Origin of the sequence: Gordonia sp. BP-119 (assembly GCF_016924115.1) — a bacterium.
In the GTDB taxonomy this organism is placed as follows: Bacteria; Actinomycetota; Actinomycetes; order Mycobacteriales; family Mycobacteriaceae; genus Gordonia; species Gordonia hongkongensis.
In genome coordinates, this window is sequence record NZ_JAFFZF010000007.1 from 1 (window position 1) to 57,671 (window position 57,671).

General features: G+C 69.0%; 44 protein-coding genes and 4 pseudogenes (1 of these 48 running past the window's edge). 21 read left to right on the top strand and 27 right to left on the bottom strand.

The genetic code is table 11. The annotated features are described in order from the left end of the window. Nucleotides 1-221: 221 nt before the first annotated feature. On the bottom strand, nucleotides 222-809 hold the full coding sequence (locus JW364_RS06105) for an HdeD family acid-resistance protein (protein ID WP_137809645.1): 588 nt from the start codon (nucleotides 807-809) through the stop codon (nucleotides 222-224). 107 nt (nucleotides 810-916) lie between these two features. On the opposite strand from JW364_RS06105, the gene JW364_RS06110 reads away from it, so the two are divergent. Further along, nucleotides 917-1,795 (top strand): acyl-CoA thioesterase domain-containing protein, encoded by an 879-nt coding sequence (locus JW364_RS06110; RefSeq protein WP_065630363.1) that lies wholly within the window; start codon nucleotides 917-919, stop codon nucleotides 1,793-1,795. An 80-nt stretch (nucleotides 1,796-1,875) separates the two neighbouring features. Next, nucleotides 1,876-2,946, top strand: coding sequence for a DUF4185 domain-containing protein (locus tag JW364_RS06115; protein WP_058252206.1), 1,071 nt, complete (start codon nucleotides 1,876-1,878; stop codon nucleotides 2,944-2,946). Between the two features lie 45 nt (nucleotides 2,947-2,991). Here JW364_RS06115 and JW364_RS06120 read toward each other — a convergent pair whose 3' ends face one another. The 4 genes from JW364_RS06120 to JW364_RS06135 form a co-directional block, all read right to left on the bottom strand. Beyond that, nucleotides 2,992-3,501, bottom strand: a complete 510-nt coding sequence (locus JW364_RS06120) for a nitroreductase/quinone reductase family protein (protein WP_137809644.1) — start codon at nucleotides 3,499-3,501, stop codon at nucleotides 2,992-2,994. A 155-nt stretch (nucleotides 3,502-3,656) separates the two neighbouring features. Further along, nucleotides 3,657-4,304 carry a DUF305 domain-containing protein gene (locus JW364_RS06125; RefSeq protein ID WP_058252208.1) on the bottom strand — a complete coding sequence of 216 codons (648 nt, stop codon included), beginning with the start codon at nucleotides 4,302-4,304 and terminating at the stop codon, nucleotides 3,657-3,659. Between the two features lie 103 nt (nucleotides 4,305-4,407). Continuing rightward, the gene (locus JW364_RS06130) at nucleotides 4,408-4,824 is read right to left on the bottom strand and encodes a DUF6153 family protein (RefSeq protein ID WP_068971226.1); all 417 of its coding nucleotides are present in this window, start codon (nucleotides 4,822-4,824) and stop codon (nucleotides 4,408-4,410) included. 17 nt (nucleotides 4,825-4,841) lie between these two features. Next, complete coding sequence (locus JW364_RS06135) at nucleotides 4,842-6,131, bottom strand: phosphatase PAP2 family protein (protein ID WP_374100796.1); 1,290 nt, start codon at nucleotides 6,129-6,131, stop codon at nucleotides 4,842-4,844. Between the two features lie 236 nt (nucleotides 6,132-6,367). Here JW364_RS06135 and JW364_RS06140 point away from each other — a divergent pair, with 236 nt between their 5' ends. Then, the gene (locus JW364_RS06140) at nucleotides 6,368-6,583 is read left to right on the top strand and encodes a hypothetical protein (protein WP_058252309.1); all 216 of its coding nucleotides are present in this window, start codon (nucleotides 6,368-6,370) and stop codon (nucleotides 6,581-6,583) included. A gap of 115 nt (nucleotides 6,584-6,698) precedes the next feature. Beyond that, nucleotides 6,699-7,469 (top strand): deoxyribonuclease IV, encoded by a 771-nt coding sequence (locus JW364_RS06145; RefSeq protein ID WP_068971224.1) that lies wholly within the window; start codon nucleotides 6,699-6,701, stop codon nucleotides 7,467-7,469. Between the two features lie 8 nt (nucleotides 7,470-7,477). Here JW364_RS06145 and JW364_RS06150 read toward each other — a convergent pair whose 3' ends face one another. Further along, nucleotides 7,478-8,044, bottom strand: coding sequence for a hypothetical protein (locus JW364_RS06150; protein WP_137809643.1), 567 nt, complete (start codon nucleotides 8,042-8,044; stop codon nucleotides 7,478-7,480). Nucleotides 8,045-8,296: 252 nt separating this feature from the next. Between JW364_RS06150 and JW364_RS06155 the strand changes: the two genes are divergently transcribed. Continuing rightward, nucleotides 8,297-10,132 (top strand): acyl-CoA dehydrogenase, encoded by a 1,836-nt coding sequence (locus JW364_RS06155; RefSeq protein WP_137809642.1) that lies wholly within the window; start codon nucleotides 8,297-8,299, stop codon nucleotides 10,130-10,132. 103 nt (nucleotides 10,133-10,235) lie between these two features. On the opposite strand, the gene JW364_RS06160 is transcribed toward JW364_RS06155, so the two are convergent. The 6 genes from JW364_RS06160 to JW364_RS06185 all read right to left on the bottom strand — a co-directional run bounded on the left by JW364_RS06160 (nucleotide 10,236) and on the right by JW364_RS06185 (nucleotide 18,334). Next, complete coding sequence (locus JW364_RS06160; protein WP_226511758.1) at nucleotides 10,236-10,982, bottom strand: hypothetical protein; 747 nt, start codon at nucleotides 10,980-10,982, stop codon at nucleotides 10,236-10,238. Between the two features lie 131 nt (nucleotides 10,983-11,113). Then, entirely contained in the window at nucleotides 11,114-12,331 is a 1,218-nt protein-coding gene (locus tag JW364_RS06165) for a glycerate kinase (RefSeq protein WP_137809641.1), read from the bottom strand. Between the two features lie 94 nt (nucleotides 12,332-12,425). Further along, nucleotides 12,426-13,991 (bottom strand): SLC13 family permease, encoded by a 1,566-nt coding sequence (locus JW364_RS06170; RefSeq protein ID WP_137809640.1) that lies wholly within the window; start codon nucleotides 13,989-13,991, stop codon nucleotides 12,426-12,428. A 147-nt stretch (nucleotides 13,992-14,138) separates the two neighbouring features. Then, nucleotides 14,139-14,918: an SDR family NAD(P)-dependent oxidoreductase gene (locus tag JW364_RS06175; protein WP_058252218.1), complete on the bottom strand. Its 780-nt coding sequence runs from the start codon at nucleotides 14,916-14,918 to the stop codon at nucleotides 14,139-14,141. 106 nt (nucleotides 14,919-15,024) lie between these two features. Continuing rightward, nucleotides 15,025-16,722, bottom strand: a complete 1,698-nt coding sequence (locus tag JW364_RS06180) for a VanW family protein (RefSeq protein ID WP_240198748.1) — start codon at nucleotides 16,720-16,722, stop codon at nucleotides 15,025-15,027. Nucleotides 16,723-17,020: 298 nt separating this feature from the next. Further along, on the bottom strand, nucleotides 17,021-18,334 hold the full coding sequence (locus JW364_RS06185) for an acetyl-CoA C-acetyltransferase (RefSeq protein ID WP_137809639.1): 1,314 nt from the start codon (nucleotides 18,332-18,334) through the stop codon (nucleotides 17,021-17,023). Between the two features lie 90 nt (nucleotides 18,335-18,424). Between JW364_RS06185 and JW364_RS06190 the strand changes: the two genes are divergently transcribed. Both JW364_RS06190 and JW364_RS06195 read left to right on the top strand, forming a co-directional pair. Then, nucleotides 18,425-19,789, top strand: coding sequence for a 3-oxoacyl-ACP reductase (locus tag JW364_RS06190; protein ID WP_137809638.1), 1,365 nt, complete (start codon nucleotides 18,425-18,427; stop codon nucleotides 19,787-19,789). Then, a complete protein-coding gene (locus JW364_RS06195; RefSeq protein WP_137809637.1) occupies nucleotides 19,789-20,676 on the top strand; it encodes a MaoC/PaaZ C-terminal domain-containing protein in 888 nt (295 codons plus the stop codon). Before JW364_RS06190 ends, JW364_RS06195 begins: the two co-directional genes overlap by 1 nt. Nucleotides 20,677-20,790: 114 nt before the next feature. Here the strand turns inward: JW364_RS06195 and JW364_RS06200 are convergent, their stop codons facing one another. Further along, nucleotides 20,791-21,393 (bottom strand): TetR/AcrR family transcriptional regulator, encoded by a 603-nt coding sequence (locus JW364_RS06200; protein ID WP_137809636.1) that lies wholly within the window; start codon nucleotides 21,391-21,393, stop codon nucleotides 20,791-20,793. A gap of 108 nt (nucleotides 21,394-21,501) precedes the next feature. Continuing rightward, nucleotides 21,502-22,665 (bottom strand): glycoside hydrolase family 3 N-terminal domain-containing protein, encoded by a 1,164-nt coding sequence (locus JW364_RS06205; protein WP_137809635.1) that lies wholly within the window; start codon nucleotides 22,663-22,665, stop codon nucleotides 21,502-21,504. Between the two features lie 98 nt (nucleotides 22,666-22,763). On the opposite strand from JW364_RS06205, the gene JW364_RS06210 reads away from it, so the two are divergent. From JW364_RS06210 to JW364_RS24500, 5 genes and pseudogenes are all read left to right on the top strand, one after another. Continuing rightward, a complete protein-coding gene (locus JW364_RS06210) occupies nucleotides 22,764-23,321 on the top strand; it encodes a universal stress protein (RefSeq protein ID WP_068970530.1) in 558 nt (185 codons plus the stop codon). Nucleotides 23,322-23,700: 379 nt separating this feature from the next. Beyond that, a complete protein-coding gene (locus tag JW364_RS06215; protein WP_137809633.1) occupies nucleotides 23,701-24,666 on the top strand; it encodes a GlxA family transcriptional regulator in 966 nt (321 codons plus the stop codon). A 36-nt stretch (nucleotides 24,667-24,702) separates the two neighbouring features. Further along, a complete protein-coding gene (locus tag JW364_RS06220) occupies nucleotides 24,703-25,425 on the top strand; it encodes a DJ-1/PfpI family protein (RefSeq protein ID WP_137809632.1) in 723 nt (240 codons plus the stop codon). 75 nt (nucleotides 25,426-25,500) lie between these two features. Continuing rightward, nucleotides 25,501-25,701, top strand: coding sequence for a DUF2613 domain-containing protein (locus JW364_RS06225; RefSeq protein WP_004023745.1), 201 nt, complete (start codon nucleotides 25,501-25,503; stop codon nucleotides 25,699-25,701). 160 nt (nucleotides 25,702-25,861) lie between these two features. Further along, nucleotides 25,862-27,820 (top strand): annotated as a pseudogene (locus JW364_RS24500) (DUF3367 domain-containing protein); the annotation flags it as partial. Between the two features lie 2,120 nt (nucleotides 27,821-29,940). Here JW364_RS24500 and JW364_RS06235 read toward each other — a convergent pair. Next, on the bottom strand, nucleotides 29,941-31,281 hold the full coding sequence (locus JW364_RS06235) for an acyltransferase (RefSeq protein ID WP_078113248.1): 1,341 nt from the start codon (nucleotides 31,279-31,281) through the stop codon (nucleotides 29,941-29,943). Between the two features lie 44 nt (nucleotides 31,282-31,325). On the opposite strand from JW364_RS06235, the gene JW364_RS06240 reads away from it, so the two are divergent. Further along, nucleotides 31,326-32,510, top strand: a complete 1,185-nt coding sequence (locus JW364_RS06240) for a DUF3068 domain-containing protein (protein ID WP_205334070.1) — start codon at nucleotides 31,326-31,328, stop codon at nucleotides 32,508-32,510. A 12-nt stretch (nucleotides 32,511-32,522) separates the two neighbouring features. Here the strand turns inward: JW364_RS06240 and JW364_RS06245 are convergent, their stop codons facing one another. After that, complete coding sequence (locus JW364_RS06245; RefSeq protein ID WP_078113249.1) at nucleotides 32,523-32,993, bottom strand: SRPBCC family protein; 471 nt, start codon at nucleotides 32,991-32,993, stop codon at nucleotides 32,523-32,525. Nucleotides 32,994-33,042: 49 nt separating this feature from the next. After that, nucleotides 33,043-34,227, bottom strand: coding sequence for a polysaccharide biosynthesis protein (locus tag JW364_RS06250; protein WP_159371603.1), 1,185 nt, complete (start codon nucleotides 34,225-34,227; stop codon nucleotides 33,043-33,045). 162 nt (nucleotides 34,228-34,389) lie between these two features. Between JW364_RS06250 and JW364_RS06255 the strand changes: the two genes are divergently transcribed. Continuing rightward, nucleotides 34,390-35,328 (top strand): CoA ester lyase, encoded by a 939-nt coding sequence (locus tag JW364_RS06255; RefSeq protein ID WP_058252230.1) that lies wholly within the window; start codon nucleotides 34,390-34,392, stop codon nucleotides 35,326-35,328. A 13-nt stretch (nucleotides 35,329-35,341) separates the two neighbouring features. Next, entirely contained in the window at nucleotides 35,342-37,234 is a 1,893-nt protein-coding gene (locus tag JW364_RS06260) for a hypothetical protein (RefSeq protein ID WP_205334071.1), read from the top strand. Here the strand turns inward: JW364_RS06260 and JW364_RS06265 are convergent. After that, nucleotides 37,191-38,351, bottom strand: coding sequence for a glycosyltransferase family 4 protein (locus tag JW364_RS06265; RefSeq protein ID WP_205334072.1), 1,161 nt, complete (start codon nucleotides 38,349-38,351; stop codon nucleotides 37,191-37,193). The genes JW364_RS06260 and JW364_RS06265 overlap by 44 nt on opposite strands. A gap of 104 nt (nucleotides 38,352-38,455) precedes the next feature. On the opposite strand from JW364_RS06265, the gene JW364_RS06270 reads away from it, so the two are divergent. Further along, entirely contained in the window at nucleotides 38,456-39,223 is a 768-nt protein-coding gene (locus tag JW364_RS06270; RefSeq protein ID WP_205334073.1) for a class I SAM-dependent methyltransferase, read from the top strand. A gap of 106 nt (nucleotides 39,224-39,329) precedes the next feature. Here the strand turns inward: JW364_RS06270 and JW364_RS06275 are convergent, their stop codons facing one another. The 8 genes from JW364_RS06275 to JW364_RS06310 all read right to left on the bottom strand — a co-directional run bounded on the left by JW364_RS06275 (nucleotide 39,330) and on the right by JW364_RS06310 (nucleotide 49,659). Further along, the gene (locus tag JW364_RS06275; RefSeq protein WP_205334074.1) at nucleotides 39,330-40,136 is read right to left on the bottom strand and encodes a hypothetical protein; all 807 of its coding nucleotides are present in this window, start codon (nucleotides 40,134-40,136) and stop codon (nucleotides 39,330-39,332) included. Nucleotides 40,137-40,191: 55 nt separating this feature from the next. Continuing rightward, nucleotides 40,192-42,738 (bottom strand): ABC transporter permease, encoded by a 2,547-nt coding sequence (locus tag JW364_RS06280; RefSeq protein ID WP_078113300.1) that lies wholly within the window; start codon nucleotides 42,736-42,738, stop codon nucleotides 40,192-40,194. A gap of 21 nt (nucleotides 42,739-42,759) precedes the next feature. Next, entirely contained in the window at nucleotides 42,760-43,575 is an 816-nt protein-coding gene (locus tag JW364_RS06285) for an ABC transporter ATP-binding protein (protein WP_058252235.1), read from the bottom strand. Nucleotides 43,576-43,714: 139 nt separating this feature from the next. Next, nucleotides 43,715-44,722, bottom strand: a complete 1,008-nt coding sequence (locus JW364_RS06290; protein ID WP_205334075.1) for an esterase-like activity of phytase family protein — start codon at nucleotides 44,720-44,722, stop codon at nucleotides 43,715-43,717. A 75-nt stretch (nucleotides 44,723-44,797) separates the two neighbouring features. Further along, nucleotides 44,798-46,624: a phosphoenolpyruvate carboxykinase (GTP) gene (locus tag JW364_RS06295; protein ID WP_078113257.1), complete on the bottom strand. Its 1,827-nt coding sequence runs from the start codon at nucleotides 46,622-46,624 to the stop codon at nucleotides 44,798-44,800. Nucleotides 46,625-46,835: 211 nt separating this feature from the next. Continuing rightward, a complete protein-coding gene (locus JW364_RS06300) occupies nucleotides 46,836-47,231 on the bottom strand; it encodes a DUF6802 family protein (RefSeq protein WP_065630444.1) in 396 nt (131 codons plus the stop codon). A gap of 5 nt (nucleotides 47,232-47,236) precedes the next feature. Then, entirely contained in the window at nucleotides 47,237-48,784 is a 1,548-nt protein-coding gene (locus JW364_RS06305) for a hypothetical protein (RefSeq protein ID WP_205334076.1), read from the bottom strand. After that, the gene (locus JW364_RS06310; RefSeq protein WP_137809619.1) at nucleotides 48,781-49,659 is read right to left on the bottom strand and encodes a hypothetical protein; all 879 of its coding nucleotides are present in this window, start codon (nucleotides 49,657-49,659) and stop codon (nucleotides 48,781-48,783) included. The genes JW364_RS06305 and JW364_RS06310 overlap by 4 nt, the downstream gene beginning before the upstream one ends. Before the next feature lie 223 nt (nucleotides 49,660-49,882). Between JW364_RS06310 and trmB the strand changes: the two genes are divergently transcribed. The 4 genes and pseudogenes from trmB to JW364_RS06330 all read left to right on the top strand — a co-directional run. Next, nucleotides 49,883-50,674, top strand: a complete 792-nt coding sequence (gene trmB / locus JW364_RS06315) for a tRNA (guanosine(46)-N7)-methyltransferase TrmB (RefSeq protein ID WP_058252240.1) — start codon at nucleotides 49,883-49,885, stop codon at nucleotides 50,672-50,674. Further along, nucleotides 50,667-51,338 (top strand): NYN domain-containing protein, encoded by a 672-nt coding sequence (locus JW364_RS06320; RefSeq protein ID WP_058252241.1) that lies wholly within the window; start codon nucleotides 50,667-50,669, stop codon nucleotides 51,336-51,338. The genes trmB and JW364_RS06320 overlap by 8 nt, the downstream gene beginning before the upstream one ends. Nucleotides 51,339-51,556: 218 nt before the next feature. Further along, on the top strand, nucleotides 51,557-54,820 hold the full coding sequence (locus tag JW364_RS06325; protein WP_205334077.1) for an MMPL family transporter: 3,264 nt from the start codon (nucleotides 51,557-51,559) through the stop codon (nucleotides 54,818-54,820). A gap of 240 nt (nucleotides 54,821-55,060) precedes the next feature. Further along, a pseudogene (locus JW364_RS06330) lies at nucleotides 55,061-55,867 on the top strand (MFS transporter); the annotation flags it as partial. Nucleotides 55,868-55,927: 60 nt separating this feature from the next. Here JW364_RS06330 and JW364_RS06335 read toward each other — a convergent pair. After that, nucleotides 55,928-57,073: pseudogene (locus JW364_RS06335) on the bottom strand (IS3 family transposase). Between the two features lie 82 nt (nucleotides 57,074-57,155). Between JW364_RS06335 and JW364_RS06340 the strand changes: the two are divergent. After that, nucleotides 57,156-57,671, top strand: a pseudogene (locus tag JW364_RS06340) (MFS transporter); its annotated part runs 33 nt beyond the window's last position; the annotation flags it as partial.

Consider the following 57,671-nt stretch of genomic DNA (forward strand, 5'->3'; position numbering starts at 1 on the left):
ACCCGGCCGGGCCACGGTCTTCGTGTAGAAATCCGACACCGTTTCAGGGTCTCGGAGTGGTCACCGGCCGGGAAGGCTCACACAAACCAGCATCCCCTGCAGGACGCCGATCCACCCCCATTAGGGTCCTGGCGAGACGAGTTGCGAAGACCCTTCGTGACGCTCGCAAGCACGCTCCTCAGCTCAGGGAGCAGAGCAGTGACGCTCACGAGTGTTCCGGGTCAGACCGCGGGCTCCCCGGCGGCCGGCTGCTCGACCTTCTTGGGCAGCGTGAGCAGCGTGGCGATCGACAGCGCGACGAGCATGATGCCGCCGACCCAGGCCAGCACCTCGAGCGAGAACGCGGGCAACACCATCATCACGATGCCCGCGATGATCGCGATGATGCCGGAGAGGATCAGGAACCAGGTGGGTGCGTGCCCGGACTTGGTGATCGCGGCGTACAGGTCGGCAACTCCCTGGAAGATCCAGCCGATGCCGATGAACACGGCCAGCAGCCACACGGCGTCGCCGGGACTGAACAGCGCGATCACGCCGGCCAGCAGCACGATCGCGCCGACGATGCCGAGCATCACCCGGACCCCGGTGCTCAGGAACGACGCCGCGAAGGCCTGATAGATGCGGAAGATGCCGGCGATGATCAGCGAGATCGCGAACAGGATGGCGAGGACGACGATGGTCGGCCCCGGCCACAGGATCGCGATGACCCCGATCACGATGCCGACGATCGACGTGATGATGAGTGCCGTGCGGACGGCACCGACCAGTTCGTCGGGGAAGTGCTTGGTGTACACCGTGGCGAAAGTCATGGTGGGAGGTTATCCGGCACAGCAGGATCCGGCGCGCTATTCGCTCAGGAGCGGCACAAACCCGACCGCATCGCCGACGCAGATGAACAGCGGGGTAACAAGTAACGATGACCAACATCGCGTTCTTCGAGCCGATCTCCGACACCGGCCGGCCCGGCGCCGGTCTCCGATACCGGCCGACACCCTTCGCCGCCAGCCTGTGGGCGCCCGGCACCCTGAACGGTCCGGCGGTGTGCGGCCTCGCCGCGCGGGCGGTCGAGACCGAGTTCGGTGACGATGAGTTCGTACCCGCCCGGTGCACCATCGACCTCTTCAAGGCCGCGCGCGACATCGTCACCTCCACCCGGGTCCGAATCGTCCGATCGGGCGGACGAATCCGGGTCGTCGACGTCGACGTGGTCCAACACCCCGAAGGTGCGGATGAGGTGCTCGTCGCGCGCGGCACGACGGTGTTCCTGCGCACCTCGACCAACCCGCCCGGGCGGCGGTGGCATCGCCCCGCCGACGCGGTCACCTTCCACCCACCCGAGATCGCCTCCGACGACGACCTGTCCCCCCGGTTCGCCTCCGATGCCGCGGACGACGCCGTCGGTGAATGGGAGCGCGACATGGGCAATCACCAGAACGGGCACCGCAAACGGATGTGGTCGCGGGCCGCACCCATCGTGGCGGGCGAGAAGCTCACCCCGTTCCAGCGGGCGGTCGTCAGCGCCGAATCCGCGAGCCTGGTGTCGAACTGGGGCACCACCGGCATCGGATTCATCAACTGCGATCTGACTGTCGCCCTGAGCCGTCTGCCGTCGGGTGAGCGGGTCGGGGTCGAGGCCGACGTCCACATCGAGGACGACGGCGTCTCGGTCAGCAACGCCGGACTCTACGACGCCGACGGCATGTTCGGGACCGCGCTCGTGACCGCGGTGAACAACGCCGCCGCGCAGATCGACTTCACCACCGTGGACACCTCGGAGCGCTATCGCGAAGCCTGAGTTCGACACGACCGTTCGCGGTGGTCGGGCACCGTAGCGGACCTCACACATATCTCTCAGGTCTTGATAAGGTCACGGCCATGACACGGCGCCTCGCACGGCTTTTCCTGGGTCTAGTCGTCACCTTGCTCGCTCTGGCCCTGACGACGACCCTGGCCGCCTCCCCCGCCCACGCCGCCCGCTACGCCAACGGTCCGGCGACCATCGTCAACCGATTGACGGGGCCATTCGCGATGAACGACACCATCGGACGGTTCAACATCGTCGGTACCGATCTCGGTGTCATGTGGGACAACGGCCGAGGTGAGATCCTCACGGCGTTCGGTGACACCCAGTCGTTCAACGGGTGGTCCCTCCTGTACGGCGAGCTCTACTACTGGCGGTCCAACGTCCTGCTGCGCAGCACGGACCGCCACCTGGCCGACGGCATGACGTTCACCTCGCACGCCGGCCGGCCGGGTCATGCCAAGCGCCTGCTCAAGCCGAACGTCCGCCGCGAGATCACGATCATCCCGACCGCCGGCGTGGCCGCCAACGGCAAGCAGTACATGACCGTGATGTCGGTCAAACGGTGGGATTCGCCCGGCATCTGGACCACCAACTGGGCGGGCCTCGTCTCCTCCACCGACAACGGCGAGAACTGGCGCTCGGTCGGTGCGTTCCGCCCCAATGGCGGCGGCAACAAGAAGTTCCAGATGGGCGCCTTCCTGAAGGTCGGCAAGACCGTCTACTACTACGGCACACCCGACGGCCGCTGGGGCGGTGTCTACCTCGCGCGCGTCGACGAGAAGGACATCGAGAATCTCGGCAAGTGGCAGTACTTCTCGTACGGCCGTTGGGTTCCGAACAACCCCGACGCAGCCACCCCGGTGATGGGCGCCCCTACGGGCGAGATGTCGGTCCAGTGGAACGACTATCTGGGCAAGTACATCTCGCTGGCGAGCCAGGACGTCGGCGTGACGCTGCGCACCGCCGACAACCCTTGGGGCCCATGGACTTCCGGTGAGATCGTCGCACCCTCGGTGGACCCGTACACGGGTTACGCGCCGTACATCCACCCGTGGTCGAAGGGCAGCACACTCTACTTCACCTACTCGGTCTCCATCGGCTATCAGGTGTACCTGATGCGTCTGCCGCTGCGGCGCGGCTGATCTCGACCACTGCCATCGGGGCGGTTGCCCCGAGTCTGCCGATGGTCAACTGGCGGCGATGGTGAGCACGACCAGCGGGATTGGGCGGTCGACCTTGGACTGGAAGTCCGCCAGCAGTGGGTTGTTGGCCAGCACCCAGGCTGCGTACTCGTCGTAGTCCTCGCCTTCGAGCACCTTGCCGGTCCCCTGGTGCGTATTGTCTCGGAATTCGATCATGACCTGTGGATTCGCCTTGATGTTGTACCACCATGCCGGGTACTTGTCCTCGATGAACGAGCTCACGTACATGGTGTCGTCGCGGTGACAGGGTCCCAGTGGAACCGTGTGTGGCTTTCCGCTCTTGGCCCCGGTGGTGGTGAGCAGGATGAGGTCCGCGCCCGCGTAAGCGCCGCCCACCTTGCCCGCGTTCTCCCGAAACTCCTTGATCACATCATCGTTCCAGTTGGCGATGCCACCCTCTTGATCCCACGCCTGGTTCCACGGCGCGTTCGGATCGTCGTAGTCGGTGATATTGGTCTGATCGGGTTGTCCTCCTGTCGATTCGGTTTCACTCATGATCCGAGTGTGTCGTCGAGTTAGGACAGTTACGGTCCTAACTCGAAATCGCTACGAAAACTCGTCCTGCGCCTGTCGGTAGGTGACCCGCCGACACGTCGGGGCGGTTGACGTCCGTTTCCGGACCCAACCGCCCCGGCGCCGTCTGTTGGTGCTCAGCTCTGGCCGAGCAAGCCCTTCATCTGGTCGATCTCGGCCTGCTGGGTCCGCTTGACCTCTAGGGCAAGGGTTTTCGTCGCGGGGTCTACGCCGTCGGCGAGTACCGCGTCGGCCATCGCGATGGCGCCCTCGTGGTGCCGGATCATGCCCTCGAGCCAGAGCCGGTCGAACTCGGGACCGCGTGCGTCCCGCAAGGCGGCCATCTGGTCCGGGCTGAGCATGCCCGGCATCGCGGAGTGACCACCGTGGCCCATGTTCTCGTGGCCGTCGTCGAGGCCGTCGGTACTGACGCCCCAGCTCTGCAGACGGTTCTCCATCTGCTCGATCTCGGCGTCCTGGGCCTTCTCGATCGTCGACGCGAGGGCGATCAGTTCCGCATTGTCCGTCCGGCCCTCGACGAGTTCGGCCATCTCCACGGCCTGGTCATGGTGTCCGATCATCGTCGAGGTGAACTCGACGTCGGCCTCGTTGTGAGTGGCCGACGCCGGAGCTTGCGTCGCCACCGATGCCGAGGTGTTGGCGGAGGTGGCGTCGCTCGCTGTTTCGTCGGGCGAGCAACCGGCGACTGCGATGAGTGCCGCCGCGGCCAGGCCGATCCCTGCCGCCGTCCGGATACGGCGCCGAGATGTGTTGTGTACGTACATGAGTGCATTCCTTGCTGCTGTCGGAGTTCCCGGCGGGCGCGACGCCGGCCGAGAGGGAGGAGAGATGACGACACGACGGACCGAGCGGTCCGCGGAGGTCAACTCAGCAGCGGATCACCTGTAGTTGCAGATGGGAGTACATGGCCCACGGCGGCGGACGACCCAGGATCGTCGTCCGACGGCGAGCGGTGTCGACGATCCGCGGAAGCGCCGCAAGCGACCAGAGCAGGAGAACGAGAACCACGGCCGGGAGATCGACGCCGGCCGCACGGATGAAGACGCAGTCGTGCGAGTGCTCACCACAGTCGTCGGTTCCGGTCATCTCCGGGGCTGAGGTCATCGTCGACGATGCCGTGAGCGCCGAATGCTCCGCATGGTGGGACATCCCGCTCTCGCCACCGGAAGGCCCGCCATGACCCGACACCACCGTGTGCATAAGCATCACGGCGAGAGCGAGTACGAGAACGAGTGCGCGGCGCCAGACGACGGCGCCACGACCGGTTCTGCGGCGGCTGCTCACGGTGCCAGGTTACGAGATCAGGATGCCGTCGTCGACGCCCTGGCGTCGTCGGGACGCCGATCGTCTCCCGAATCCGCCGCTGCTTCCTCGGCGGCTCGGCGTCGTTGTCGCGGGAGCAAGATCTTGCGGTCGATGATCTGGTAGGTCGCGATCACCGCGGCGGCCAGCAGCCACCCGAGCACGATGTCGAAGATGTAATGCTCGGCGGTGTACACCAGGGCGAACGCCATAGCGAGGGCGTAGCCCATGAACAGTGTCTTGCCGAGCGCCTTCACCCGCGGCCACATGAAGAGCGCGAGGAGCATCGTCAGACCCGCGTGCAGCGACGGGATCGCGGCGACCAGGTTGGACTTGCCCTGCCCGACCTCGACGAGGTTCGACGCCGCGTGGATGTTGAGGTAACCCCAACCGCGAGCCGAGATCCGTTCGACGTAGGGGTTGGCGTCCGGGTACTCGTTGTCCAGCGGCCCGAGCAGACCGCCGGGTTCCTTGGCCTCGGGCGAGTACATGCAGATCGGGTCGCGCGGGAAGTCCTGGACCTCGGCCGCGGTGCATCGCGCGGCGGCCCACGGCGGGGCGCCCGGGACGAGGGTGTACCCGACCAGGGCGAGGAAGGTCGTCGCCACGAAACACGCCGCGTAGCGTCGCCAGGCGGCGCGGTCCTTCAGCCACAACACGGCCGCGACCGCGTACGGGATGATGAAGTACGACATGTAGACGATGCTGACGATGACCTCCCACCAGGGCGGACTCGCCTGCTTGAGGTGCTCCTGCAGCCAGGCCGTGGGATTGACCCCGCCGGTCAGCCAAGCGTCGAAATCGATCGCCAGATGCCAGTGGGTGGGCATGTCGACGATGCGCGCGACGTCCCGGGTCCAGTCGTAGAGGATCAGGATCAGCGCGAACGGCGCCCAGTCGATGAGGATCGTGATGAACTTGCGCCGGCCGATACAGGCGGCCGCGAGTCCCAGACACATCAGGATGATCAGGCGCGTGCGGTCGAAGGCCAGACCGTAGAGGGCGACGTGCACCGCCATCAGCACGATCCAGGCGCCGATCGCGATGCGCCGGACCATCGTCAGATCGCGACGGCTCTCGGGATCGGCTTCCATCTCGGCGGCGGCGGCAAGGTCGTCGAGGATCGGTTCCACACCCGCGCGTCCGGTGTCGTCGCGGTCGGTGTCCTCACGACCGGTGGCCACCACGGAGTCCTTGGTGTCGGAGGTGGTCGTCTCGGTGCTCTCGCGCTCGTTGCGCTTGGAGGATCTGCCCGGCTGCGGGACGCCCACCGTCTCGTCGACACTCACCCGACACAACCCCGCCCGTCACACCCCGCAGGGCAACCACCCACTTAAACTGCCGTCAGTGTAATGGTCATCTGTTGTTCGCGAGCCAAGCCGACGGCCAGGCATGTCGGATTTGAGCATTTCCGATGCCGCAACCCGGGGCGAACGGTCTCCGCCAGCGGTTTTCGCCGGACGCCTCGCCGATCAGGGTGTTGTGGATCACACTGGAGGGCGTCGATCCCCTGAAGGAGGTCTCGGTGCCCAATCGCTACCTGCGCTACGGCGACCAGCGCTACATCATCAACAAGGAGGCGGAGGCCCGTCTCAACCGCACCCTCGACGCGGTGTACGCCGACGGAACCCGCGGTCACGAGTGGCTGAACCTCTATCACGACAGCGCGGCACCGTGTCGACTCCTCATCGCACCCGGGGTCCCGATCACCATCGAGACCGAGCCCTGTCTGGGCGACTGATCTCCCGTCGCCGCGGAGAGCCGGTTGGACGATGGAGGTGACCGCCCCGGCGTGTCCCCGTGATCGACGACGACGGGGGCGTCCGCGTGTCGGGGCGGGCCACTATCGTTGCCACATGCGCATCGGAGCCCATCTTCGCGAGGACGCCGACCCCTTGGCCACTGCCGCCGAGCTCGGGATCGATGTCTTCCAGATGTTCGTCACGGACCCTCAGAGCTGGAAGAAGCCGCAGCCGAACCCGCGCGCGGCGGAGTTCCGTGAGTCCGACATCGACGTCGTCGTGCACTCGAGCTACCAGATCAACGTCGCCAGTCTGAACAACCGGCTGCGGATGCCGTCGCGCAAGGCCGTCGAGCAGCAGGCCGCGGCCGCCGCCGAACTCGGCGCCTTCGGGCTCGTCGTCCACGGCGGGCATCTGCGCGACGGGGAGGACAGCGCCGAGGGATTCGCGAACTGGCGCAAGCTGTTCGACCGCCAGGCCGACAAGGGCGGTTTCGGCGTCCCGATCCTCATCGAGAACACCGCGGGCGGCGACCACGCGATGGCACGCACGCTCGAGTCCATCGACCGTCTGTGGGAGGCCGTCGGCGACTTCGACCAGGCCGGCTTCTGCCTCGACACCTGCCACGCCTGGGCCGGCGGCGAGGATCTCGTCGGACTCGTCGAGCGCGTCCGTCAGATCACCGGCCGGATCGATCTCGTGCACCTCAACAACTCTCGCGACGAGTTCGACTCGGGCCGCGACCGTCACGCCAACCTCGCGTCGGGCCACATTGACCCCGAGGTGCTCGTCGCGGTCGCCGAGGCGGCGGGCGCACCGGTCATCCTGGAGACACCCGGCGACGGCATCCCCGACGATCTCGAGTACCTGCGCTCGGCGCTATAAGACGTCGATCACGACAGATTCCAGGCGGGCGCCGGCGGAGTCACCGGGTATGCGGCGACGTTCATGACGACCGTCCCGTCGCAGGGCACGCCGTCGATCGTGGTCCGCCACACGCCCTTCAGCGTGCCGTCGCCCTGCGGGGTGTAAGTCGCGATCGACGTCGCCGGGCGCCACACCTTGGGCACACCCGCGCCCTGCCAGCAGTCCCATTCCCAGTCATAGCGATGCACCCAGGATCCTGCCTCCCAGGTGTAGCGCGGCGGCTGCGGCAGCGTCGGATTCGCGGGTTTCGGCCCGTCGATCACCGTCGCCACGCACGTACCGCCGTCGCACGATGTCCTGAAGGTGTAGTCGTCGGAGAAGTCCGGCTCCGCCTGCCGGGCCGCGAGGCTCGTTCCGGTCTTCGAGGCGGCGAACCGCTTCAACGAATACACGCCGTCCCACGAGGGCGTCGCCGCGGCGTCTGCCGGGGCGACAGCCACCAGAAGTCCGGCGGCCAGGGCGACGATCGAGATCACGACGCTCACGAAACCTGTCGCACCGACACGTGCGGGTCCGATCACCAGTCTGCGCATTCGTTCATTGGAACGTACTCGCGGTTCCTGCGCCGGCGTTGCGGATTTCTCGGCGCTCCGGGTGCGCCAACCGGCGCAGATCACACATCTTCTGATTGATCCGGCGGGGATATGGGGCTATTCTAGGGTTACCGGCGAGTAACATAGCTCGGACCGAACAGCCCCTCATCCGGCCGGTACGCGCACAACCGTGAGCGATCGGACCGGGTCGAGGACGCCATCGCAGACGGCCACACCAGACAAGGAACAACCATGGGCCATTACAAGAGCAACATGCGCGACCTGCAGTTCAATCTCTTCGAACTGTTCGAGCTCGACAAGGTACTGGAGTCCGGCGACTTCGGGGACCTCGACCACGAGACAGCCGTCGACATGCTGCGCGAGGTCCGTGCGCTGGCCGAGGGCCCGATCGCCGAGTCCTTCGTCGACGCCGACCGCAATCCCCCGGTCTTCGACCCCGACGAGCACACCGTCACGATCCCCGAGTCGTTCAAGAAGTCGTACAACGCCCTGGTCGAGGGCGGCTGGGACAAGATCGGCATCGTCGAGGAACTCGGCGGCCTCCCCGCCCCGCGTTCGCTGTACTGGGCCATCGGCGAGATGATCCTCGGCGCCAACCCGCCCGTGTTCATGTACGCCGCCGGCGCGGGCTTCGCGAACATCTTCTACAACAACGGCACCGACGAGCAGAAGAAGTGGGCTGCCATCTGCTCCGAGCGCGGCTGGGGCGCCACCATGGTGCTGACCGAGCCCGACGCCGGTTCCGACGTAGGTGCCGGACGCACCAAGGCCGTGCAGCAGGAAGACGGTTCCTGGCACATCGACGGTGTGAAGCGATTCATCACCTCGGCCGATCAGGACATGACCGAGAACATCTTCCACCTGGTGCTCGCCCGCCCCGAAGGCGCCGGCCCGGGCACCAAGGGTCTGTCGCTGTTCTTCGTGCCCAAGTACCACTTCGACTTCGAGACCGGCGAACTCGGCGAGCGCAACGGCGTCTTCGTCACCAACGTCGAGCACAAGATGGGCATCAAGGCGTCCGCCACCTGTGAGGTCACCTTCGGACAGCACGGCACCCCCGCCAAGGGCTGGCTCGTCGGCGACGTCCACAAGGGCATCGCGCAGATGTTCGAGGTCATCGAGCACGCGCGAATGATGGTGGGCACCAAGGCCATCTCGACTCTGTCGACCGGTTACCTGAACGCGCTCGAGTACGCCAAGGAGCGCATCCAGGGTGCGGACATGACCCAGATGACCGACAAGGCCGCACCGCGCGTGTCGATCACCCACCACCCCGATGTGCGTCGTTCGCTGATGACCCAGAAGGCCTACGCCGAAGGTCTGCGCGCGATCTACCTCTACACCGCGTCGCACCAGGACACCGCCGCCGCGAAGATCGTGTCCGGCGCCGATCCCGACATGGCCCACCGCGTGAACGATCTGCTGCTCCCGATCGTCAAGGGCGTCGGCTCCGAGCGCGCCTACGGCACCCTCGGTCACGAGTCGCTGCAGACGCTCGGCGGGTCGGGATTCCTCCAGGACTACCCGATCGAGCAGTACATCCGTGACTCGAAGATCGACTCGCTGTACGAGGGCACCACGGCGATCCAGGCCCAGGACTTCTTCTTCCGCAAGATCATCCGCGACAAGGGCCAGGCTCTCGCGCATGTCGCCGGACAGATCCAGAGCTTCATCGACTCCGAGGCGGGCAACGGCCGGCTGAAGACCGAGCGGGCACTGCTGAAGACGGCGCTCGACGACGTGCAGGCGATGGCTGCCTCGCTGACCAACGATCTGATGGCGGCACAGGAGAACTCGGCCGAGCTGTACAAGGTCGGACTCGGTTCGGTCCGCTTCCTGATGGCCGTCGGCGACCTGCTCATCGGCTGGCTGCTCCTCCGCCAGGCCGAGGTCGCCCTCGCAGCTCTCGACAACGGGGCCTCCGACGCCGACAAGTCCTTCTACGAGGGCAAGGTCGCCGTGGCGAGCTTCTTCGCGAAGAACATGCTCCCGCTGCTCACCTCGGTCCGCGTCACCGTCGAGAACATCGACAATGACATCATGGAACTCGACGAAGCGGCCTTCTGAGCCCGACCATACTGAGAACTCCCACCGGCGAATCCGCCGGTGGGAGTTCTTCTTTGCGGCGAGCCCGCGCACATCGCGGCTCAGACCCCGCGGTGCGCCATCGTCACTCGATCACGCTGAAGCAATAGCCGACGGGGCGCGGTTTCTGCGCGAAGTAGGTCCCGTCCGAGTCGGGACATTGGGGCTCCCCCGCAGCCTTGGTGTCCACGCGGATGTTCGTTCCGCCGGAAACCGGCGACCCGCAGTCGATCTCACGAATGTCGGCGAGCGCGGTACCACCGGTCGCCGACGGAATGTAGTAACAACGGCCCTCCTGGTACACCGGCGCCAGACAGAGCGCGCCCTCCTCGCCCGCGACCCAGTAGCGCGAGTAGTTGGGACCGCAGAGTCCTTGCGTGATGGACTTCTCCGCGACGAGGTAGTGGAAGTCGGTGTCGCCGCAGGACACCTCGTCGGCCTTGAGGGTCTCCGGCTCCGCCGTCACGACGATGCACTCGCCGGCGTCGACGTCACTGGTGTCGGTGACCCCACCTCCCTGCGCCGACGACACCAGCACCCGCGCCACGCCACCGGCGATCACGATCAAGAGCAGCACCCCGACGATTCCCAGCGCGACCCACAGACCGGTGCGCTTCTTCTTCGGTGGCGGCGGGAACGGCGCCCCGGGCGGGTACATCCCGCCCGGCATCGGACCCGGGTACGGCTGCGGCGCACCGTAAGGCCCCTGATTCGGTGGCGGAGCACCGTAGGGCTGATTCGGTGGCGGATACCCGCCGTTCGGCGGGTACTGCCCGGGTTGCGGTTGTGGCCCGAATCGCGGGTCCCCCGGCTGGTATGGCGAGTTGGTCACGCGCGAAGACTACCCGTGCGCCGGTGCCGTTACCGGACCGGCGGCCGAACCCGCAAACCCACCGCTTTTCGGCATATCCACCCCGTCTGAAGGGGGTGGATATGCCGAAAAGTGGTGGGTTTGCGCAGCGATCAGACCGCCTTCTTCCGCTTCCGCTGCCCGGCCCGGGCGGAGACCGCGGCGCCGAGGAGGATCATCCGCATGGTGCGCTCGGCGGCGTCGGCGAGGAGCTTCTCTCCGTTGGCGACCGCCTCCGACAGCGGCATCGGTACCGTGATGATCGACGCGATCGCCCCGATCCCCACGTCGTGGACGGCGGGCGCACCGTGCCCGAGCGAACCCGCCAGCGCGACAACGGGCACACCCCGCAACTGGGCGCGGCGGGCCACCTCCGCGGGCACCTTGCCGCGCGGGGTCTGGAAGTCGATCGAACCCTCTGCGGTGATCACCAGATCTGCCTTGCCGATCCGATGATCGAGGTCGATGCCGGACAGCCCGGAATCGAGTAGTGCGTCGAACCGCGACCGCAGTTTCCCGCCGGCTGCCGCCAGCCCCGCTCCGAGTCCACCCGACGCGCCGGACCCGGCCCCCTGCCGATAGTCGATGTCGGCCAGCCCATCCCGCTGCAGTATGTCCGACCAGACGTCGAGCGCCGCCGACAGCGAGTCGACCTGTGCGGGCGTCGCCCCCTTCTGCGGCCCGAAGACGCGGGCGACGCCGTTCGGTCCGCAGAGGACGTTGTGCGGGTTGCCCGCGACCACCACTTCGGTCTCCCGCAACCGCGGATGCAGACCGGTGAGGTCCAGCGACGCCGCGCGCGCCAGTTCGTTTCCGCCACACCCGATCTCGTGACCGTCATGGTCCAGGACGCGCGCACCGAGGGCCTGAAGCGCCCCGGCCCCGCCGTCGCATGTGCCCGAGTCGCCGCAGCCGACGAGAATCGCCGACACCCCCGCGTCGAGGGCCGCGGCAATCAGTTGTCCCACTCCGTAAGTGGTGGTGGCACCGGGATCTCGCTGCCCCGCCGGAACGAGCGCCAATCCAGCGGCGGCAGCCATCTCGACGACGCCGATGCGGTTCCGACCGACGCCGACCTCGGCCCAGTGCGACTGCACCGGCTCACCGGTGGGGCCGCAGACGGTCAGCTCGTGGAGCCGCCCGTTGCCCGCGGCCGCCAGGATGCGCGCCGTCCCCTCCCCGCCGTCCGCGATCGGTGCGATGTCGACGCGCACCCCGGGGAGCGTGCGCCGCACCCCCGCGGCGATGGCGGTCGCCACGGATACGGCGTCGAGGCTCTCCTTGAAACCACTCGGGGCGACCAGGATTCGTTGCGGAACTCGGACGGACATCGGCACTCCTGTTGATCGATCGGACAAGGTCTTGATGAGGAGACGGGAACTCGCACCCGGAGGCACATTCGGGACAGTCGCGGCGATGCGACGGTCAGGACGAGAGCAGGGGCAGACCCAGGTAGGGCCAGACCCAGAACGCGAAGATGATGAGCAGCACCAGCGACACCGGCGCGAGCAGCGCCGACATCGTGAGCAGATGTCGGGGTTCGTAACCCGGGACGTCGTCGCTCGCCGCGAACATGGCGACCGGTTTGGCCGAGCTGGTGAGGGTGATGCAGAACCCGGCGGCCGCGGTGGACAGGAAGGCCGCGGCGACCGGGTCGACCCCGACGGCCGGGGCGGTCACCACGATGATCGGGATCAGTACCGCCGAACGGGCCGAACGGGATTGGATCACCAGATGCGCGAGCAGCGAGACGATCGCCGCGACGACGACGAACACCATGGCCGCCGCCGGCCCGGTCTCGGCGATGGACCCGAAAGCCTGATCCGCCAGCCACTCCGCGGCACCACTGGAGTTGAGCGCCATCCCCAGCGCGAGGGTGGCGGCCATGAACAGCAGGAGCGTCCACGGGATGGTCTTCAGCGCCGCGCCCAGCGTCGTCGCGCCGACCGCCGGCGCCGACGCGGCCAGCGCGCCGAGCACCGCGACGATGGCCGGGTCGACACCGTGCAAGGGTTCAGAACACCACAGCGTCACAACGAGTCCGAGAATGACGGACACCCGTCGTTGTGCAGACGTGAGCGGTCCGGAGGTCACCGTGCCGGTCGTCGCGAGAGCGGTCGGCGGCACGCACAGCGGACGTGCCCGCTCGGCGTGATCGGTCATCAACCACAGTGCCGACTCGGCCGCGAGATGCGACCACACGAGGGCCAGGGGGATGCCGAGGACCGCCCAGTGCAGAAATCCGATACCGCCACCGGTTGCGGCCGAGACGATCTCGACGGTGATGAGGTGTGCACCGGGTCCCAGAAGCGATCCCACCGCCGAGAACAGGATCACCATCGGGAAGACCAGCGCGAGGCACAGCACCAGGCGGGGTCGGTCACGCAGGACCGCGGCGAGCGCGAGAAAGATCGGAAGAGCAAGGGCCGCGCGCCCGGAGGTCGCCGGGATCGCGAACGTGGTCAGCAACAGGGCCGCGGTGATCAGATGGACCAACTGACGAGGCGTCCGGGCCCGGCGGACGACCCGCGCCGACACACGAGCCGACAGACCTGACGCCGTGACCGCGGCCGCGATCACGAAAGCACCGATCAGCAACCAGATCACGCCGGAGCCGAGCGTGCCCGCGAAGGTGTTGGCGTCGATGATGCCGAAGACCACCAGAGCGATACCGCCACCCAGCGCGACATAGGTGTCATCCAGCGGCGAGAAGATCCACGCCCACACCGCGATCAGGAAGACGAGGAGGGTGACGACGGCGTCGAACGGCAACTCCCCGGTCCACCCGGCATGTCCGACGAACGCGCCGGCGCCGAGAACGACGACGAGACCGGCTGCCGCCCACGGGGACAGCGCGCTGCCGACGGCGGCGAGGAGGGTGCGTCGTGGCGACGGTGGCGGCGTCACCGTGCGCACGGGTGGGCGCGTCGCGTACATCGTCACCGGGCCCGGGTGATCCGGAAGTCGGTCGATCGCGTGCGGAACGTTCATGGCGACCACTCTGCGGTGCCGGCGTGACACCTTCATGAGGCGCGAATGAAAGTTCTTTCACGGAAAGAACCGGTGAACAGACGGCAAACCCACCACCGGATCGGGCCGGTGGTGGGTCTGCGCGGTTACCTCGGTGGGGTGTCGGATCTACTTCGGTGGCATCCGGATGCCACCGTCGACGCGGATGACCTCCGCGTTCATGTAGCTGTTGGTGACCAGCTCGACGACCATCGAGGCGAGCTCGTCGGGTGCACCCAGGCGATGCGGGAACAGGACCGACTCGCCGAGCTTGGCCTTGAACGCCTCGGCCGCTTCGCCTTCACCGTAGATCGGGGTGTCGATCAGACCGGGGGCGATGGTGTTGACGCGGATGCCGACCGCGGCCAGGTCGCGCGCGACCGGGAGGGTCATGCCGACGACGCCGCCCTTGGACGACGAGTACGACGCCTGGCCGATCTGGCCGTCGAAGGCCGCAACGCTGGCCATGTTGACGATCGCGCCGCGCTCGCCGTGGCCGTCGAGCGGCTCGTTGCGGCTCATGGCGGTGGCCGCGAGACGGATGCAGTCGAAGGTGCCGATCAGGTTGATCGCGATGACCTTCTTGTAGGCGTCGAGGTTGTGGGCCGACCCGAACTCACCGTCGCGACCGATGGTGCGCTGCGCCCAGCCGATGCCGGCCGAGTTGACCAGCGCACGCAGCGGGCCCAGTTCGGTGGCCGCGTTGACGGCGGCTTCGATCTGTTCGGTCGAGGTCACGTCGACGGCGACGAACTGTCCGCCGATCTCCTTGGCGAGTTCCTCGCCCTTGTCCGCGTTCAGGTCGGCGACGATGACCTTTGCACCCTTGGCCGCCAGCTGGCGAGCCGCAGCCGCGCCGATGCCGGACGCGCCACCCGTGACGATTGCACTAGCTCCATTGATATCCACGCCCCGGAGCCTATCGAGCGTTCTATCGCTCGGTAAAGCCCTTCGGGGAAACACCCCGCATCGAAATCCTCCACATCAGATTACCCCGCGCCGAACCACCCCGGGGTCAGACGCACTTCACGATGGGTTCGGGCGCGTAGCGGACGGTGCGGGTGGACCGATCGATCTCCCGTCCGGTACGCGCGTCCTTGATGATCCGGGTGTTCGACGCCGTGAAACCCTTGCTCCCGCTGCTCGGGATGCAGTCGTCCCCGCGCGGAACGCGGACGCGCGGCGGATCGGTGGGGGCAACCCGCTCACCCGTGACCGACTCGACCTCGAACGCCTTCGTGCCCCAGAGCCGCACGGTCACCGACGACGGCGACCAGGCGGTCTCGATCAGCACGCCGTGCCGCGTGTTGTTGCGGAACTTCAGGTCGATGGCGCCTTCGAACACGGTCGCCTCCCGCGCCTCCGGGTACCGCGAGATGTAGTACGCGTGCTCGGTGTGATCGACGTCCTCGAGCCCGGCGAAATACGTCGCGTTGTACAGGGTCGTCGCGAACTGGGAGATCCCGCCGCCGACCGCGTTCGACGCCCGACCGTGGTCGATGATCGTCGACTCGACGTACCCCTGCTCCGCTCCGCGCGGCCCGGTGTGCCCGTTGAGCGAGAACACCTTTCCGGGCAGGACGAGGGCCCCGTCGACCTCGGCGGCGACGAGCCGGATGTTCTCCCCGGAAGCGCTCGAGAAGCCACCGGTGGTGTACTCGCTGATCAGTTCGGTGACCCCGAGCTTGCGCGCGGCATCGGTCGTGAGCTTCGGCTCGACGTCGTCGTAGACGACCTCGACCCTGCGATCGCCACCGTCGGCCGCAGCACTCGTGGCGACGGCGGCGAGGGTCTTCGGCCAGTTGATCGCGGCGCCGTCGACGCCCGGCACCACCTGCGGACGGCCGGACGCCAGACTGAACGTCGCGCTGACGGGGGCCCGTTGCGAGGCGTCGAGGTCGGGGGCGAGGATCTCGCGCCCCACCTTCTCGTCGGCTCGGGGAGTGAGCCCGCCGCGGCCGTCGGGCCCGAAGGTCACCATCGACGCCAGGTCTCCCGCGGGCACCTCGACCGTCCGTTTGCGGCGGTCCACGAGACTCACGGGAGCCGCGACCACCCGTTCGGCCGGTCCGGCGACGGTCGCGGCCACGACCTCGGCGCTCACCGTCGGCGAGAAGGGTTCCATGGGCAGGTCGACGGGGGCGCCGTCCAGCCAACGGTCGACGAGGGTCGCGGCGGCAGCGTCTCGCGCGATGCGTTCACCCTTGGCGGGCTGATCCCCGACGGGATCGGTGCCGTCGTAGTGCACGCCACCCTCGACCGCGGCCTTCTCGAGTGACGCGCGCTGGGCGTCGAGCGCCGCGTTCATCGTCGTCCGATCCAGCGTGACGACCGGCTCGACGTCGACGTCGCGGCCGAACAGCGCGGCCAGACGGACGAGCGGATTGCGCGGTTGTTCGAGGAGACGAGCCCGCGTCGCGTCGGCGTCGTATGTGAGTCCCAGCTCGGCGGGCGGGACCTCGGCCGAGCCCTCCGGCGTCCGCAAGACGACCGGTTGCCGCGAACGCACCGTCAGCTCGTCGAGTACGGAGGTCAGTTCGGCGGAGTTCCGACCGCCCGCATCGATACCGCCGACGACGGCGTTGCGTGGCGAATCGGAGCGGGTGGCCACGAACTCCGCGGCGAGGACGAGCGTGATCACGGCGACGACGGCGAGCACGGCGCGTAGCGCAGATCGTGCTCGGCGAGAGCCTGGGGTCACAACTCCATCCATCGGGGCTGGCAGCTCGGCCGGGCTGACGATTTACCGATCAGGGGGTGGCCGCAGAACTACGGTCGGGAAAGTAGGCGCTCCGGCCGAGCTGTCGGGTCGGGGGTCTGACAGCGCAGCCGGAGCTATAGACATAATTACGCTACTTTTCGGCCGGAGGCATCCCCGGACGGCCGATTCTGTCGAATATGTGACGGAGTACCCCGATTCGTCCCACGAAAGTGAGACGGATCGGCCGATCAGTCGCCGATCCGTCTCACTTATCGGGATTCCAGCTCTCGATGACGTCCGCTTCGGGTCGTCAGCCCTCGATGATCGCGGTGACGCCCTGGCCGCCCGCGGCACAGATCGAGATCAGCGCGCGACCGCCGCCGTTCTCCTTGATCTGCTTGGCCGCCTGCGCGACGATCCGGCCGCCGGTCGCCGCGAAGGGGTGACCCGCCGCGAGCGACGAACCGTGGACGTTGAGCTTGCTGCGGTCGATCGAACCCAGTGCCGAGTCGAGGCCGAGGCGCTCCTTGCAGTACTCCTCGGACTCCCAGGCCTGCAGGGTCGCGAGGACCACCGACGCGAAGGCCTCGTGGATCTCGTAGAAGTCGAAGTCCTGCAGCGTGAGCCCGTTGCGGGCGAGCAGGCGCGGCACCGCGTAGGTGGGGGCCATGAGCAGCCCGTCGGGACCGTTGACGTAGTCGACCGCGGCGGTCTCGCTGTCCACGAAGTAGGCGAGCACCGGCAGTCCGCGGTCGGCGGCCCACTCGTCGCTGGCGAGCAGCACGGTCGACGCACCGTCGGTGAGCGGCGTCGAGTTGCCCGCGGTCATCGTCGCGTCGCCGAGGGAGACGCCGAAGACCGGCTTGAGCTTGGCGAGCTTCTCCGCGGTGGAGTCGCCGCGCAGGTTCTGGTCGCGGGTCAGGCCCAAGAACGGGGTGATCAGGTCGTCGAAGAAGCCGGCGTCGTAGGCGGCCGCCATGTTCTGGTGGCTGCGGGCGGCCAACTCGTCCTGGTCGGCCCGCTTGATGCCGAATTCCTTGGCCGTGACGGCGGCGTGCTCGCCCATCGACATGCCCGTGCGGGGCTCGCCGTTGCGCGGGATCTCGATGCCGAGCTTCGTCAGCAGCTTCGCGGCGCCGAGGATCTGGTCCTTGGTGCTACGCGCCCGGTTGACCTCGAGCAGCTGACGACGCAGGCCCTCGCCCACAGCGATCGGTGCGTCGGACGTCGTGTCGACGCCACCGCCGATCGCGGCGTCGTAGCGACCGCGGGCGATGCCGTCGGCGACCGTCGTGACGGCCTGCAGGCCGGTGCCGCACGCCTGCTGGATGTCGAACGCGGGGGTGTACGGCGACAGCGCCGAGCCCAGCACCGACTCGCGGATGAGATTGAAATCACGGGCGTGCTTGAGCACGGCGCCGCCGGCGACCATGCCGAGCTGCTCGCCCTGCAGGTTGAAGCGGCTCACCAGGCCGTCGAGCGCGGCGGTGAACATCTCCTGGTTGCCGACCTTCGCGTACGCCTTGTCCTGGCGTGCGAACGGGATGCGGTTGCCGCCCAGGATCGCGACGGGACGATCGCTGCGGGTCTTCGGCTTGCTGGTGGGGTTGGACTGTTCGGCCACGTCGATCTCCCAAGGGTCGGGTGCGGTATCTATAGCGTATTCTTACTCATCAGTAAGTTCGTTGTCGAACGACAGTCAGAGGAGATCAACGTGGCCGCCAACGGAAACACTGGCCTGTACTCGAGCTTCGTCCATTCCGCGCCCGGCGCATTCATCGCCAAGCAGGCCGGTTTGCCCGTCCCGCCGCCGCTACGGCGCTACAAGGCCTCCGAGCCGCCGCTGCCCGGCCCCGTGCTGCTCGGCGGGTCCGGCCGGCTCGTCGAACCGCTTCGCGAGATGCTCTCGACCGAGGACTACGACCTCATCCAGAACGCCACGACCGGGCGCAGCGCCGACAAGTACGGCGGCCTGGTCTTCGACGCGACCGGAATCACCACTCCCGCCGAGTTGCGTCAGCTCTTCGAGTTCTTCCAGCCCGCGATGCGCTCGACCGCGGCCTGCGCGCGGTTCCTGGTCATCGGCACCACGCCGGAGCTGGTCACCGACCCCTCCGAGCGCGTCGCGCAGCGTGCACTCGAGGGCTTCACCCGCTCGCTGGGCAAGGAACTCCTGAAGGGGTCCACCGTCCAGCTCGTCTACGTCTCCCCCGACGCCAAGACCGGGCTGACCGGCCTCGAGTCGACCGTGCGCTTCGTGCTGTCGGCGAAGTCGGCCTTCGTCGACGCCCAGGTCATCCGGGTCGGCGGCGCCGACGCCACCGCGCCGAAGAACTGGGACAAGCCCCTCGAGGGCAAGGTCGCCGTCGTCACCGGTGCCGCCCGCGGCATCGGTGCAACGATCGCCGAGGTTCTCTCCCGCGACGGCGCGCACGTGATCGCCGCCGATGTCCCGCAGGCCGGGGACGCGCTGTCGGAGACGGCGAACAAGGTCGGCGGCACCGCCTTCCCGCTCGATGTCACCGCGGCCGACGCCGGCGCGAAGCTCGCCGAGCACGCTCTCGAGCGTCACGGCGGCATCGACATCATCGTCAACAACGCCGGCATCACCCGCGACAAGCTGCTCGCCAACATGGACGACTCCCGCTGGGACGCGGTCATCGCGGTCAACCTCATCGCACCGCAGACCCTCGTCGAGACGCTGCTCGAGAAGGGTGCGCTGCGCGAGGGCGGCGCCGTCGTCGACGTCTCGTCGATCGCCGGCATCGCGGGCAACCGCGGCCAGACCAACTACGGCGCCTCGAAGGCCGGCGTCATCGGCCTCGTCGACGCCTACGCGCCGATCCTCGCCGAGAAGGGCATCACCATCAACGCGGTGGCACCCGGCTTCATCGAGACCAAGATGACCGCGGCCATCCCGCTCGCGACCCGCGAGGCCGGCCGCCTGATGAGCTCGCTGCAGCAGGGCGGCCAGACCGTCGACGTCGCCGAGACCGTGGCCTACTTCGCCAACCCGGCGAGCAATGCCATCACCGGCAATGTGGTCCGCGTCTGCGGCCAGGGATTCCTGGGGGCCTGATGGGCAAGACGATCACCCTCCCGTCCGCACCCGGCACCGCCGAGCTGTACGGCAAGGCGGTCACCGCGCTGCTGCCCGGCATCGGCAAGCCGCCACGGGTCCCGGCCGACGCGACCGCACCCGAGACGCGTTACCGACTCGACGGCGTGCGGGTGGATTCGACTGCGCTGCAGGCGTACTGCCACGCGACCGGGCAGCGGTTCGGCGGCACCCTGCCGCTGACGTACCCGTTCGTGCTGCAGTTCCCGGTCGTCATGAAGCTCATGACGTCCGACGAGTTCCCGTTCGGCGCCGTCGGTTCGGTACACATGACGAACACCATCGAACGTTCGCGGCCCATCGAGGTCGGTGAGCCGCTCGACATCGTCACGCATGCACAGAACCTGCGCGAGCACCGCAAGGGCATCCTGATCGACGTCGTCAGCGAGATCCGCGTCGGATCGGAACTCGTCACCACCCAGACGGCGACGTTCCTGAACCAGCAGCGCACCAGCCTGTCCGACGAGCCGCGGGGTCCTGAACCGAAGTCGAAGACCCCGCCGCCGCCGGACGCCATCCTGGCCGTCGACCTCAAGCGGATCCGCGAGTACGCCGCCGCCTCGGGCGACCGCAACCCGATCCACATGGGCAACCTGCCGGCGAAGGCCTTCGGCTTCCCCAAGGCCATCGCCCACGGGATGTGGAGTGCCGCAGCAGCTGTCGCGAACGTGGAGGCGCAACTGCCCGACGCCGTGACCTACGACGTCAGGTTCGGCAAGCCGATCCTGTTGCCGGCCAAGGTGAACCTCTACACCCGTCGCATCGACGGCAAGGGCAACTTCGACATCGCGATCCGCGACCGCCGCAAGGGATTCCCGCACCTCACCGCGACGACGCGGGAGGGCTGAGGGCTCTCGCCTTTCGCTCCCGCGGTCTCGTTTCCGTCCCGCTTATTGGATCCAATCAGCGGATAGGAAGCGGGGCCGCGGGAGCGTTTGCGTTGCACCTCAGGTGTCGACACTTCAGGCGTCGGTACCGACGCCCTTCAGGCCGCGCCAGGTGATGCCGACGAGGAGGCTGGTGGCCCGCTCGAGGTCGACGTCACCCTCCGTGATGCGGTCGGCGACGGCCTCGGCGGCGCCGACGATCGCGACGGCGGTGAGTTCGAAGTCGATGTCGCTGTCGACCTCGACGGTCGTGCCCGCCTTGATCAGCTGGGCGACCATCTCGGTGACCCGCTGGCGGCTCTCGGAGACGATGCCGGCGAAACCGGCGGTGCCGATGGCGACGCGGTACAGCACCCGCCAGGACTGCCGGTGCTCGTGCACGAAGCGGAGGAACTCACGGATCACCGTGACGGCCTGCTCACGCTGCGACAGCGACGGGTCGAAACCGACGCTCATCGCGTCGATGAAGAGACCGGACTCACGGGCGATGCACGCGCTGAACAGTTCGTCCTTGGAGCCGTAGTACAGGTACAGCATCGGCTTCGAGATCTGCGCCTCGGACGCGATCGCATCCATCGAGGTCTCACGAAAGCCGTTCTGCGAGAACACCTTGACGGCGGCGTCGAGCATCTGCTGCTCGCGCACCGCGCGTGGCAGGCGCTTGGTTCCGCCCGACATGACCGCCACCTCCGTTCCCGACATCTGTTCCGTCGACGATATCAACAACTTACCAATCGGTAAGGTGAAACCCCATTCAGGCCGTCGGCGCCGGGGGGACTCAGCAGGTCAACAGTTCACCACACCCTTGGATCGAAGGATTCGCACGACCTTGTCGTCGAGCCGTGCCGGCGCCAGTCGACCCGCTGACACCGCGCGTTCGAGATTGTCGAGCACCGACGAGACACGGTCGGTCGACAGCCAGAGCGCGATGTCGCCGCCGGCGAGGATGAACTTCTCCACCGCCTGCTCGATCGGGTACTGGGCGTTGATCGCCGCCATGCCCGACAGGTCGTCGGAGTAGATGACGCCGTTGAATCGCGGACCGTCGTAGCCGACGCCGGTGCGCAGCATCTGGATCGCGGGCCGGCTGATGCTGGCGGGCAGCCCCTTCGTCAGACCGGGCACGATCAGGTGCCCGACCATGGCGCCCGCGGTCCCCGGGTCGCGCAGCAGTGTCCGGAACGGCACGAGGTCGCTGTCCTGCAGCTCCGCGAGCGACGGAACCGTCACGATGCCGAGATGCGAGTCGCCCGAGCCGTGTCCGTGACCGGGAAAGTGCTTGTACACGGGCGTGATTCCCGCGTCGGCCAATCCCGCGGCGTACGCGCCCGCGTACTCGGTGACGACGGCCGGGTCGTTGCTGAAGGACCGGTCGCCGATCACCTCATTGTCCGATTCGTCGCTGACGTCGGCGACGGGAGCGAAGTCGACGGTGACCCCGAGCCGCTTGAGCTTGCGGCCCACATCGGCCGCGATCGCCCGCACCTGCTCGGGCGTCCTGGTCTGTGCCAGTTCGCGCGGCGACGCGTGGTCGATACCGAGCGCGGACAGGCGCGACACCCGACCACCCTCCTGATCGACGGTGACCATCAGCGGGATCGGCGAGTTCTGCGAAATACGTGCTGCCGCACCGCTTGTCAGTATCGCCTTGTCGGTCCAGCTCCCGACGAAGATCCCGCCGATCTCCTCGTTCTCGACGATCTGCTGCGCGTCGGCCGCCCCGGTGACACCGACGACGATCAGCTGCGCCAGCTTCTGGCGTACGGAGAGCTTCGCGAGTTCGCTTGCGCCACAACTGTTTGCAACCGGAACGGTCGTCGGCGACGCCGACGAAGACGTCGAAGCGAGCGACGACGCCGAGTACGAGGGAGTCGGTGGCGGTGAGTCCGGCGTCGACGACGCGCACGCCGCCAGCGCCGCGCACAGTACGGCGACCGTCCCTGTCGTCATCGCATTCCGGATCCAGTTGTCACGGATCCCTTCGCGACGAATCCGTCGGGGTCTGCGAGTTGGGCCCATGGCACGAGTCTGGCATGTAGTCTGAGCCAATGGACGTGGGGTCCGATTCGTCCGGGTCCGCCACCGCCGGGCGCGGTAGCGGCGGCAACAGTGCCGCACAAACACTGATGATCGCCTACGACGGGTCCCCGAACGCCGACCGCGCCATCCGATACGCCGGACAATTCCTTCGCGCGCAATCCGCAGTGGTCGTCACCGCCTGGCAGCCCGGCGGCATGACGCCGGCACGTATGTCCACCCTCGCCGGCGGGATGCAGCCGTTCATCGACACCCAACTCGACGCCGGTGTCGACCAGGCCCTCGAAGACGAGGCCGCCGCGATCAACGAGCGCGGCGTGACACTCGCCGCCGAGTGCGGCCTGACCGCGCGCGGATCGCTTGTGGAGGTGGAGTCGACGGTGTGGGGTGCGCTCGTCGCCGCCGCCGAAGCGCTCGACGTCGATCTGCTGGTCACCGGGACCCGCGGGGCGTCGGGACTGAAGGCACTGCTGCGGTCCAGCGTCGCCGAGCGGGTCCTCAAACATTGCCATCGGCCGGTGTTCATCGTGCCCGCGAAGTGCGAGAAGGAACCGCAGGTCACGTTGTAGCGCAGCTCTGCTGGCCGAGCGTCCCCACCTGACGGCCGAGCTTGTCGAGGTCACCAAGTGGCTTCGACACGGCGCCTCGCTTCGCTCGGGGCCGGCTCAACCAGCGGGGGGTGGCTTCGACACGGCGCCTCGCTCCGCTCGGGGCCGGCTCAACCAGCGGGGGTGGGGCGCCTCGACCTCGACGCGCTCCTTCGTCGCTTGCTCGGCCCGGCGGCTCCGCTCGGGGCCGGCTCAACCAGCGGGGGGCGAGCCGGCTCGAGCAGCGGGGACGGGTGCCCGCTCAACCGGCGGTGGGGACCAGCTCAATCAACAGTGACGTGTCCTGATCTGTGGGATGCGTGGCCTGGACGCCACGGTGCGGGTCGGAAACGATGTCTTCATGACTCGATCGGTGGTGATCCTCGGATACCCCGGGGTGCAGGCCCTGGACGTGACCGGTCCGGCCGACGTGTTCACCACCGCGTCGTATGCCCTTGCCGACCAGGGCGCGCAGGTCCGCTATGACCTGCGGCTGGTGTCGAAGTCCGGTCTGCCGGTGGGCACCGGCGTCGGGCTGGAGTTCGTCGCGCAGCCGCTGCCCGACCCGGCCGAGCCGCTCGACATCCTGATCCTGCCCGGCGGCACCGGCGTCCACGACGCCTCCCGCGACCCCGACCTCGTCGACTGGATCCGACGGGCGGCGCAACGGGCACGACGCGTCGTCAGCGTGTGCAACGGCGCGTTCCTCGCCGCCGAGGCCGGCCTCCTCGACGGCAAACGCGCGACGACGCACTGGGCCGTGACCGGGTTGCTCGCCGAGCGATACCCGTCGATCCAGGTCGACGCCGAGGCCCTGTTCGTGCGCGGCAGCGACCGGGTGTGGAGTTCCGCGGGCGTCACCGCCGGTATCGACCTCTCGCTGGCCCTCATCGAGGAGGACCACGGCACCGAGCTCGCACAGCTCGTCGCGCGGTGGCTCGTCCTCTACATGCGGCGCCCAGGTGGTCAGAGCCAGTTCGCCCCGCCGGTGTGGATGCCTCGGGCCCGGCGCACGGCGATCCGCGAGATCCAGGAACGCATCGAGGCCGAGCCGGGCCGGGTGCACCGCGTCGACGATCTCGCCCGCGACGCGTCGATGAGCCCGCGTCATTTCTCCCGCATCTTCACCGACGAGACCGGTGAGGCGCCGGGCGCCTATGTCGAACGGGTCCGGACCGACGCCGCCCGCCGGGCACTCACCCAGGGCGACGACACGATGCCGGTGATCGCCACCCGGTGCGGGTTCGGGTCGGCCGAGACGATGCGGCGCACCTTCGTCCGCCGGCTCGGCGTGCCGCCCGATCAGTACCGCCGCACCTTCCGCTAGACGCACACCCGAGAACCCACGACCCGAAAGGCATCCATGACCCAGATAGCGATCGTGCTCTACCCGCAGTTCACCGCGCTGGACTTCATCGGCCCCTACGAGGTGCTGCGAGCCCTGCCCGACACCGAGGTGAGGTTCGTCTGGCACGAACCCGGGCCGGTCGTCGCCGACTCGGGCGTGCTCGTCGTCGGAGCCACGCATTCGTTCGACGAGACCCCACCACCGGACGTTGTCCTGGTGCCAGGTGGTCCCGGTTTCCTGGCCGCCTCGCAGGACGAGAAGGTCCTCGACTGGCTGCGTGCCGTACGGCCGGGCGCCCAGTGGACGACGTCGGTCTGCACCGGCTCGATCATCCTGGCCGCGGCCGGTCTGCTCGACGGGAAGCCCGCCACGACGCACTGGTCGTCGATGGCCGGGCTGACGCTGCACGGGGCGAAGGCGGTGTCGGACCAGCGGATCGTGCGTGCCGCGCCCGACGACGACCTGGTCACCGCGGCCGGCGTATCCGCGGGCATCGACCTCGCGCTCTGGCTGGCCGAACAGATCGCCGGGCGTGCACGCGCCGAGGCGATCCAGTTGATCATCGAGTACGACCCGCAGCCCCACCTGGACTCCGGGCATCGTTCCAAGGCCTCTGCCAAGACGATCGCGACGTCTACGATGCTGCTCAGCCGCGACGTCGACAAACCCGAGATGGTGAAGTCGAGCGTGCGTCTGTTGTGGGATCGCGCCCTCACGAAAGTGCGTTCCGGACGTTGAGCTCGACACCGTGCACCCGCAGGTGTCAGCGGGTGTCACCCGGAAACGGACTCGAGCGATGGTAGTTTCATCGACATGACCAACAACCGCCTTGTCGCCGGAGCCGTCGCCGGGGTCGCCGGCATCCTGGTGGGACTCGGCGCGGTGTTCCTCGGCGGGTTCCTGGCCTCCGAGAACAGCCCGTCCACCGATCTGAACAACATCAGCCCGAACAACGGATTCGTCCAGGGTTCGGTGGACTACGGTTCGCGCGGCGGAGCCGGCGAGACCAACTGACCCATCCACGACGCCGCCGGTCCCGGCGTCTCCTGATCGACAGCAGCCGCAACTGAGTACTCCGCCTCCGCCACCGGATCAGTCCGTACTCAGCCGACGCGGTATCGCCGTCGTCGGCGCGATCTCGCTGCTGATCTGCCTGCTGCAGTCACCGGGCCGCATCGCCGCCGACACCAAACTCGACCTCACCGCGAATCCGCTCGGGTTCCTCGCGCGCGCCGCGCATCTGTGGACGCCGAACGCACCGATGGGGCAGGTGCAGAACCAGGCCTACGGGTACTTCTTCCCCCACGGGGCGTTCTTCGCCCTGGGTGACCTTCTCGCCGTTCCGCCGTGGATCGTGCAACGCCTCTGGTGGGCGGTGCTGCTCACCGTCGGCTTCGTCGGCATCGTCCGCCTCGCCGAGATGCTGCGGCTGGGCTCGCCCGCCTCGCGGATCATCGCCGCCGCCGTCTTCGTGCTCAGCCCGCGGGTCCTGACCACCCTCGGCTCGATCTCATCGGAGACCCTGCCGATGATGCTCGCCCCGTGGGTGCTGATCCCGGTGGTGCGGGCACTCGACACGCGGGCCGAGAACGCTGCCCCGCTGTGGCGGGAGGCCGCGCGTGCGTCGGCCGCGGTCGCGCTGATGGGCGCGGTCAATGCCGTCGCCACGCTGGCAGCGCTCGGCGTCGCCGCTCTGTGGTGGCTGCTGCACAGTCCGCGCGACCGACGCTGGTGGCGGTTCGGCGCCTGGACCGCGGCCGGCCTGACCCTGGCATGCGCGTGGTGGGTCGTGCCGCTGCTGATCCTGTCGCGCGTGAGTCCGCCGTTCCTGGACTACATCGAATCGTCCCGGGTCACCACGCAGTGGACCTCGCTCACCGAGGTGCTGCGCGGGGCGAGTTCGTGGACGCCGTTCGTGTCGCCGGAGCGCGTCGCCGGGGCGGTGCTCGTCACCCAGCCCGCCGCGGTACTGGCGACCGGGACCATCGCGGCCGCGGGGCTCGCCGGATTGTGCATGCGGCACATGCCGTTCCGCGGCCGTCTCGTCGCGATTCTCGGCGTCGGCCTCGTCCTGATGTGCGTCGGCTACGCGGGTGAACTCGGGTCGCCGGTCGCCGAGCAGGTACGCGTCTTCCTCGACGGCCCGGGCGCCCCGCTGCGCAACATCCACAAGTTCGAGCCGCTGCTCCGCATCCCGCTGGTCCTCGGTGTCGCACATCTCCTGGCACGGGTTCCGCTGCCGGGGAGTGCGAGTCGCCGGGAGACGCTCTCCGCCTTCGCCCAGCCCCAGCGGTCGCGACCGGTCGCCGCGACCATCGTCCTGCTCGTCGCCGTGATCGGCGCCGGGTCGTTGATGTGGACCGGTCAGCTCGCGCCGGACGGTACGTACCAGGCGATTCCACGCCACTGGCAGCAGACCGCCGACTGGCTGACCGAGCACAGCGAACGCGACGACGGCGCCCCGCCCGCCCGCGCGCTGGTCGTCCCCGGCGCCCCGTTCGCCGACCAACTCTGGGGGCTCACCCGCGACGAACCGCTGCAACCCCTGTCCGACACCCCGTGGGCGGTCCGCGACGCGATCCCGCTCACCCCGCCCGGCGCGATCCGCGCCCTCGACTCCGTACAACGGGAGATCGCCGCGGGCCGTGGCTCCCCCGGTCTCGCCGCCACCCTCGCCGGGCAGGGCATCGGATTCGTCGTCCTCCGAGCCGATCTCGACCCCGACACCTCGCGGTCGGCCCGCCCGCTGCTCGCGCAACAGGCACTCGACGAGTCGCCCGGGCTCCGTCGCGTCGCCGAGTTCGGTCCGCCGATCGGGCCACCCAGCGTCCGAGGAGTGGTGCGCGACAACGGACTACGGCCGCCGATGCCCGCGGTGCAGATCTACGCCGTCGGCGAACCGGGCGCGCCGACGACCGGCACCGGTCCGCGACTCGTCGACACCACCGGGCTCCCCCGCATTGCCGGCGGGCCCGAGGCGATCGCCGAACTGGCCGACGTCCGCGCACGCCAGGGACTTCCCCCGCTCGGACCCGTCGTGCTCGACGCCGACGCCCGCCGCGCCGGGATCGTCGACGGCCCGTTGATCGTGACCGACACACCCGCTGACCGGGAGACCGACTTCGGCCGCGTCGACGACCACAGTTCGGCGATCAGGTCGCCGTCGGACCCGCGTCGGACACAGAACGCCGTCGCCGACTACCCCGTCGACGGCCAACCACTGGTCCACGGGGAATGGTTGTTGGACAACGAGAGCGGCGAAGTCGAGGTGTCGACGTCGGGATCGGCGGCGGACGCGGTCCAGCCCGGGCAGACCTCGCCGGCCAACTCGGCGGCCGCGGCCTTCGACGGCAACCCGCAGAGCGCCTGGGTGAGCGGCGGATTGGAGACCGCGGTCGGACGATGGATGCGCATCGGTTTCACGACGCCGCGCACCGATCTCGCGGTGACCCTGACGACCGCGAAGGCGCTCGGACCCGACGTCACGAGTGCGCTGATCACCACCGAGGCGGGCAGCACGGTGGTCTCCGGTCTCGCTCCCGGCGAACCGGTCACCGTGACCGCCCCCAGCGGCCCCACCGGTTGGCTCCAGATCCGCGCGCTCCGCACCGACGACGGCACGGCGGGAAACCAATTCGCGCTCGGTGAGGTGACGGTCTCCGATCTGCGAACCGCGACGCCGTTGCGGATCCGCCACCGCGTGGTGTTGCCCGAACTCGAGGCCGGCACCGACGTGGCCCAGTGGCTGCTGTACCAGGAGCTGTCCGGGCGGGCGTCGTGCGTCTCCGACCCCGAGCGGCCGATGACCAGGTGCGCACCGGGTCTCGCACTCTCGCCGGAGACTTCGGCGGTGTTCGGGCGCGCACTCTCGGTGCCGTCGGATGTCACCGTCTCCCCCACCGCGATCCTGCGACCCCGACCCGGTGATGCTTTGGATCGGCTTCTCGCCGAGGACGACCGGGTCACGGCGCGCGGGCCCCGCCCGGTGACCGATCCCCGCGGCGGGCCCGCGGCTGCCGTCGACGGCGATCCCGGAACATCGTGGACCGCACCGGAGATCCCCGACGAGGAAGAGTCGCCCGCGCGCGACAGGGAGACCGACGATGGCGCAGCGGACGAGAACAGTCCCACCCTGGTCCTCGACCTCCCGCGCGCACAGCGGGTCGATTCGCTGACCATCGACGCCCCGCGGGGCTATCCCGCCGCGCCCACCGAGGTCGCGGTCGACCTCGGGACGGGAGAGCAGATCCGCGAGGTCGACGAGAGCGGTCTCGTGCGGCTCGATCCCGCGGTCACCGACCGTGCCGAGATCACCATTCGCGCGCAGTCCGACCTCATCGACGTCAACAGCCTCGGGTTCGCCAGTCCCGCACCACCGGGAATCGCCGAGGTCCGGGTGTCGCCCACGCCGGCAGACGGTGTCGGTGTCGATGCCGGTGCCGACCGGGTCGTCGAGATCGGTTGCGACGACGGCATCGGCCTGACCGCTGCCGGACAGGTCGTCCGAATGTCGGTGCGCGCCAGTGTGTCCGACCTCCGCAGCGGGCAGCCGGTGATCGGCCGCCCCTGCGACGGCGGCCGGCTCGCACTCCCCGCGGGCCAGCAGGAGGTGTCGGTCAATCCCGGCGACGCCTTCACCGTCGACGCCCTGTCGCTGGTGGACGGTGATCCGGTCTCGGCGCCCGCGTCGACGTCCCCCGAGGTGACCGAGTGGTCGCCGGCGCGGCGAGCGGTGACGGTCGACGCCGGTGCGCAACGACTGCTCGTCGTGCCCGAGAGCACCAACCCGGGGTGGCAGGCGCACCTCGACGGCGCGCAGCTACGGCCGGTCGTCGTCGACGGGTGGCAACAGGGGTGGGTCGTCCCCGCCGGTGCAGGCGGAACCATCGAACTCACCTTCCGATTCGACTCGCTGTACCGGTGGGCGCTGGTGATCGGGCTCGCGCTGATGGCGCTGCTGCTCGTCGCCGCGTGGTGGCCGTCGGCGCGTCGCACCCGGGCCGGTGACCCCATCGTGGTTCCGTCCGGGCGCGGCAGCGTGCTCGCCGCGGGGGGTGCGGTGTTCGCCGCGGCGTGGCTGGTGTCCGGCTGGTGGGGACTCGCGGCCGCCGTCGTGGTCGGCACCCTCGCCGCAGCGGTACCGCAGAAGGCCGGCGTCACAATCACATTCGTGGCGATGATGACCGCGACCATCGGGCTGGCGGCCGGCCCCTGGCACGCCTCGGGCGGGTACCACGGGTCGCAATGGTGGGTTCAGCTACCGGCGCTGGTGGCGGTGTCGATGACGGCGTGGCTGGTGTTCTGGTCGGCCGTCGACGACGGGCCTGACGACGACGGGCCTGACGACGACAAGGCGTCGGCCGCGTCGTGGCGCGAACGGTGGCGACGACGATTCTCACGGTTGCGCAACCAGTTCCGGGCCGGCTCTTCGATGAAGGCATAGCTGGCCGCAGCGACGCCGATCGACAGCCCGAGGGTGATCACGAGCACCAGGAGGGTGTCGCCGCTGAACGGCACGATGCCGAACAGCGGGAAGACCACCGCGAGGATCGCGACGTGCCAGATGAAGATCCCGTACGACCATCTGCCGAGAGCCAGCATCACCCGTGAGGTGAGGATGCGGAACGGTCCGTCGTTGCACACCAGCGGAGCAAGCAGCGCATAACCGCAGAGCGCGCCGAGCACCATCTTGGTGGCGAACTCGATCTCGGTGACGTCGCCGAGACCGGTCGGACCGGCGATCCTGGTGCATGCCAGCGCGTAGGCGACGACGAGGACGCCCAGCATGAGCGGGCGGTTCGCGCTGAGGCGGATCGTTCCCGCCATCCAGCGGCCCGTCCCCGACGTCCCGGATGCAGAACCCGATTCCGGTTCACGTTCGAGGACTCCGGCGATCTCGGCCAGGACCAGACCCGCGACGAACCACGGGAGGTGGCCGAACACCCAGTTCTTGGTCTCCACGCCGTCGGCCACGGGCAGCGAGGTGCCGACCCAGGCCCAGCCGAGGCTCAGCGCACCGAGGAGGACGAGCGCCGGCACCCGCGCCCGCAGACGGCTCCCGCGCAGCCGCAGGAGAGCGAAGCCGATGAGCGGCAGCAGTGCGTAGAAGGCGATCTCGACCGAGAGGCTCCACATCTGGGTCAGACCGGCGGTCAGTGTCAGCGGCACGAAGACCTGCGTGAGCGTGAGGTTCGCCAGCCAGACCTGCGCATCCGCTCCCTGCGCCTCGGGGAGCAGCAGGATCACCAGCGTCACCACGACCACGTAGGCCGGCCAGATCCGGACGACGCGATGGCGGAAGTACCGCGGCACCGACGGATGACCGGTCCCGCGATGCGCGGCGTCGACCCACGGTCGCCAGAGCAGAAAGCCGGAGAGCGCGAAGAACAAGGCGACCGCGAGGTCGAGGCGACCGAGGACCGGTCCCAGTACGGGGATCTCGACCGCGCGGGTCTGGAAGGCCACGTGCGTGACCAGGACCCCGATCGCGGCGATGGCCCGCATGCCCTCGAGCTGCGGATAGAACCGCCGGGCGGAACCCGTTGCGGGTTCGGCGGTGGCGGGGCTGGTGGGGCCGGGGTCGGTGCTGGTCATGCTGCTGACAGGGTAGCCGGGAGGCGTTGCGTACCCTCGCCACCATGTCCTCGCCGTCCTCGTCGTCGCACCCGGAACCCCATCGCTGGTCGACGGCGGACCTCGCGGGACCGACGCTGATCTTCGTCGGCGCATTCTTGCTCGCGGTGACGATCGCGCTGCCCACCCTGCTCGTCGGCGGGTTCCGCACGATCCCGCTGAGCACCGATTTCACCACCGTCGCCACGGCCGACGACGCGACGATCTTCGACCGGTGCTCGCTGGAGACCCGGAGCGCCCGTACCGTCGGCGCCGACCTCGTCCGGCAGCAGCGCGTCGTGGCGGTGCAGCCGTCCGACGAACACCGGGTGACGCTGCAGGCCGGTACGTCGATCCAGGCCGATGCGCTGCGCATCGACGGCCGCGAGGTCGACCCCGGTGATCCGCGCCCCGGTGTCGATGCCGATGACCCGGCACAACCGTGCAACGAGGCGACCGTCAACGCCATCAAGGATCGGGTCACGCTCGACCGGAAGAACGCGCTGCCCCGACTCGCCGCGCGCGGGGCGTCGGAGATCCAGTACGACAGCGGGCAGGCCGCCGTGCTCGTCCCTGACCGCCGTGGCAGCACCTATCTGCTGCCCTTCGACACGGCGACCGCCGACCGCGAGTTCTTCGACCCGATCACCCGCACCACCGTGCCGTTGGTCTACGACGGTGACACCGAGGTGCAGGGTCGCGACGTCGCACGGTTCCGCGCCGAGGTCCCTGACACCGACCTCGCCCGCGAAGCGCTGGGGCGACCGGTCGGCACGAATGTCTCGATCACGCGTCCGGCGTCGTGGTTCGGGTTCGACGACTCGAGCCGGCCGTTGACCGCGAGCCTCCATCACCGGAGTTCGTGGGATCTCGCCGTCGACACCCGGACCGGCACCATTGTCGACGCCACGATCACCGTCGACGAGGCGTACCGCTTCCCCGACGGCATCCCCGGCGTCCCGGCCGGCTTCGAATTGCCGCATCTGCGTGCGACTTTCGGCTACGACGACGACACGCAGGCCCGGATGACGGACCTGGCCGACGATCTCGCGTCCCCGATCCTGATCTGGGGCCGGCTCGTACCGATCGGCACCGCGGTCCTGGGCCTGGTGGCACTGGTGGCCGGATTGATACTGATCAACCCGGCCTGGCTACCCGCCCGGTTCCGGCGCCGGAGTGGCGCGGAAACCGTTGGCGGGCAACCGGAGTGACGGAGACCGGCGTCAGGAGGTCGACTCGGCGGCGAGCCTGCCGAGGGTGTCGTTCAGCTGGTGCTCGGTGACGAGCGGGAACTTGACCTTCTCGAGCAGCTTCTTGTCGGTGACCTTCGACCAGTCGTAGGTGTGGCGCACCAGCGTCTCGTTCGGACCCTGGGACTCCAACTCCCACAGCCATTCCCACCCGGGCGGCTCGGTGCCGGCGGGGGCGGTCTGCCATGCCAGCAGCTTGTCCTTGGCGTAACCGGTGACATGGTTGTCGGTCTTGTAGTCGCCGCCCATGTGGTCGCCCGACATGTTCATCGTGAACACGTCACCGACCTGCTGGATGCGATCGGCGTGGTCCACGCCGCGGATGAAACCCGAACCGTCGAGCGCCTGATGCCGTTCGGGATTGGAGAGGACGTCGAACACCGCGTCGACGGGCGCCTCGATCGTGCGTTGGACAGTGACCTGTGTGCTCTCGTTGTCGCTCATGACACAACACTGCCGAAACTTCGGGCACTCGGCAACGTCCGACCTCAACTCAGCGCGCGACCGCCCACGTCCCCAGCGCGGCGATCGTGGCGGCCACGGCCGCGGTGCCCGCGACCCCGACCACCGAGCCGGTGAGGGTGACGATGACCAGCACCTCGGCGCCCACGACCAACCAGGTGCCGAGTGCCACGCGCGTCCGGTCGCGCGCGATCGCCGACAGCAAGACGACCTGCAGGACGGCGAGCGCGGCGCCGATGTAGGCGAAGAGCCACAGGATCGGCACCAAGGCGTCGTAGCCGTCCCCGAAGACGAACGGGACGACCGGGCCGGCCGCGCCCGCGAGAACGGTCAGGACGACCCCGATCCCGGCGACCACCGTCACCGCCTGACGCAACGAAGCCGACGACCGTGCGGGGTCGGCGAGGCGCGGATAGAAGACGACGCCGATCGCCTGCGGGAGCCAGAAGGCCACCTTCGTCGCGATCGCGCCGAGGGCGTACACCCCGACCTCCTCGGCGTCGAGGACCCGGGGCGAGAGCAGCAGGTCGATCGACGATGCGACGATCAACACCAACTGGACCTGCGACGCGCGGACCACGCTGAGCACCCCGGCGGCTCCCGACGGCGGCCGCCCCGGCCGTCCGGACCGTGGCATCGACCAGACCACGAGCCAGACGACGACCGCCGACGCGGCGGCACCCAGCGTCCCGGCCAGCAGCCCACCGGCCGGTCCGGCGCCGGCGGCGAACGCCCCGATGATCGGCATCGATCGTGCGACTCCGACGGCGGCCAGCACCCAGGACAGCGCCCGGAACTCGCCGCGCCCCTGCAGAATCCCCTGACCTGCGGCGATGAGCGCCAGCAGCGGCGCCGAGGCGAGTGCCGCGGCCGTCGTCGCGACGTCGGTGCGCAGCAGCAGCGCGACCAGCGGGGTGGCGACGACGGTGAGTACGACGACCCAGCACGTCGTCACCACACCCAGCGCGCGGAGCCGTCCCTCGTCACCGCCGAGCACGACCTCCCGGGCGATGACGTTCTGCAGCGCCATCGCCGGCACACCCAGCACGAGCATCGCCGACAGCAGCACCGCGAACTCGCCGTATTCGCTGACGTCGAGGAAATGCGCACTCGCGACGAGGTGCACCACGTACATGCAGACGTTGGCCACCATCGACCCGATCGCCACCGACCCGACGGCGCCGACCGTGCCCGTCGTCCGGCGCGTCTGCTGCATGGACCAAGTGTGCCGACTACGCCGCCGCGGTCTCGCGCGGGGCGGGTACGAGGTACGCGTGCCGGGTTTTGCACGGGCAGTCGGGCATAGGCAACGATGGGAAGGCTGTTGCCGAACGCGGGTCCCCCCGATCGCGCGTGTCCACCGGACCGAGAGACCGTGATGTACGACGACAACCCCACCTACGACGCCGAGTCGACCGACATCGGTTCGCGCATCGACCCGGTGCTGGCCCGGAGCTGGCTGCTGGTCAACGGCTCCCACTACGCCAAGTTCGAGCCGGCCTCGCGTTCGCGCGCCGACATCGTCGTGCTGGACATCGAGGACGCGGTGGCTCCCAAGGACAAGGTCTCCGCGCGCGACAACGTCGTCCGTTGGCTCGGGCCGAAGGACGGCACCGCCGGCCCCGGCGCCGGAGACTGGGTTCGCGTGAACGGATTCGGCACACCGTGGTGGGCCGATGATCTCGAGGCGCTGTCGCAGACCGCCGTCGGCGGGGTGATGCTGGCGATGGTCGAGTCCGTCGACCACGTCACCGAGACCGCCAAGCGACTGCCCGGCCTGCCGATCGTCGCGCTCGTGGAGACCGCACGCGGGCTGGAACGCATCAGCGAGATCGCGGCCACCAAGGGCACGTTCCGTCTCGCGTTCGGTATCGGGGATTTCCGCCGCGACACCGGCTTCGGCGAGAACCCACAGACCCTGGCCTATGCCCGTTCGCGTTTCACGATCGCCGCGAAGGCCGCCCACCTGCCCAGCGCCATCGACGGCCCGACGGTCGGTTCCAGCGCGCTCAAGCTCAGTGAGGCGACCGCGGTCAGTGCCGAGTTCGGCATGACCGGCAAGATCTGCCTCACCCCGGGCCAGTGCGCGCAGGTCAACGAGGGACTGTCCCCCTCTCAGGACGAGATCACCTGGGCGCGCGAGTTCTTCGCCGAGTTCGAGCGCGACGGCGGCGAGATCCGCAACGGCTCCGACCTGCCGCGGATCGCGCGGGCGACCAAGATCCTGGATCTGGCCCGGTCGTACGGCATCACCGAGTCCGACTACGACGACGACCCGGTGCACGCCCCCGCACCCTCGGACACCCACCACTTCTGATCGGCTCGCCGCGGTGACTCCCCGACGACTGTTGCCGGTTCTGTACGGCACCGGTGTCGCTGCGGCCGCGGTGATCCTGGCACCGCTGTTGCCGGGCCTGATCGGGGCCGGCGACCGGTACCTGCTGTATCGCGATGCGGTGTCCACGCCGCGCACCCATGTCACGGACACCACGCTCGGGATCGGTGACCTGCCGCCTCGCGCCGTGCCGCAGGACTGGTTCCTCGCGATGGTGAGCACCGTCGTCGACGGCGGGATCGTCGTGCTGGCGGTCCTCGCCGCGGCCCTGGTCTGCGCAGGCGTCGGGTACGGACGTCTGGCAGCGCGCCTGGTCCCGGGCGGCGGGCGCACCGGCGCCGCGGCGGCAACGCTCGTCTCGGTGTGGAATCCGTTTGTCGCCGAACGTCTTCTCCAGGGCCACTGGAGCCTGCTGGCGGGTTATGCGGCACTGGGGTGGATTCTCGTCGCGATTCTGGATCTGCGTGGGCGCCCCCCGCTGGTTGAGCCGGCACCGAGCGAAGCGAGAAGCCGAGTCACTCCGCTGGTTGAGCCGGCACCGAGCGAAGCGAGGAGCCGAGTCACTCCGCTGGTTGAGCCGGCACCGAGCGAAGCGAGGAGCCGAGTCGAAGCCACCCGGCGACCGGACCCCCGAGCAAGCACCGTCCAACTTCTTCAACTGGGCGGACTGTTCGCGGTCGCAGGCTTGACCCCCACTGGTTCTGTCCTCGCCGCAATCACTCTGGCGACGGCGCTCGTGGCCCGTCCGTTCGGTCTGCGACCCACGGTGGCCGTTCTCACGCTCTGGCTCCTCAGCACACTGCCGTGGTTGCTGACGGCTTCCATCTCCGACGCCCCGACCACGTCCGCGGCCGCCGGGGTGGAGGCATTCGGTCTGCGGTCCGAGCCGTGGCTCGGCCCCGTGGGTACGGCCCTGTCGCTGGGCGGGATCTGGAACGCCGACGCGGTGCCGGCGAGTCGGAGCATCGGGTGGGCCGCGGTGGCCACCCTCGGCCTGCTCCTCGTCGTCGCGGTCGGCGCCGGTCACCTGTGGCGTCGTCGCGCGGCGTCGGACCCGCTGGTGCGCGCCATCGCCATCCTCGCGGCGGTGACCGCGATCTTGTTGGTGCTGAGCACTTTCGGACCGGTCCGCACCGGCCTGGGGTTCGTCGTCGAGCACGTCGGTGGCGGCGGACTCCTCCGCGATACGCAGAAGTTCGCCGCACTTCTCGTCCCGGCTGTGGCGGTGTGTGTGGCAGCGGCCGTGGCAGCGGCGACACGTCGGGTCCCGTCCGGCTTCGCACTCGCCGCGGTCGCACTGCTCGCGGTCGCGCCGCTCCCCGACCTGGCGTGGGGGGTCGGCGGTGCGGTGCGCGCGATCGACTATCCCGACGAGTGGCGGCAGGTCGCGGAGATCGTGCCGCCGGACCGGGGTTCGGTCGCGCTGTGGCCTCCCGGCACGGTGCGTGAGTACCCCTTCGCGCGCGATCCGTCGCTCGATCCCGCCGCACGGATGCTGCGGGCGCCGGTCGTCGAATCCGGCGAACTCCGAGTGGACGGCAAGGTGATCGACCCGGCCGGGGAACATGCCGCAGCGGTGACGCGGGTGCTGGAGTCCGGCGGCTCACCGGCAGCGCTCGCCGAGCTCGGCGTCGGGTGGGTGCTGATCGAGAACGGTTCTCCGCCTGGCCAACTCGCGGCCGCCGGACGGCTTGTGTTCGACGGGCCGGATCTGAGGCTGTATCAGGTGGGCGACGTCGTGGATCGGTCCGCCGACGCCACCGACCGTGCGATCGCCCTCGGCGCGCACCTCGTATGGGCCGCGCTGCTCATCACCGGCCTCGTCGGTCTCGGCGTCGGTGTGATCAGCGGCGCGAGTCGGACAGCACGGCGTCGAACGTCGCCATGAACCCGTCGCAGGTCGCCGACCACGAGTAGCGGCTGGCCGTGGTCTGCGCGTTCCGGCCGAGTCGAAGCGCCTCGTCCGGGTTGTCGATGAGTTTCCTCGTTGCGCTGGCCAGTTCGTCGACACCGTCGACGAGGAGCCCGGTACGCCCGTCGTCGATGGAGTCGGCGAGTCCGGCGGCACTGCGGTAACCGATCGTCGGGACACCGTGCTGGGCGGCTTCGACGACCGCGAGGCCCCATCCCTCCTTGCGCGACGGCATGAGGTGGACCCGGGCCCGGGCGAGCAGTTCGTGCTTGCGGCGTTCGTCGACGTGGCCGTGGAAGGTGACCGCATCGGTCACCGCGAGGTCGGCTGCGGCGCGGTGCAATTCGTCCGACCACCAGCCACCGCCGATGACATCGAGACGGGCGTCGACACCGTCGCGACGCAGCCGGGCGAGTACGGTCAACGCGTCCTCGACCTGCTTGTGGGGCACCAGCCGCGACAGCACGCAGAGTCGTACCGGCACACCGGGAGTCGACGCCCCGGTGCGCGCGGGCGCCTCGATACCGTGAGGTACCGGATCGATCCCGTTGCGCACGACCGCGATCCGCCCGGCATCGACCCCCAGCGCGACGAGTTCGGACTTCGACGGCGTCGAGACCGTGACGTATCGGTTGCGCCGATGGACGCGCGGCGAGACCCGCGACTCGAGGAACCACCCGATGTGGCCGAGCAGACGGCCGGCGACCGGCCACTGCTCGCGATGACAGTGATGGACGAGGACGACCGTCGGAGCCGGTGAGACGAGCGACGAGAAGAACGGGACACCGTTCTGGGTGTCCACGACGACGTCGGGGCGGCACCCCGCCAGCGGGCCGAACCCGAGCCGGCCCGCGACGATGGTCGCGAGCATGAGCGGATACACGCTGATCCGTCCGCCGGCGCGGAAAAACCGCATGCCGTCCCGGTGCTCGTGGCGCAGCGCCCCCGGGTACGCGGACGTGAGGAAGGTGACGTTCGCGCCGCGTCGAGCCAGTTCGGCGCCCACCCGTTCCAGGTAGGTCTCGCTGCCGCCGCCCTGAGGGTGGCGGGTGTCCCGCCAGCACAGGAGCAGGATGTTCGACGGTGTGCGCATGTTGTCCGTCAGCCTACCGACCAGGCCGTGAGCACCGGAATCCGCCGCGCGAGCGGCCCGGCGAGGAACCTCTCGCCGAGACACCCCACTAGAGTGACCCGACGATGACGACTTCACTTCCCGGCGGCGCACGGATGGCCCGGCTCGCCACCCTGCGACGCGCCGCGGGACTGCTGAACGACTTCCGCTACGAACAATCCGATCCCGCGCGCTTCTACGGCGCGCTCGCCGGCGACACCGCGGACATGGTCGAGGCGTTCGTCCCCGACATGGGCGGATCGGTGGTCCTCGACGTGGGCGGCGGTCCCGGATACTTCGCCGACGCCTTCCGGGCCCGCGGCGCGCACTACGTCTCCGTCGAACCCGATCCCACCGAGATGCACGCCGGTGGGCTCGAGCATCGCGGATCGGTCCGCGGCTCCGGCCAGGCCCTGCCCTTCGCCGACGGATGCGTCGACGTCTGCCTGTCGTCGAACGTCGTCGAGCACACCCCGACGCCGTGGGAGATGGCCGACGAGATGCTGCGGGTGACGCGTCCCGGCGGCATCGTCATCATCAGCTACACACTGTGGTGGGGACCGTTCGGCGGTCACGAGATGGGCCTGACGCACTATCTGGGCGGCCATCGCGCGGCCCGGCTGTACACCCGACGCCACGGTCATCCGCCCAAGAACCTGTACGGCACATCGCTGTTCGCGGTCTCCGCCGCCGACGGGCTGCGCTGGGCCCGATCGGCGACCGGTGCCGGGCGCGCCGACCTCGTCGCGGCATTCCCCCGCTACATCCCGCGCTGGATGTGGTGGGTCATGCGCGTGCCGGTGCTTCGGGACGTCCTCGGCACCAACTTGGTGCTCGTCCTGCGTCGACGCTGAAGTGCTCGGAGTCCGGTTCCGTCTGGCTGAGCCCACTGCTGGTTGAGCCGGGACTGAGCGAAGCGAAGCCCCGAGTCGAAGCCACCTCCGCACCCAGCGGCCTGAACTACTCGGCGGCGAGGTCCGCGGTGCAGTTGAGGGTGCCGCCCTGACTGGTGGCGGCGGCCAGCTGTTCACCGTCGGCGAGGATGGCGCACGACACCGGTCCGCGGATCACGATGGCCGACATGCTCGCGCGGGTTCCCTCGAGCTGCACCCGCTGGGACCACGGCGAGCCGATCGCCGGGATCACCGTCGGCGATCCCTGGCCACGGGTGAACGTCAGCGCGACGACGTCCCCGTTGCCGGTCAGCTGGTAGGTGATGGTCCCGGAGCGCTGCGTCGTCGTGGTCGACGTCGTCTCCTCGGTGGTCGGGGTGCTCGACGACGTCGTCTCGCTCGTCGTCGCCGGATCACTCGATTCGGTGGTCGACGATGACGCCGCGCTGGTGGAGTCGCCGTCGCCGGAGCGGGTGACCAGCACGACGACGAGACCCAGGACCACGAGTGCGATCAGGGCGACCAGCGCCAGCCCGATGGTCCGGCCCTTCGACCCGGAACCGCGGGGCGGTTCACCACCGGCCGGCGCGTCGTAGGGCGAGGCACCGTAGGGCGACCCGCCGGTGTACTGAGGGTCGGCATACTGGGGTTCGGTGTAGGGACCCGGATATGGCTGTCCCGGCTGATGCGGTTCGGTGTACGGCCCCGGATAGGGCTGACCGGCCTGGTGCGGTTCCGTGTACGGACCCGGATACGGCTGCTCGGTGTAGGCCTGCGACGGCGGCGCCGACGGGTCGAAGTCCGGATCGAACTGACGGGTCTCCGGCGGACCGTTCCGCGGATCGTTGGGATCGCCCTCTGGTGGTCGGGTCATGCGGACGATTCTGTCATCCCGGACCGATCCCCGACCCGACCACCACGAACCTGCGTCAGATGTCGGCGATCGCCTCGAGCGGTCCGGTGCGCGCCGCGCGGACGGCCGGCCACAACGCGGCCAGAACCCCTACCACCGCCGACGCGATCAGCGTGATCGCGATGAGCGACCACGGGATCACCGGCGCGCCCAGGCCCCACTCGGCGAGCGTGCGGACCAACGCGACGCCGATGACGGTCCCGAGGAGCACACCCAGCACTGCGCCGAAGATCGAGATCAGCACCGACTCGAGGTAGATCGAGCGGCGCACCTGGGCTCGGATCATGCCGATCGCCCGCAACATCCCGATCTCGCGTTTGCGTTCGACCACCGACAGCGCAAGCGTGTTGATGATGCCGAGGACGGCGATCAGCAGTGCCAGCCCGAGCATCGCGTACAGCGTGCCGAGCATCTGATCGATCTGCGACGAGATCTGGCCCTTGAACTGATCCCGGTCCTGGATCTGCACCGTCAGGTAGTCCGACGTCGCATTCTCCAGATCGGTGCGCAGGGTCTCGAGGTCGGTGCCCGGCGCGGCGTTCACGAAGAGCGTGACATTGACCCGCGCGAAGGGCGGGACCAGCTTCTCGTAGACGTCCGGACCCACGACCCACGGCTGCAGCGCCTCGTTGTCCGCGTAGACGCCCGCGATCGGGACCTGGACCTGCTCGCCCGTCGCGGACGTGAACGTGACCACATCGCCACGCTGCCAGCCGTTCGCCTTGCCGGTCCGCTCGCTGATCAGCATCCCGTCAGCGGGCAGATCCGACGACGCGCCGTCCTGCATGTCCATCACGGTCACGCTGTTCAGCGGACCGCCGAGCGCCGAGAACCCGGTCTCCGACTTGTCCTCGACCTTGGCCTGGACGATGCCGAACGACACCACCTCGGCGACGCCGGGCACACCGTCGATCGCGCCGGTCACCGCGGGCGGCAGCGGCGACTGGTTGGTTCCGGCCACGATGTAGTCGGCCGTGATGCCGGCGTCGACGGCGTCGTCGACCGTGCCCTTGAACGACTGTCCCAGGGTGCCGATGATCGCGACCAGCATCAGCCCGAGGGTGAGCGCGAACGCCGTCGCGGCCGAACGCCGCGGGTTGCGGACCGCGTTGGTCCGGGCGAGGCGCCCGATCATGCCGAAGGGCGCACCGATGACCCGGCCGAGCACGCTGACGAACGGACGCGCGATCGCCGGGCCAATGAGGACGGCCGACAGGACCGCGCCCGCGGCGCCGGCACCCACCGTGATCGCCGGGCCGGCACCTTCACCCATCGCGCCGACCACGATCGCGACGATCGACGCGACACCGATGACCGCGCCGATGATCGTGCGGTTGCGCAACGAGGCCGACCCCTCGGCGGCCGATGCGCGCATCGCCTCCACGGGCGGCACCCGGGCGGCTCGCGCCGCCGGCACCCAGGCACTGACCATCGTCACCACGACGCCGACCAGGATGCCGGCGAGGATGGCATCCGGACCGATCGCCAACTCACCGTCCGGCAGGCCCGACGTCGCACTGGTGATGGCCTTCAAGGCGGCCGCCAGCCCGATGCCGATGGCGAGACCGAGCGCGCCGCCGAGGACACCGACGACGAAGGCCTCGAACAGCACCGAGCGCGAGACCTGGCGCTGGCTCGCGCCGACCGCCCGTAGCAGCGCGAACTCCCGGTTCCGTTGCGCGACGATCATCGAGAAGGTGTTGTAGATGATGAACGTGCCGACGACCAGACCGATCGCGGCGAACGCCAGCAGGATGTATTGGAAGATCTGCAGGAACTCGTTGACCTGCGCCTTTTGATCCTCGCGGACCTGGTCGCCGGTGCGGACGTCGTAGAGATCAGCGTCGGCGCCGAGCGCGGAGATGATCCGTTCCTGCAACTGTTCCGGGGTGACCCCGGCGACGGCCGACATGTCGACGACGCCGACGTGCTCACCGTCGGTGAACAGGCGGGCCGACGTCGCGGCGTCGAACTGGGCGTTCACGTAACCACCCGTCGAGCTGGGCGCGTCGACGAGGCCGACGACGGTGACCTCGAGCGGCTCCGAGTTGCCCTGCCCGACGACGATCTTCGTCTTCGACCCGACCTTCAGCCCCGCGGCCTCGGCCGCCGAGGTGTTCAAGACGATCTCGCCGGCGTTCTCGGGCCCGCGTCCACCCGGCAGGATCCGCGACTCGTCCGGGTCGAGCGCCTCCGCCGGCGGGATGTAGGTGCTGCCCACGCTCGGGGCGCCACCGGTCTGGATGGCCTTGCCGTCGGAGTCGGCGACCGTGACCAGGCCGTTGTTGTTGACGACGAGTTTGTCGATGCCGAACTGGGCACGCTGGTCGCGGAGCTGGTCCACGATCGTGTTCGGCACACCCGGCGACTGCCGGTCGGCCGGGGTCACCTCGACCGCGACACCCTGCGCCGCACTGTCGAAGATGTCATTGAAGGCCTTCGAGATGGACCCGGTGAAGACGATGGACCCGGCCACGAACGAGGTGCCGAGGACGATCGAGAAGAGGGTGAGGAACAGCCGGAGCTTGTGGGCGCGCAGGTTCCGTAGCGAGACCCGGCGCATCACCGTGGAGGACGCCACGGCTCAGAGCGCTTCGGCGGTGTCGGGCGCAGGCACGTTGTCGAGGTTCTTCATGACCTCGAAGACGTCGTCGGCCGACGGCCGGGACAGCTCCTGCACGATCTGGCCGTCGGCCAGGAACACCACTCGATCGGCGTACGACGCCGCGCGCGGATCGTGGGTCACGATGACGACGGTCTGCTTGAACTCGTCGGTCGCCGCCCGCAGGATCGACAGCACCTCGCCCGAGGAGCGGGAGTCCAGGTTGCCCGTCGGCTCGTCGCCGAAGATGATCGACGGCTTGCCGATCAGCGCACGAGCACAGGCCACGCGCTGCTGCTGACCACCGGACAGTTCACTCGGCAGATGTCCGAGCCGGTCGGTGATCCCGAGCCGGGCCACCACGGCGTCGAACCACTCGGTGTCGACGGTGCGGCCGGCGATGTCGACCGGCAGTGTGATGTTCTCCTTGGCCGTCAGCGTCGGCACGAGGTTGAACGCCTGGAACACGAAGCCGATGCGGTCGCGACGCAGCATCGTCATCGCCTTGTCCGACAACGCCGTCAGGTCGGTGTCGCCGATGAACACCTTGCCGTCGCTCGCGACGTCGAGACCGGCGAGGCAGTGCATCAGCGTGGACTTACCCGACCCCGACGGCCCCATGATGGCGGTGAACTCGCCCTCCCGGAACGAGATGGAGACGCTCTTCAGGGCCTCGACGGCGGTGTCGCCGACGCCGTACCGCTTGGAAAGGTTGTCTGCCCCGGCAGCAACCGCGTGCTTCGGCGTCCCAAAATCATCGCCACCGTCGTCTCGAGCGGCCACATCAGTCGTCGTCATGCCCTCAACGGTGCCAAATCCTGCGCCGGTTGGCCATCAGGTAACACCCTGACCCCACCCTGACGGCAGTGACGTTGGGCACTGCTGACCCTTCGAGACGTGTCCTCCGCAAGCTCCGGACACTCCTCAGGGAGCGGGGTTACTTCGGGATCTGGACCTCGAACGAGTGGAGGCGGTTGGGCGCTCCGACGTTGTCCGACACCACGAGAAGGGTGCGGGTACGGGTCTTCGCGAACGGGTTGTCGGGGTGCCAGTTGCCCCAGGCGAGTCCCGACATGTTGCCGGTGAGCAAGTGGGGCGTCGCGGTGGTCGAGAAGATGCGGCGCTTGGTCATCGCCTTCTCGCGTCCGCTCAGCTTCTTCTTGTTCGTCACCGAGGTGGCGCCCCGGGTCGTCGTCCAGAAGATGTTCGACAGCTTGCCCGGGCCACGTTCGAGCACGAGGAAGTCCGTCGAGTTGATGGCCAGCACATCGGCGGCCACCTTGTTGGCGTCGGTGCGATAGACGAACTCGCGATTGGTCTTGCCGAAGGTCAGCAGACGGGCCGATCGTGCGGCGTCCTGCCGGAGTCCGCCGGCGGTCAGGACGCTGACCTGACCCTGGGGTCCGACGGCCACGCCGGTCAGTCCGCGCTGACCTGCCAGACCCGACTTCGACGACGGGCGCCACACCGACGGGAGCGGAAGGTCGCGGAGGACCTGTCCGATGGGCCCGATCTGCCGGACGAACTGGTTGTTGCCGCCGCTGACGACCGTGTAACCGCCCGCGGACTGGCGGATGCCCTCGAACTGGGCCTGTCCGGGCAGCAACGGGAGGAACCACGGGCCGAGGACCGTGCCGCCGCCGTTGATCCGCGGCTGTCCGATGAAGGACGCGGTCACGGAGGTGTACCCGATCGACGCCGTGAAGAAGCGTGCCGGGAGCACGTCCTCGGCGATCATCACGTAGTTGCCGTTACCGGTCCGATCGATGCCGGAGATCCGGTTGACGGTGGGAAGCCCGTTCCCGATCGTCGTCGAATCCGTGAAGAACGCCGTGACCCCGGCCCCGGAAGACGGTGTCGCCGAAGCCGGTTGGACCGCGACCGACGACGCCAGTCCCAGCACGCAGGCAGCGGCGACCGAGGCGCCCCACAGACGTAGTTTCATGAGGGGCACGATACCTCAACCGTCACTTCAGACCCATCCGTACGTTCAGCCCCGGAACCGCGCAGCAAGGCCGCGTCAGGCCAGGCGCTGCTTCAGACCGTCGAGCTCGTCGCGCAACGAGCTCGGCAGCTTCTCGCCGACGAAGTCGAACAGCTCCTCGATGGACGGGATCTCCTCGCGCCACTCGTCGGGATTGAAGGCGAGCGCCTCCGCGACGTCCTCCGCAGGCACGTCCAGACCACTGACGTCGATCGACTCCGGCTTCGCGACGATGCCGATGGGGGTCTCGACACCCTCGGCCTCACCCTCGATGCGCTCGATGATCCACTTCAGCACGCGGCTGTTCTCGCCGAATCCGGGCCACAGGAAGCGCTTGTCGTCGCCCCGACGGAACCAGTTGACGTAGAACACCTTCGGCAGCTTCGACTCGTCGGCGTTCTTGCCGATGTTCACCCAGTGCTGCAGGTAGTCCCCGACGTGGTAGCCCATGAACGGCAGCATCGCCATCGGGTCGCGGCGCACGGTGCCGACCTTGCCCTCGGCCGCGGCGGTCTGCTCGGAGCCCACGGTGGCACCCATGAAGACACCGGTCTGCCAGTCGCGGGCCTCGGTCACCAGCGGCACCGTGGTCTTGCGGCGGCCGCCGAACAGGATCGCCGAGATCGGCACGCCCTTCGGGTCATCCCACTCGTCGGCCAGCGACGGGCACTGCGAGATCGGGGTGCAGTAGCGCGAATTCGGGTGCGCAGCCTTGTGATCGGACTCCGGCGTCCAGTCGTTGCCGAGCCAGTCGGTGAGGTGCGCCGGCGCCGGGCCGTCGATGTCCTCCCACCAGATGTCGCCATCGTCGGTGCGAGCGACGTTGGTGTAGAGGGTGTTTCCGGCCTCGATGGTCTTCATCGCGTTCGGGTTCGAGTCGTAGCTGGTGCCAGGAGCGACACCGAAGAAACCGAATTCGGGGTTGATCGCGTACAGCCGGCCGTCCTCGCCGAAGCGCATCCAGGCGATGTCGTCGCCCACGGTCTCGGCCTTCCAGCCGGGGATCGTCGGCTGGAGCATCGCGAGGTTGGTCTTGCCACAGGCACTCGGGAACGCCGCGGCGATGTAGTACACCTTGTTCGCCGGGCTGGTCAGCTTGAGGATCAGCATGTGCTCGGCCATCCACCCCTCGTCGCGGGCGATGACCGAGGCGATGCGCAGGGCATAGCACTTCTTGCCGAGCAGCGCGTTGCCGCCGTAACCCGATCCGAACGACCAGATCTCGCGGGTCTCGGGGAAGTGGGTGATGTACTTCTCGGTGTTGCAGGGCCACGGCACGTCGGCCTGGCCGTCCTCGAGGGGCGCACCGACGGAGTGCAGCGCCTTCACGAAGAAGCCGTCCTCGCCCAGGATCTCCAGGACGCGGGGGCCGACGCGGGTCATGATCTTCATCGACAGCACGACGTACTCGGAGTCGGTGATCTCGACACCGAGCTTGGGATCGTCGGAGTCCAGCGGGCCCATGCAGAACGGGATGACGAACATCGTGCGGCCGCGCATGCTGCCGCGGTAGAGCTCGGTCATCGTCGAACGCATCTCGGCGGGATCGACCCAGTTGTTGGTCGGGCCGGCGTCCTCTTCCTTCTCCGAGCAGATGTAGGTCCGCGACTCCACGCGGGCCACATCGGCGGGGTCGGAGTTGGCGAGGAAGGAGTTGGGCTTCTTCTCCTCGTTCAGCTTGACCAGGGTGCCGGCCTTCACGAGGTCGGCGGTCAGGCGCTCCCACTCCTCGTCACTGCCGTCGGACCACACCACCCGGTCGGGCTGGGTCAGCTCGGCGACCTCGGCCACCCAGGCCAGCAGTCCCGCGTGCTTCGTCGGAGCGCTACTCGGGTCCAGTCCGGGAATGGTGGCTGCGGTCATCGTTGGGGCCTCCTCCGAGGTGGTGGCCGCTTGAATGGCCACCTGTCAGGTCGTCTCGCGGTCAAGGATACGTCCACCGAGCGGGCGCTAGGTCACGGGGTTCGCCAGGTGCGGTCTATCCCACACCCGACGGACAGGTGACGAAAGTCCCTGGTGATCGCGCGCGCTCGGTCTCGGCGCGGAGCAGACCGGGTCGGGCGCCGGTCACGTGTCAGCCGATTCGTCCCGATCCGCCGGAGATCCACTGGCCGGTGTCCGGGTCGAGAACCGCGGAACGGAACTCGCCGTCCGCACCGATCTCGGTGATCTTGTCGACCTGCCCGTCCCGATCGCTGTCCGTGTACACCGTAAACCCGTCGGGCCCGTTGCGGGTGAGCGAATCGTTGATGCCGTCATTGTCGGTGTCCACCTCGGCGGGTCCGAGATCCCAGATCCGGCCGTCGTCGTGCATCCACAGGTGATCGTCGAGATCGTCGGACGCCGGTGTCTCGTGCAGTGCGGCCACCGAGTCGACCGAGTGCGGGTCGGCGCCCTCGGCCGCGCCGAACAGCGAGGCCTCCTCCGGGCGGGCCGGGTCCGGAAGGTCGTCGGGGAACATCGGGTCCATCGAGATCACTGCTTCCCGTCGTCGTGGCCGGCCCGGGCGACCCCGGCCGTTCCGTCGTCATGCCCTCGGTCACCCCGACGTCCCGCCGGATCATCGGATTCCTCACCCGGGTCGTCGGTGCGGGAGGCGTCCGCCCAGAGCGATTCCGACCGCGCCACCAACTCACGGCGGATCTCCGCCGCGCGCTCGCGACGGGTTCGAGCGTCGCGGACGCCGACCCCGCTGCGCAGTCGGCGGATCTCCTCGTCGAGGCGCGCGACGTCGGCCGCCACCTCTCGGTTACGGCGTTCGTGCGCCCGGGCGATCTGGCCGGCGATCCGGGTCTCGGCCGCGGTGACGCGCAGCGCGAGCTGGTGATCGAGCGTCGCCCGCGCCTCGGCGAGAAGCTCTGCGGTGCGCGCCTCGCGATCGGAACGCTCCGCAGCACTGCGCCGGACACGGATCACCCACGCCGCCACCGCGACTCCGAGGATCAGGGCGAGCGGCATGCTGACCCACTGCAACGTCTGGACCGACTCCATCGGTGCGACGACGAGGCGTCCCACACCCAGACCGGTCGAGGCCCCGAGGACGACCACCAACGCGTCTTCGGCGCCCGCGCGCCGCGCCCGGCCGCTCGACCGCTCGGTGTGGAGGGGTACCGCGGGCCAGTTCTCGTCGGCCGACGGCTCCGCGTCCAGGCCCACCAGGGCGGTCGACCGGACCGCGTCGACGCGCTCGTCGGCGCGACGACGGACGCCGTCGGCGAGGGCGGCCCACCCGGTACGGACCCAGGCGCCGTACGCAGAATTCGCGGCGGGAGCGTGGCCGGCGGCGGACGCCGCCAGATCGCGCACCCCGGCGTGCAGTTCCGCCGACGTCTGCGATCGGACGCGCGCGAGTCCGGCGCGTACCGCCGCCAACCGGTCCGGGCGTCCGCGGTCGCGTGCGGCGACCAGTTCGCGACGCGTGGCCAGGAGATCGTCGACGGCAGCCTGTGCGGACGCCGCCTCGTCGGCGCCGCTCGTCGGCGCGCCGAGGAGGTGCTCGACCGCCCCGAGGCCCGCCGCGAGCCTTGCCCGCTCGGCGCGGAGCACGCCCGGCGCGCCGGTCGTCTCACGCAGCCACTCCACGAGGGCGTCGATCCCCGACTCGTCCACCGCACCCTCGAGGGCCGCGACCGACGACACCCCGAACAGCGGCAGCGTCGCGAACGGGTCGAGGACGGCCCGGTGGGCGCGCACGGTCCGCGGCCACTCCCAGAACGCGTCGATCTTCGTGCACACGATCGCCACGGTCCCGACCTGCGCGCGCATCTGCTCGACGAGGAGACGTTCCTCCTCACCGACCGACGACGACGGGTCGACGACCACGACCGCCGCACCGGCCGGCGCACCCGAGCGCCCGCCGCGGGCGACGATGTCGAGGTCCGGGGCGAGCGCCCGGCAGGCCTCGACCAGCGTGCGGACGCCCACTCCGTCGGTCCCGACGACCAGCACGTCGGTGCCCGCGTCGACCCCGACGGCGTCGAAGCCGGTCAGCTCCCGCGCGGCGGCGAGTGCCGTGTCCGTCATGTGCCCGCTCCTGCCCCGGCCAGAAGTCGCTCGGCACCGGCGCGGTCGACGCCCGCCGCGGCCGCCTCCTCCAACCGGGCGCGCAACTCGACCTCACGCCAATGCCGAATCCGGTCGACTCGCTCCCCGATCGGTCCAGCGAGATCAGGAACGCCGCTGGCGTCGCGGAGCGCCCGGCTCAGGGCCTCGGCGTTCGCGGCCACGGCGGAACGGGACTCGATGAGCGCGAGCGCGGTGTCGATGCCGTAGGCGTCGAGCCGGCGCAGCAAACCCTGCCGCATCAGCCGTTCGTCGGAACCCGGACGTCCCACGAGGAACCGGCCGGCCATCGACGGCATGCCGACGCCTGCGGCCGCCATCGTCGCCAGCGCGGCGAATTCGGCGTCGTCGAGGTCGGCGCAGGCCAGCAACTGCGAGACGGGGTACACCGGCGTGTCCAGACGCCCGGCACACGACGCCGCGACCTCGACCGCAGCATCCCAGTCGCCGTGCGTGTCGGCCTTCCCGAGCACCACGAGCACACGGTCGGCCGGGAGGGACGCGAAGAGTTCGCGGTCGGCGCGCCGCGGCGGTCCCGCCAGGACCAGAACCCACAGATCGGTGTCAGCGGCCCCCTGCTCGTCCTCACCGGGCCCGATCACGGTGAGCGACAGTCGTTCTCGCAGCGCACGAGCCATCGTGTCCCGACCGGTCCCGGGCCGGCCGACGACCTGGACGTGCAACGGACGGAGGAAACGCCGGCCCGCGCCGGCCAGGACGGGCACGAGCGGCGACACCGGGTCGACGAGGTCGACGAGTCGTCCCTGCTCGGCGGCCGTCCACAACTCGCTCCCGGCGGGCACGCCACGCCGGCCACCGTTCACCGGTGCCCCCACCGCAGCCTCCTCGCCATCCGACCCCTGCGCCTCCCACGACCCGCGTCCACCGCACCGCCACCCCGGGCATCGGCGCACGTGAACCGCGACAGGGCCGAGAATAATCGGGATCCGGGCGAACGGCGGAGACAGCTCCACATCCCCTCGCGGGGCCGGACGGGTCCGCGTCCGCACCGCTGCCGTCCGGGCCGCCGTTCCCCCGCGACTTCGCCGAGACGGCACGATGCGCAACGATGGACGCGTGAACAACAGCCCCGACAGGTCCCGGTTGTACCCCCGCGTGACGAGCTTCCGCTTCCGCCGCGGCACGCTGACGACCGGTCAGCAGCGCAACTGGGAGACACTGTGGCCGGTGCTGGGCCGCGACCTCGAGATCGGACCGGAGCGGGTCCCCGAGCCGCAACTCGACCTCACCGAACTGTTCGGACGCGAGGCCCCGAAGGTCCTCGAGATCGGCAGCGGTACCGGCATCTCGACCGCCGCGATGGCCGAGGCCGAACCGGATGTCGACGTCGTGGCCGTCGAGGTCTACAAGCCGGGCCTGGCCCAGCTCCTCGGCCTCGTCGACCGCAACGGCCTGACCAACGTCCGCCTGATCCGCGGCGACGCGGCCATCGTCCTCACCGAGCTCATCCCGTCGTCGAGCCTCACCGGTGTGCGGCTGTTCTTCCCCGACCCGTGGCCCAAATCGCGTCACCACAAGCGACGCTTCGTCCAGACCGGCACACTGGAACTGATCGCGGACCGGCTCGTCCCGGGCGGGGTGCTGCACATCGCGACCGATCACGCCGGTTATGCGGAGTGGATCGCGGAGGCGCTCGCCACCCAGGACGCCGACCGCCCCCACGTCGTGCAGTTGACGCGGGAGTCGCCGATCTCGCTGCAGCGGCCGACGACGAAGTTCGAGGGACGCGCGGAGCGCGAGGGCCGCTACGTCAGCGAGTTCGTCTACACGCGGCCCATCCCGCCGGCCACCTCGACCGGCGACACCCCGACGGGAGCCCGCCATGAGTGACCACAGCCCGACCGGCTTCGCCGACACCATCTCCGGCCAGACGGGGACGCGCCGCATGCTGCTGGTGTGGGACGCACCCAACATGGACATGGGCCTCGGCGCCCTGCTCGGCGGACGCCCCACCGCCGCGCACCGTCCCCGGTTCGACGCCCTGGGCCGGTGGCTGCTGCAGCGGACCGCAGATGTGTCCGCTCTCACCGACGGAGGCGGCGCGGTCGAGCCCGAGGCCACCGTGTTCACCAACATCGCCCCTGGTAGCGCCGACGTCGTCCGGCCGTGGGTGGACGCTCTCCGTAATGTCGGTTTCGCCGTGTTCGCCAAGCCGAAGCTGTCCGACGACAGCGATGTCGACTCCGACATGCTCGACCACATCGAACTTCGCAGGCACACTGTTGGACTAGCCGGCGTGATCGTGGCGTCCGCCGACGGCCAGGCATTCCGCGAACCGCTGCTCGAGGTGGTCGGCGACGGGGTGCCCGTCACCGTCATCGGGTTCCGTGAGCACGCCAGCTGGGCACTGAGCACCGAAGAACTGGAGTTCATCGATCTCGAGGACATCCCCGGCGTGTTCCGCGAGCCGCTGCCACGCATCGGCCTGGACTCCCTGCCCGACGAGGGCGCCTGGCTCACACCCTTCCGCCCGCTCAGCGCACTGCTGCGCTGACCTGCGGCGTCGTGGTCCTGCCGGGGTCGTCGGACGGCGATCCGCGACCCGGCATGCGACGCCGACGCGGGTGTGCCCGCGCATGACCCCGAGGCCCACGCCTCAGGGATCACTCAGGCAACACTGTCAGGATCTTTCGGGAAACTGACAGAATCGCCACCGGCGCCCCGAGACGACGGCGCCGATTGCCCGACCAGTCGTACACGAAAGGACATCGCGTGTTCCGGTTCATCGGCACATTCGTCTACCGAATGCGCTTCCTCGTCATCGCGGTGCTCATCGCGATGATGGCCGGACTCGGGCTGTACGGTCTCGATCTCGGCAAGCACCTCAGTCAGAGCGGCTGGTTCGATCCGACGTCGGAGTCCGACACCGGTGCGCGCTACGCCGACCAGGCGCTGGGGCGCGACCACACCTCCGACATCATCCTGCTGGTCACCCCACCCGAGGGCACCCGCGTCGACGACAAGGCGTTCGGCGCGAAGGTCGAGACGTTCGTCGAGGATCTCATCGCGACGCACCCCGACATCGTCGGACGCGCCGATCCCGGTCTGTACGACCCGTTCCTCGTCCAGCCCGCGCAGAGCACGCTGCAGGAGCGGCTGTTCACCGAGGACGGCAGACACGCCTTCATCAGCATCGGCGTCGCCGGCAACGACGACACGACGGTCCTCAACAACTACAAGACCATCGAACCGTTCTTCGAGGACATCCCCGAACGCTTCGATCTACCCGGTACGACCTTCGAACTCGCCGGCCTGCAACCGGTCGCCGGATCGATGGCCGAGGGCATGGACAAGGACATCCACCGCGCCGAGGTCCTCGCGCTGCCGCTGGTGGCGATCATGCTGTTCTTCGTGTTCGGCGGCGTCGTCGCCGCCTGCCTGCCCGTCCTGATCGGTGGCCTGACCATCGCCGGATCGCTGGGCATCATGAAGATCCTCGCGCTCACCACCGAGCTCAACATCTTCGCGCAGTCGGTGGTCACGCTGATCGGTCTCGGCATCGCGATCGACTACGGCCTGTTCATCGTGTCGCGTTTCCGCGAGGAACTCGGTGAGGGTTATTCGACCAAGGCCGCGGTCCGAAGAACCGTGATGACCGCCGGTCAGACGGTGGTCTTCTCCGCGACGATCATCGTCGCCGCCCTGGCGTGTCTGCTGATCATGCCGCAGGGGTTCCTCAAATCCGTCGCCTACGGCGCGATCGCATCGGTGTCCCTCGCCGCGATCCTGTCGATCACCGTCCTCCCGGCGATCCTGGGCATCCTCGGACCCCGCGTGAACATGCTGTCGATCAGCACGGTCATGAAGTACACCGCCGTTCCGCTGGCCCGGCGCTTCTCCGGCGAGGAGCGCGCCGCAGCCATCCAGAACCGATTCAGCGGTCGCATGAAGACCAGCCAGGAAGTCGAGAACGGCTTCTGGGGCCGACTCGCGACGTGGGTGATGAAGCACCCGGTCAAGACCGCGGTTCCCACCGTGCTCCTGTTGCTCGCGCTGATCATCCCGTTCGGCAGCATCCAGTTCGGCGGGATCAGCGAGAAGTTCCTGCCGCCGGACAACCCCAACCGGGTCGCGCAGGAGAAGTTCGACGAATACTTCCCGAGCGAGCGAACCGAGGCCATCAAACTCGTCATCATCTACGACGAGTCGAGCCAGGCCGACCAGAACAAGCTCGACGCCATCGCGCAACGCGCCGACGCGGTCCCCGGCTTCACCAACAAGTTCAGCGACGCCGACAAGTCCGACTTCGGGTCCTTCGACGCCGAGCGGTATCCGAACGTGGGCGTCTACCAGGTGTCGGCCGGTCTCCAGGACCGGAACACCGCCGCCCAGGCGATCGAGCAGTTGCGCGCGATCGACACCGAGGGCCTCACGATGTACGTCTCGGGTACCCCGGCCCTCACCCAGGACTCGATCGACGCGCTGATGCAGCGGCTCCCGCTGATGGCCGTCATGCTCGTCCTCATCACCGGCCTGCTGATGTTCCTGCAGTTCGGTTCGATCGTCCTGCCGATCAAGGCCGCGCTCATGACGGCCCTGGGTCTCGGTGCCACGCTCGGCATCCTGACGTGGATCTTCGTCGACGGTCACGGCGCCGAGCTGGCCAACTTCACCCCGGGCCCGCTGTTCGCAGCGGTGCTCGTGCTGATCATCGCCATCGTGTTCGGCCTCTCGACCGACTACGAGGTGTTCCTGCTCTCCCGCATGGTCGAGGCCAGACAGAAGGGCGCGAGCACCACCGAGGCGATCCGCAGCGGCACCGCGCACACCGGCGGCATCATCACCGCGGCCGCCGCGATCCTGGTCGTGGTCACCGGCGCGTTCAGCCTGTCCGAGATCGTGATGATGAAGTACATCGCGTTCGGCATGATCGCCGCGCTGATCCTGGACGCCACGGTGATCCGCATGTTGCTCGTCCCGTCGGTGATGAAGCTGCTCGGGGACGACTGCTGGTGGGCACCGCGGTGGATGCGCGTGGTCCAGCGCAAGATCGGCCTCGGCGAGACCGTCCTCGACGACGAACCCGACGAACAGCGCGACGCCGGTGCCGGCGCCCGTCCGATGAGTGCGGGCACCGTGGTGGCCGAGGCGCCGACCTCGGTGATGGCCGCGGCACGCAGACAACCGGTCGCCGCCGGAGCGGTTCCCGCCCGGGGTCGTGTCCCGGCCGCCGTCGGCCGCCCCGCCGCACCGGCGCGGCCCGCCCCGGACCGACCGCTCACCAACGGCCGCCCGGCGGGTCAGGCCCCCGACCAGCGCACCGGTTCCGGGCCCACCCCGACTCCGCCGTCCCCCTCGGGTCCGCCGCCGACCACCACCGGCCGCCCGGGTACTGCGCCGACCCCGCCGCGCACTCCGCCGGCGCGCGTCGGACCGACGCCCGTGCCCGGTGCCCGGGCCCCCGAACCGGCCGGACGCCGTCCCGCGACGCCCTACCGCCGCTCCACCGTGTCGAAGGGTGATCGTCCCGACACCGGCGGCTGGAGCCTCGGCGAGGGTGGCATCCGACTCGGCGACGCCGCACCTCACCCGGGGAACGGGGACCGTCCGACGGTCACTCCCCCGTCCGCCCCACCACGGGTGCCGGAGACCGGCGGGCGTCCGAATCCCGGAACCGCCCGGCCGACGCCGGAGCCGACCGGCCAGCGCTCACCGCTCGGACGCCGGCCCGCCCTCGACGAGACCGGTCGTCGCCCCCTGGCCGCCTCGGTCAGCCCGGAGACCTCGACCCCGTCGTCTCGGAGTCGTCGCAGCAACGGCCCGTCGCCGATGGAGCGCGGAATCAGCGCCGATGCGACCCCGGCCGCCGCGCGGCCCGACGCCGGTCCCGCCTCGGGTGAGCAGGATCGCCCGGCCGATGAGTCGAACCGTCGCCGTCGTCCGCGTACCGACCGGCACGCCCGCTCCGACGAAACCGGTGACGACGGCCAGATCAGCGTCCAGGAACTGCTGAAGCGGAGTCGCTCACAGAAGTGACCGGCCGGACCCCCGTTCGCGGCCACACCCTCCGCCGGTCGAGCCCCCCTCCGCTGGTTGAGCCGGTGAGGAGCGCAGCGACGAGCCGAGTCGAAGCCACCCGTACGTTCCGCATGCTCGATTGATCACCGGTCACGATCAATCCCGGATGGGTCGGCTCTGGGCATATCTCCGATGTGACCGACCCCACTTCTCACTCAGGATGTCTCCCGGCACACCATCGCGGAAGGGACGGCCCGCATGATCTCATCCACCTGGACATCACCGGAGCATCGCAGGAGCGTGCTCTGGGTCGTCGCACTCGCGACCATCGCCATCGTGTTCGACGGCTACGACGTCGTCGTCTACGGCACCGTCCTACCCACCCTGCTCGACGACCCGACCCAGCTCGGTCAGCTCACCCCCGCCACCGCCGGGGCGCTGGGTTCCTACGCGCTCATCGGCGTCATGATCGGCGCGCTGCTGGCCGGCGCGGTCGGTGACCGGGTCGGTCGCCGACGGATGATGCTGTTCAACATCATCTGGTTCTCGGTCGGCATGGGTGCGACAGCCCTCGCCACCAATCTGACCTCGTTCGGCATCCTGCGGTTCGTGACCGGCATCGGAATCGGCGGCCTGGTCGCCACCGCCGGCGCGATGGTCGCCGAGTTCGCGCCGCCCGCGAAGAAGAATCTGTTCAACGCCATCGTCTACAGCGGTGTTCCGGCCGGCGGCGTGCTCGCCACGATCCTGGCGATGGTGCTCGCCGACCACGTCGGCTGGCGCGGACTGTTCTGGGTCGGCGCACTGCCCCTCGTCACGTTGCTGCCCCTCGCGCTGCTGCGGATGCCCGAGTCGCCGCAATGGCTCGCCACCCGCGGTCGTCTCGCCGACACGGAGGCGGTCTCGGCGCGCACCGGAATCCCCGTCGTCCCTGCTCGGCCGGTCGCGACCACCGCACCCGCCGCAGCCGAGAAGGTCGATTTCGCGGTCCTTGCCTCGCGTCGCTTCGCCGGTCCGACCCTGCTGCTGGGCGTGATGAGCTTCGTCGGCCTGCTGCTGACCTATGTGGCAGGTCCCCGATAGCCGGTCCAGGCAGTTCTAGAGCCAGTTTCTTCTAGCTGTCGGTCAGTCGATCTCGCAGCCCACAGGGTGGTGCTGGTGGGTGCATCGGGCAGCGTACTCGGCCGGGGTCTGGTAGCCCAGCGCCGAGTGGCGGTGCCGGTGGTTGTGGTCGTCTTTAGAAATCGTCGATCACCACGCGAGCTTCGAGCAGGGTGGGCCAGCAGTTGCGGTTCAGGCACTCGTCGCGAAGCCGGTTGTTGAACGATTCGATGAACCCGTTGTTCCACGGCGTGCCGGGCGGAATATAGGAGATGCCTACCGACCCTGCACAGAACGCCTGGAGCGCCTCTGAGATGAACTCAGGGCCGTTGTCCATGCGTAGCACCATGGGTGGGCCACCCCAGATCGCGAAGGTCTTCTCCAATTCCTCGACCAACCGGTCGGCGGTGATCGAGCGATCCACGATGTTGAGCAACGACATCCGGGTGTGTTCATCGACCATTGATGCGATCTTGACCTTCTTGCCATCCACGGTCGAGTCAAACTGAAAGTCCAATGCCCACACCACCTTCGGCGCATCCGCCGCCACGATCGGCACTGACGATTGCCCGGCTCGTTTGCGCCGCGGCGCCCGGCGCACCTGCAGGCCCTCCTCCGTCCACAGCCGATGCACCTTCTTCTTGTTCACCTCGATACCGTCGTCGAACCGCAGGTGCGCCCACGCCCGCCGGAACCCGTGTCGCGGGTGCTTGCGGGCGTAGGTGCGTAGCTGTGCACGCATACCAGCGTCCGGGTCGGCCGGTGTCTGAGCCAACGGCAGACGCCGGTAGGTAGACCGTGAAAGCCCAACAACCCTGCACGCCATACGTTCTGACATGTTCTTCACGTCTTTGAGCATGTCGATCGCGACGCGTTTGGCGGTCGGGCTCAGAATTTTCCCTTGGCGATCTCCCGCAGCGCGTCTTTCTCCAACTCGGCGTCGGCGAGCAGGCGCTTGAGCCGGCCGTTCTGCTCGCGTAGCTCCTTGAGTTCCTTGGCGGCATCAGCGTCCATACCGCCGTACTGGCGGCGCCAGTTGTACAAGGTGGCCGCCGACACCTCGAGGTCGGCGGCGATCTCCTCGCCGTTCTTGCCCTCGGCCGCCAGTTCATCGGCTCGGCGCAACTTGCGCACGATGTCCTCAGCCGAGTGACGCTTCCGTCCCGCCATGATCCCTATCGTCCCTTCTCCGCCCTCAACAGGGCAATCAGGACTCTAGAACCACCCGGACCGGTTCACGGGGGACACGCCATATGGTCTCAACACCTGGCTCCCGCAGATCATGAAGGAAAGCGGCTTCAACGCGAAGGGTTCGCTGTCGTTCCTGCTGGTCCTCAACGGTGGCGCCATCGTGGGCGGACTCATCGCGGCGCGATTCGCCGACCGCCGGGGACCGCAGCAGGTCGTCGCGTCGTCGTTCTGCCTGGCGACGTTCGCACTCGTCGGACTGACCCAGTCCCTCCCGCTGCCGGTGCTGCTGGCCGCGGTCGCCGTCGCCGGTACCGGCACCATCGGCACCCAGGTCCTGATCTACGGTTTCGTGTCGAACTTCTACCCGACCGAAGCACGCGCTGCCGGCGTGGCCTGGTGCGCCGGCTTCGGTCGACTCGGCGGCATCTTCGGTCCGGTGATCGGCGGCCTGCTGATCGGCGCCGGGATCTCCTCGGTCACCGCGTTCCATCTCTTCGCCGGGATCGCGCTCATCGGTGCCGCGGCCACGATGCTGGTCAAGTCACCCAAACCGGCAGACGCGCCCGCGAGCGGTTCG

What these genes read in the sequence shown, in the direction of transcription:
- JW364_RS06250 (WP_159371603.1), bottom strand. Translation starts at nt 34,227, where the DNA reads ATGCAGCAGACGCGCCGGACGACGGGCACGGTCGGCGCCGTCGGGTCG.
- JW364_RS06150 (WP_137809643.1), bottom strand. Translation starts at nt 8,044, where the DNA reads ATGCGCAGACTGGTGATCGGACCCGCACGTGTCGGTGCGACAGGTTTC.
- JW364_RS06205 (WP_137809635.1), bottom strand. Translation starts at nt 22,665, where the DNA reads ATGACGACAGGGACGGTCGCCGTACTGTGCGCGGCGCTGGCGGCGTGC.
- JW364_RS06110 (WP_065630363.1), top strand. Translation starts at nt 917, where the DNA reads ATGACCAACATCGCGTTCTTCGAGCCGATCTCCGACACCGGCCGGCCC.
- JW364_RS06305 (WP_205334076.1), bottom strand. Translation starts at nt 48,784, where the DNA reads ATGACGGACACGGCACTCGCCGCCGCGCGGGAGCTGACCGGCTTCGAC.
- JW364_RS06105 (WP_137809645.1), bottom strand. Translation starts at nt 809, where the DNA reads ATGACTTTCGCCACGGTGTACACCAAGCACTTCCCCGACGAACTGGTC.
- JW364_RS06155 (WP_137809642.1), top strand. Translation starts at nt 8,297, where the DNA reads ATGGGCCATTACAAGAGCAACATGCGCGACCTGCAGTTCAATCTCTTC.
- JW364_RS06115 (WP_058252206.1), top strand. Translation starts at nt 1,876, where the DNA reads ATGACACGGCGCCTCGCACGGCTTTTCCTGGGTCTAGTCGTCACCTTG.
- JW364_RS06300 (WP_065630444.1), bottom strand. Translation starts at nt 47,231, where the DNA reads ATGGACCCGATGTTCCCCGACGACCTTCCGGACCCGGCCCGCCCGGAG.
- JW364_RS06275 (WP_205334074.1), bottom strand. Translation starts at nt 40,136, where the DNA reads ATGACCCGACCACCAGAGGGCGATCCCAACGATCCGCGGAACGGTCCG.
- JW364_RS06170 (WP_137809640.1), bottom strand. Translation starts at nt 13,991, where the DNA reads ATGAACGTTCCGCACGCGATCGACCGACTTCCGGATCACCCGGGCCCG.
- trmB (WP_058252240.1), top strand. Translation starts at nt 49,883, where the DNA reads ATGCGCAACGATGGACGCGTGAACAACAGCCCCGACAGGTCCCGGTTG.
- JW364_RS06165 (WP_137809641.1), bottom strand. Translation starts at nt 12,331, where the DNA reads ATGTCCGTCCGAGTTCCGCAACGAATCCTGGTCGCCCCGAGTGGTTTC.
- JW364_RS06220 (WP_137809632.1), top strand. Translation starts at nt 24,703, where the DNA reads ATGACCCAGATAGCGATCGTGCTCTACCCGCAGTTCACCGCGCTGGAC.
- JW364_RS06195 (WP_137809637.1), top strand. Translation starts at nt 19,789, where the DNA reads ATGGGCAAGACGATCACCCTCCCGTCCGCACCCGGCACCGCCGAGCTG.
- JW364_RS06290 (WP_205334075.1), bottom strand. Translation starts at nt 44,722, where the DNA reads ATGAAACTACGTCTGTGGGGCGCCTCGGTCGCCGCTGCCTGCGTGCTG.
- JW364_RS06265 (WP_205334072.1), bottom strand. Translation starts at nt 38,351, where the DNA reads ATGCGCACACCGTCGAACATCCTGCTCCTGTGCTGGCGGGACACCCGC.
- JW364_RS06280 (WP_078113300.1), bottom strand. Translation starts at nt 42,738, where the DNA reads ATGCGCCGGGTCTCGCTACGGAACCTGCGCGCCCACAAGCTCCGGCTG.
- JW364_RS06180 (WP_240198748.1), bottom strand. Translation starts at nt 16,722, where the DNA reads ATGGATGGAGTTGTGACCCCAGGCTCTCGCCGAGCACGATCTGCGCTA.
- JW364_RS06270 (WP_205334073.1), top strand. Translation starts at nt 38,456, where the DNA reads ATGACGACTTCACTTCCCGGCGGCGCACGGATGGCCCGGCTCGCCACC.
- JW364_RS06145 (WP_068971224.1), top strand. Translation starts at nt 6,699, where the DNA reads ATGCGCATCGGAGCCCATCTTCGCGAGGACGCCGACCCCTTGGCCACT.
- JW364_RS06255 (WP_058252230.1), top strand. Translation starts at nt 34,390, where the DNA reads ATGTACGACGACAACCCCACCTACGACGCCGAGTCGACCGACATCGGT.
- JW364_RS06200 (WP_137809636.1), bottom strand. Translation starts at nt 21,393, where the DNA reads ATGTCGGGCGGAACCAAGCGCCTGCCACGCGCGGTGCGCGAGCAGCAG.
- JW364_RS06295 (WP_078113257.1), bottom strand. Translation starts at nt 46,624, where the DNA reads ATGACCGCAGCCACCATTCCCGGACTGGACCCGAGTAGCGCTCCGACG.
- JW364_RS06125 (WP_058252208.1), bottom strand. Translation starts at nt 4,304, where the DNA reads ATGTACGTACACAACACATCTCGGCGCCGTATCCGGACGGCGGCAGGG.
- JW364_RS06225 (WP_004023745.1), top strand. Translation starts at nt 25,501, where the DNA reads ATGACCAACAACCGCCTTGTCGCCGGAGCCGTCGCCGGGGTCGCCGGC.
- JW364_RS06245 (WP_078113249.1), bottom strand. Translation starts at nt 32,993, where the DNA reads ATGAGCGACAACGAGAGCACACAGGTCACTGTCCAACGCACGATCGAG.
- JW364_RS06320 (WP_058252241.1), top strand. Translation starts at nt 50,667, where the DNA reads ATGAGTGACCACAGCCCGACCGGCTTCGCCGACACCATCTCCGGCCAG.
- JW364_RS06210 (WP_068970530.1), top strand. Translation starts at nt 22,764, where the DNA reads ATGGACGTGGGGTCCGATTCGTCCGGGTCCGCCACCGCCGGGCGCGGT.
- JW364_RS06240 (WP_205334070.1), top strand. Translation starts at nt 31,326, where the DNA reads ATGTCCTCGCCGTCCTCGTCGTCGCACCCGGAACCCCATCGCTGGTCG.
- JW364_RS06285 (WP_058252235.1), bottom strand. Translation starts at nt 43,575, where the DNA reads ATGACGACGACTGATGTGGCCGCTCGAGACGACGGTGGCGATGATTTT.
- JW364_RS06215 (WP_137809633.1), top strand. Translation starts at nt 23,701, where the DNA reads ATGACTCGATCGGTGGTGATCCTCGGATACCCCGGGGTGCAGGCCCTG.
- JW364_RS06120 (WP_137809644.1), bottom strand. Translation starts at nt 3,501, where the DNA reads ATGAGTGAAACCGAATCGACAGGAGGACAACCCGATCAGACCAATATC.
- JW364_RS06235 (WP_078113248.1), bottom strand. Translation starts at nt 31,281, where the DNA reads ATGACCAGCACCGACCCCGGCCCCACCAGCCCCGCCACCGCCGAACCC.